The organism is Luteibacter sp. KNZ12-1A (assembly GCF_056755675.1).
On record NZ_JBPGXU010000016.1, the window covers coordinates 1 to 53,416 of the forward strand.

The 53,416-nt window shown below is 66.4% G+C and carries 39 protein-coding genes and 1 pseudogene; 31 read left to right on the plus strand and 9 right to left on the minus strand.

Translation table 11 applies throughout. The features are described 5' to 3' along the window. Positions 1 to 173: 173 nt before the first annotated feature. The 4 genes from ACR9ZJ_RS05635 (at position 174) to ACR9ZJ_RS05650 (ending at position 3,486) form a co-directional block, all read left to right on the plus strand. Complete coding sequence (locus ACR9ZJ_RS05635; RefSeq protein WP_481287129.1) at positions 174 to 626, plus strand: DUF3574 domain-containing protein; 453 nt, start codon at positions 174 to 176, stop codon at positions 624 to 626. Continuing rightward, on the plus strand, positions 626 to 2,215 hold the full coding sequence (locus tag ACR9ZJ_RS05640; protein ID WP_481287130.1) for a hypothetical protein: 1,590 nt from the start codon (positions 626 to 628) through the stop codon (positions 2,213 to 2,215). The genes ACR9ZJ_RS05635 and ACR9ZJ_RS05640 overlap by 1 nt, the downstream gene beginning before the upstream one ends. A 73-nt stretch (positions 2,216 to 2,288) precedes the next feature. Continuing rightward, complete coding sequence (gloA, locus tag ACR9ZJ_RS05645; protein WP_481279582.1) at positions 2,289 to 2,819, plus strand: lactoylglutathione lyase; 531 nt, start codon at positions 2,289 to 2,291, stop codon at positions 2,817 to 2,819. 10 nt (positions 2,820 to 2,829) lie between these two features. Continuing rightward, complete coding sequence (locus tag ACR9ZJ_RS05650; RefSeq protein WP_481279583.1) at positions 2,830 to 3,486, plus strand: rhomboid family intramembrane serine protease; 657 nt, start codon at positions 2,830 to 2,832, stop codon at positions 3,484 to 3,486. A 2-nt stretch (positions 3,487 to 3,488) separates the two neighbouring features. On the opposite strand, the gene rapA is transcribed toward ACR9ZJ_RS05650, so the two are convergent. The 4 genes from rapA to ACR9ZJ_RS05670 all read right to left on the minus strand — a co-directional run bounded on the left by rapA (position 3,489) and on the right by ACR9ZJ_RS05670 (position 12,154). Then, a complete protein-coding gene (gene rapA / locus ACR9ZJ_RS05655; protein WP_481287131.1) occupies positions 3,489 to 6,320 on the minus strand; it encodes an RNA polymerase-associated protein RapA in 2,832 nt (943 codons plus the stop codon). Between the two features lie 82 nt (positions 6,321 to 6,402). Continuing rightward, entirely contained in the window at positions 6,403 to 7,083 is a 681-nt protein-coding gene (locus ACR9ZJ_RS05660; RefSeq protein WP_481287132.1) for a Fe2+-dependent dioxygenase, read from the minus strand. Between the two features lie 20 nt (positions 7,084 to 7,103). Further along, a complete protein-coding gene (locus ACR9ZJ_RS05665) occupies positions 7,104 to 9,422 on the minus strand; it encodes a catecholate siderophore receptor Fiu (RefSeq protein ID WP_481287133.1) in 2,319 nt (772 codons plus the stop codon). Between the two features lie 587 nt (positions 9,423 to 10,009). Next, positions 10,010 to 12,154 (minus strand): M13 family metallopeptidase, encoded by a 2,145-nt coding sequence (locus ACR9ZJ_RS05670; RefSeq protein ID WP_481279587.1) that lies wholly within the window; start codon positions 12,152 to 12,154, stop codon positions 10,010 to 10,012. 237 nt (positions 12,155 to 12,391) lie between these two features. Here ACR9ZJ_RS05670 and ACR9ZJ_RS05675 point away from each other — a divergent pair, with 237 nt between their 5' ends. Then, positions 12,392 to 14,098, plus strand: coding sequence for a phospholipase C (locus ACR9ZJ_RS05675; protein ID WP_481287134.1), 1,707 nt, complete (start codon positions 12,392 to 12,394; stop codon positions 14,096 to 14,098). Further along, the gene (locus ACR9ZJ_RS05680) at positions 14,091 to 15,710 is read left to right on the plus strand and encodes a multicopper oxidase family protein (protein ID WP_481287135.1); all 1,620 of its coding nucleotides are present in this window, start codon (positions 14,091 to 14,093) and stop codon (positions 15,708 to 15,710) included. The genes ACR9ZJ_RS05675 and ACR9ZJ_RS05680 overlap by 8 nt, the downstream gene beginning before the upstream one ends. A gap of 22 nt (positions 15,711 to 15,732) precedes the next feature. Here ACR9ZJ_RS05680 and ACR9ZJ_RS05685 read toward each other — a convergent pair whose 3' ends face one another. Next, positions 15,733 to 17,541 (minus strand): M14 family metallopeptidase, encoded by a 1,809-nt coding sequence (locus tag ACR9ZJ_RS05685; RefSeq protein WP_481287153.1) that lies wholly within the window; start codon positions 17,539 to 17,541, stop codon positions 15,733 to 15,735. Between the two features lie 87 nt (positions 17,542 to 17,628). On the opposite strand from ACR9ZJ_RS05685, the gene ACR9ZJ_RS05690 reads away from it, so the two are divergent. The 5 genes from ACR9ZJ_RS05690 to ACR9ZJ_RS05710 all read left to right on the plus strand — a co-directional run bounded on the left by ACR9ZJ_RS05690 (position 17,629) and on the right by ACR9ZJ_RS05710 (position 21,521). Next, positions 17,629 to 18,171, plus strand: a complete 543-nt coding sequence (locus ACR9ZJ_RS05690; RefSeq protein WP_481287136.1) for an RNA polymerase sigma factor — start codon at positions 17,629 to 17,631, stop codon at positions 18,169 to 18,171. Then, positions 18,153 to 18,773 carry a hypothetical protein gene (locus ACR9ZJ_RS05695; protein WP_481287137.1) on the plus strand — a complete coding sequence of 207 codons (621 nt, stop codon included), beginning with the start codon at positions 18,153 to 18,155 and terminating at the stop codon, positions 18,771 to 18,773. The genes ACR9ZJ_RS05690 and ACR9ZJ_RS05695 overlap by 19 nt, the downstream gene beginning before the upstream one ends. 95 nt (positions 18,774 to 18,868) lie before the next feature. After that, entirely contained in the window at positions 18,869 to 19,534 is a 666-nt protein-coding gene (locus ACR9ZJ_RS05700; protein ID WP_371024794.1) for a response regulator, read from the plus strand. After that, positions 19,531 to 20,919, plus strand: a complete 1,389-nt coding sequence (locus ACR9ZJ_RS05705) for a sensor histidine kinase (protein WP_481287138.1) — start codon at positions 19,531 to 19,533, stop codon at positions 20,917 to 20,919. Before ACR9ZJ_RS05700 ends, ACR9ZJ_RS05705 begins: the two co-directional genes overlap by 4 nt. Positions 20,920 to 20,999: 80 nt before the next feature. Next, positions 21,000 to 21,521: a Dps family protein gene (locus ACR9ZJ_RS05710; protein WP_481287139.1), complete on the plus strand. Its 522-nt coding sequence runs from the start codon at positions 21,000 to 21,002 to the stop codon at positions 21,519 to 21,521. A gap of 179 nt (positions 21,522 to 21,700) precedes the next feature. Here the strand turns inward: ACR9ZJ_RS05710 and ACR9ZJ_RS05715 are convergent, their stop codons facing one another. Beyond that, positions 21,701 to 23,584 (minus strand): M61 family metallopeptidase, encoded by a 1,884-nt coding sequence (locus ACR9ZJ_RS05715; RefSeq protein ID WP_481287140.1) that lies wholly within the window; start codon positions 23,582 to 23,584, stop codon positions 21,701 to 21,703. A gap of 162 nt (positions 23,585 to 23,746) precedes the next feature. Between ACR9ZJ_RS05715 and ACR9ZJ_RS05720 the strand changes: the two genes are divergently transcribed. After that, the gene (locus tag ACR9ZJ_RS05720) at positions 23,747 to 24,190 is read left to right on the plus strand and encodes a DUF4442 domain-containing protein (RefSeq protein ID WP_481287141.1); all 444 of its coding nucleotides are present in this window, start codon (positions 23,747 to 23,749) and stop codon (positions 24,188 to 24,190) included. Here the strand turns inward: ACR9ZJ_RS05720 and trxA are convergent, their stop codons facing one another. Next, on the minus strand, positions 24,191 to 25,066 hold the full coding sequence (gene trxA / locus ACR9ZJ_RS05725; protein ID WP_481287142.1) for a thioredoxin: 876 nt from the start codon (positions 25,064 to 25,066) through the stop codon (positions 24,191 to 24,193). A gap of 171 nt (positions 25,067 to 25,237) precedes the next feature. Here trxA and ACR9ZJ_RS05730 point away from each other — a divergent pair, with 171 nt between their 5' ends. The 17 genes and pseudogenes from ACR9ZJ_RS05730 (at position 25,238) to ACR9ZJ_RS05810 (ending at position 50,156) form a co-directional block, all read left to right on the plus strand. Then, positions 25,238 to 25,849, plus strand: coding sequence for a paraquat-inducible protein A (locus ACR9ZJ_RS05730; protein WP_481279610.1), 612 nt, complete (start codon positions 25,238 to 25,240; stop codon positions 25,847 to 25,849). Further along, positions 25,846 to 26,466: a paraquat-inducible protein A gene (locus tag ACR9ZJ_RS05735; RefSeq protein ID WP_481279611.1), complete on the plus strand. Its 621-nt coding sequence runs from the start codon at positions 25,846 to 25,848 to the stop codon at positions 26,464 to 26,466. Before ACR9ZJ_RS05730 ends, ACR9ZJ_RS05735 begins: the two co-directional genes overlap by 4 nt. Then, positions 26,463 to 28,142, plus strand: a complete 1,680-nt coding sequence (locus ACR9ZJ_RS05740) for a PqiB family protein (RefSeq protein ID WP_481287143.1) — start codon at positions 26,463 to 26,465, stop codon at positions 28,140 to 28,142. Before ACR9ZJ_RS05735 ends, ACR9ZJ_RS05740 begins: the two co-directional genes overlap by 4 nt. After that, a complete protein-coding gene (locus tag ACR9ZJ_RS05745) occupies positions 28,139 to 28,732 on the plus strand; it encodes a PqiC family protein (protein WP_481287144.1) in 594 nt (197 codons plus the stop codon). Before ACR9ZJ_RS05740 ends, ACR9ZJ_RS05745 begins: the two co-directional genes overlap by 4 nt. A 219-nt stretch (positions 28,733 to 28,951) precedes the next feature. Further along, a complete protein-coding gene (gene leuS, locus ACR9ZJ_RS05750) occupies positions 28,952 to 31,693 on the plus strand; it encodes a leucine--tRNA ligase (RefSeq protein ID WP_481279614.1) in 2,742 nt (913 codons plus the stop codon). Between the two features lie 2 nt (positions 31,694 to 31,695). After that, the gene (locus tag ACR9ZJ_RS05755; RefSeq protein WP_481287145.1) at positions 31,696 to 32,247 is read left to right on the plus strand and encodes an LPS-assembly lipoprotein LptE; all 552 of its coding nucleotides are present in this window, start codon (positions 31,696 to 31,698) and stop codon (positions 32,245 to 32,247) included. A gap of 9 nt (positions 32,248 to 32,256) precedes the next feature. Next, positions 32,257 to 33,267 (plus strand): DNA polymerase III subunit delta, encoded by a 1,011-nt coding sequence (gene holA / locus ACR9ZJ_RS05760; protein WP_481287146.1) that lies wholly within the window; start codon positions 32,257 to 32,259, stop codon positions 33,265 to 33,267. Beyond that, positions 33,264 to 33,905 carry a nicotinate-nucleotide adenylyltransferase gene (nadD, locus tag ACR9ZJ_RS05765; protein ID WP_481279617.1) on the plus strand — a complete coding sequence of 214 codons (642 nt, stop codon included), beginning with the start codon at positions 33,264 to 33,266 and terminating at the stop codon, positions 33,903 to 33,905. Before holA ends, nadD begins: the two co-directional genes overlap by 4 nt. A 20-nt stretch (positions 33,906 to 33,925) precedes the next feature. Next, a pseudogene (gene rsfS, locus ACR9ZJ_RS05770) lies at positions 33,926 to 34,159 on the plus strand (ribosome silencing factor); the annotation flags it as partial. A gap of 7 nt (positions 34,160 to 34,166) precedes the next feature. Then, complete coding sequence (gene rlmH, locus ACR9ZJ_RS05775; RefSeq protein ID WP_306850077.1) at positions 34,167 to 34,637, plus strand: 23S rRNA (pseudouridine(1915)-N(3))-methyltransferase RlmH; 471 nt, start codon at positions 34,167 to 34,169, stop codon at positions 34,635 to 34,637. Positions 34,638 to 34,647: 10 nt separating this feature from the next. Continuing rightward, a complete protein-coding gene (locus ACR9ZJ_RS05780; RefSeq protein WP_481279618.1) occupies positions 34,648 to 35,205 on the plus strand; it encodes a Maf family protein in 558 nt (185 codons plus the stop codon). A 55-nt stretch (positions 35,206 to 35,260) separates the two neighbouring features. Then, positions 35,261 to 36,748: a ribonuclease G gene (rng, locus tag ACR9ZJ_RS05785; protein ID WP_481279619.1), complete on the plus strand. Its 1,488-nt coding sequence runs from the start codon at positions 35,261 to 35,263 to the stop codon at positions 36,746 to 36,748. 30 nt (positions 36,749 to 36,778) lie between these two features. After that, positions 36,779 to 40,651, plus strand: coding sequence for a YhdP family protein (locus ACR9ZJ_RS05790; RefSeq protein ID WP_481287147.1), 3,873 nt, complete (start codon positions 36,779 to 36,781; stop codon positions 40,649 to 40,651). Between the two features lie 86 nt (positions 40,652 to 40,737). Then, complete coding sequence (locus ACR9ZJ_RS05795; protein WP_481287148.1) at positions 40,738 to 41,016, plus strand: type II toxin-antitoxin system RelE/ParE family toxin; 279 nt, start codon at positions 40,738 to 40,740, stop codon at positions 41,014 to 41,016. A 12-nt stretch (positions 41,017 to 41,028) separates the two neighbouring features. Continuing rightward, a complete protein-coding gene (locus ACR9ZJ_RS05800) occupies positions 41,029 to 41,394 on the plus strand; it encodes a HigA family addiction module antitoxin (protein WP_481287149.1) in 366 nt (121 codons plus the stop codon). A 56-nt stretch (positions 41,395 to 41,450) separates the two neighbouring features. Next, positions 41,451 to 42,890, plus strand: a complete 1,440-nt coding sequence (gene tldD, locus ACR9ZJ_RS05805; RefSeq protein WP_481287150.1) for a metalloprotease TldD — start codon at positions 41,451 to 41,453, stop codon at positions 42,888 to 42,890. 381 nt (positions 42,891 to 43,271) lie between these two features. Beyond that, positions 43,272 to 50,156 (plus strand): beta-1,3-glucanase family protein, encoded by a 6,885-nt coding sequence (locus ACR9ZJ_RS05810; RefSeq protein ID WP_481287151.1) that lies wholly within the window; start codon positions 43,272 to 43,274, stop codon positions 50,154 to 50,156. A gap of 312 nt (positions 50,157 to 50,468) precedes the next feature. Here the strand turns inward: ACR9ZJ_RS05810 and yjgA are convergent, their stop codons facing one another. Both yjgA and ACR9ZJ_RS05820 read right to left on the minus strand, forming a co-directional pair. Then, entirely contained in the window at positions 50,469 to 51,011 is a 543-nt protein-coding gene (gene yjgA, locus ACR9ZJ_RS05815) for a ribosome biogenesis factor YjgA (RefSeq protein WP_481279625.1), read from the minus strand. Then, the gene (locus ACR9ZJ_RS05820) at positions 51,008 to 51,253 is read right to left on the minus strand and encodes a DUF1653 domain-containing protein (protein ID WP_481287152.1); all 246 of its coding nucleotides are present in this window, start codon (positions 51,251 to 51,253) and stop codon (positions 51,008 to 51,010) included. Before ACR9ZJ_RS05820 ends, yjgA begins: the two co-directional genes overlap by 4 nt. 120 nt (positions 51,254 to 51,373) lie before the next feature. On the opposite strand from ACR9ZJ_RS05820, the gene pmbA reads away from it, so the two are divergent. After that, entirely contained in the window at positions 51,374 to 52,723 is a 1,350-nt protein-coding gene (gene pmbA / locus ACR9ZJ_RS05825) for a metalloprotease PmbA (RefSeq protein ID WP_481279627.1), read from the plus strand. Positions 52,724 to 52,820: 97 nt separating this feature from the next. After that, on the plus strand, positions 52,821 to 53,225 hold the full coding sequence (locus tag ACR9ZJ_RS05830; RefSeq protein ID WP_481279628.1) for a DUF4870 domain-containing protein: 405 nt from the start codon (positions 52,821 to 52,823) through the stop codon (positions 53,223 to 53,225). Positions 53,226 to 53,416 lie beyond the last annotated feature (191 nt).

Genomic DNA, 53,416 nt, shown 5'->3' on the forward strand with positions numbered 1-53,416 from the left:
CGGTGCAACCGGAGCGACGAGGGTGGCGGCCGACGGCTCTGCCCCGCACACCCCAACCGCGAGGGCGAAGCCGAGCCCACCTCGCCCATTTGTTGCGTTGCGGTGTACGCTGTGCCGATAGCTGGACGCCTGGCCGTATGGACGTCCGTTCGATGTCATTCCTAGGGGTTCGCATGAAGCTGCTCGCCGGTTTGTTCCTGGCCACCTCGTTGCTCGCGTCGGCGGGTTGTTCCGCGCCGGTGCATCGAAGCGTGGCCAGCGCCACGCTCAGCGGTGACACGGCACACCCGGGAAGCGCACAAGGATGGGTGCGTACCGAGCTTTATTTCGGTCTCGGGCCGGCAGGCGGCCAGGGCGGCGTGGACGAAGCAGCCTGGCGGGCCTTTCTCGACAAGGAGGTGACGCCGCGCTTTCCGAGTGGATTGACCGTCATCGAAGCCTACGGGCAATGGCAGGGTGCGAACGAGTCGCAGCCTGAGCGCCTGCGGTCCAAGCTCGTCGTCCTCCTCTACGCCGATGCCCCCGCGCAGCGCGCCGCCGTGGATGCGATCCGCGCCGCCTGGAAGGCGAAGACCGGCGACCAGTCGGTGCTTCGCGTGACCCAGCCCGCGGACGTGTCGTTCTGATGGCCGCGTCCACGGTTTCGCGACGCCGCTTCGGCGGTGGCGATCTCAACGGTGTCCTCGGACTGGTCGTCGACAATCTTTCGTTGCTGGCGTTCATGGCCACGGCGCTGATCGGCATCTTCGGCATGCCGGCCGACCTCGTCTTCCGCCGCATGTTTCCCGGCACGGCGCTGGGCGTGCTGCTCGGCAACCTGGCCTATACGTGGATGGCGCATCGCCTGGCCGCGCGCACGGGCCGGCAGGATGTCACCGCCATGCCGCTGGGTATCGACGCGCCCACCACGATCGGCATGGCCCTGCTCGTGTTGGGCCCGGCATTCGCCGGTTACCGCCAGGCGGGCATGGACGCCATGGCGGCGGGAGAGGCCACCTGGCGCCTGGGCATGGCCTCGCTGGTCGTGATGGGCGTGCTCAAGTTCGTCCTCTCGTTCTTCGGCGCCTGGGTCCAGCGCACGGTGCCGAGAGCCGGCTTGCTCGGATCGATCGCCGGTATCGCCCTCGTGCTGATGGGCTTCCTGCCGCTGGTGGAGATCCTGCGCGTGCCGGTGGTGGGATTCGCCGGCCTTGGCATCGTGCTCTATGCACTGATCGCGAAACGACGGTTGCCGTTCGGCATGCCCGGCGTGCTGGGTGCCTTCCTTGTCGGCGTGATCCTCTACTACGGGCTTGGCCCGGCGGGGTTGCTTGGAACCGGCTACCACGCGCCCGCGGGATGGCAGTGGCGCCTGGGCTTCCCGTGGCCGAACCTCGGTTTCGTGCAGGGCTTGCCGGCGACGCTGCCGTACCTGCCGTTGATCCTGCCGTTCGGCCTGTTGATGGTGGTCGGTGGCATCAACGTCACCGAAAGCGCCCGCGCGGCGGGTGACGACTATCCCACGCGCGACATCCTGCTGGTCGAGGCGCTCGCCACGCTCGTGGCGGGCATCTGCGGCGGCGTGGCGCAAACCACGCCGTACATCGGGCAGCCCGCGTACAAGGCGATGGGCGCACGCACCGGATACACCTTGGTCACCGGCCTGGTCATCGGGTTGGGTGGGGTGTTCGGTTACCTCTCCAATCTCGTCGAACTGCTGCCGGTGGCCGTGCTGGCGCCGATCCTCGTCTTCGTCTCGATCGGCATCACCACGCAGGCCTTCGAAGCGACGCCGTTGCGCTATGCCGGTGCCGTGGTCTTCAGCTTCTTTCCGGCGATCGCACGGATGGTCGCGATCAAGCTCGGCGATCCCTCGATCGTCGATCCGGCGCATTTCGCCGCCTTGTATGCCGACGGTACGCATGGCGTATCGGCCATGGCGGTGATCGTGATCCTCGGCAATGGCTTCATCATCACCTCGATGATCTGGGCCAGCTTCGTGGTGGCGATGATCGACGGGCATGTGCGCAAGGCAGCAGGCATCGTGGCACTGGGTGGCTTGCTCACCGCGTGCGGATTGATCCATTCGGTGCAGCCGATCGGGTCGGTCTACCTGCCGTGGACGCTGGATGCGGCGTCGCGATCGTTGGTGTGGCAGTTCGTCGCGGCCTATGCGGCGCTCGCGACGGTGCTGCTTTTGCTGTCGCTGGACCGCCGGAACCTGCGGAGCGCCTGATGCCGCCCGCGCCGCCGCTTGAATTGCGGCGCCGGCGCAGCCACCCTTGGGACCTGTCCCAAGGAATCGCCCCATGCCGCTCTCCGACCTCACGTCGCTCCCCGGCGTCACCGCCACGCCCGACGCGGCGACCCATGGCTATGTGTTCAACCACACGATGATCCGCGTGCGCGACCTCGACGTCTCGCTGGATTTCTACACGCGCGTGCTGGGCTTCACTCCCGTGTACAAGAGCGTGTTCGCGGAGGCGGCGTTCACCATCGTCTATCTCGTGCTGGTCGGCGACCAGGGGGTGATTCCCGATGACGACGATGCGCGAAAGGAATGGGTGCTGCGACAACCGGGCGTGCTCGAGTTGACGCACAACCATGGCACGGAAAACGACCCGTCCTTCGCGTATCACAACGGAAACAGCGAGCCGCGCGGATTCGGCCACCTCTGCGTGAGCGTGCCCGACGTCGAAGCCGCGTGCGCGCGCTTCGAGGCGCTCGGCGTCACCTTCCAGAAACGGCTGAGCGATGGGCGCATGCGCCATATCGCCTTCATCCGCGATCCCGACCAGTACTGGATCGAGATCCTCCAGCCCACGCCGTTCGCCGCCTGACGCCGCGCCGATGCCGACCAACCTGCCTCCGGTGACCCGGAACCTGCTGATCGCGAACGTGCTGGTGTTCGCCCTGCAGTATCTCTTGCAAGACCAGGACACCCTGGCGCTGACGCGCTGGTTCGCCTTGTGGCCGTTCGGTCACGACATCGCCGTCGACCTCGGCGCGGGTGGCGTGGCGGGTATCGGTTTCCGGCCGTGGCAGCTGATCACCTACGGCTTCATGCACGGCAACGTGATGCACATCGTGTTGAACATGTACGCGTTGTACATGTTCGGCGGCCTGATCGAGCGGGTGATGGGCACGCGGCGTTTCACTATCTATTACTTCGTATGCCTGGTCGCCGCCGCGGTGGCGCAACTGGCGGTGGTGTACCTGTTCGAGCCCGATCGCATGTACCCGACGGTGGGTGCGTCCGGTGCCGTATTCGGCTTGCTCGGTGCGTTCGCGATGCTGTTCCCGCGCGAGAAGCTGATGTTGATCCCGATCCCGATCGGCATTCCGGCCTGGCTCTTCGTCACCCTTTACGGCGTCGCCGAGCTGGTCTTCGGCGTCACCGGCACGTTGTCCGGTGTCGCCCATTTCGCCCACCTGGGTGGCCTGGCGGCCGGCCTCGTGCTGCTCTGGGCGTGGGGCGTCAGGCCGCCGCCACGCCAGCGGTTCTAGGCTCAGCGCAGGGCGAGGAAGTCCGGGCTGACCACGAAGCGGACGGCGTCCAGGCGCAACCTCGCTTCGGGTATGGCGGCGAGCAGGGCGTCGCGTTCGGCGGCGATGGCGTCGACCTCTTCGTCCTTGATCGACGGATTCACCGCGTGCAACGCGACCAGGCGGGCGTGTTCCGCATCCAGTTCGTGCCGCGCGGCTTCGAGCGCCTCGGCCTTGAGTACTTCCGCACGCGCCTCGGCGAGGTCCTGCGCGCGTTCGAGCATCGGCGGGACGAGTTTGGACAGGAACTTGCGATAGCGCGGCACCTCGATGTTCCGGTCCGAGGCGCGACGCAATGCGACGTCGCTGGGACGGAAGGACGCACGTTCCCCCAGCTTGGTGTCCACGGTGAGCATCAGCGGCGTCGCCGGCAGGAAGCGACCGGCATCGAGCGTGCGTTCGGCCACGATCTCCAGCACGAACACCGTTTGCAGCAACGCGGTTCGCACGGGAAGGGCATCGTCGACGAGGAAGGCGGCGTTGCCGTCCTCGCCGGAGACGAGCAGGTCGACCGCGGCCAGCACCATCGGGTGGTCCAGGCGTAGCAGGGGGAGTTCTTCGCGCGCGAGCGCCAGCTCGCGGGAGAAGGTGACCGAGACCGGACCGTCGGCGAAGCCGGGAAGACCGTCGGTGGAGAGGTATTGCGGATCGAGCAGCACGATATCGGTTGCCAGTTCCTCGGCGTGCACGCCATAGGTTTCGAACAGGCGCTGGATGAACGCGTCGCGTGACGGGTCCTTGTCTTCGGCGGCGAAGCTGGTCGCGAGGTCATCGGCGTGCGGATCGCGGCTGGCGGCGAGTTCGAGCAGGTGGTCGCGTCCCGCGTGGATCAAGGCGGAAAGTTCTTCGTGCGCACCGCGCGTCTCGGCGATCAGCGCATCCAGTTCCTGGTCGCGGTCGTCGTCTTCGCGGGCATGTTCGTCGGCGAGGGTGGCGAGCAGGGCGCCGAAGCGGCGCAGCAGTTCACGGCCGTCGGCGGGACTGCTGCGGAACGCGTCGAGGCCTTCGTCGTACCAGCGTGCGAGCACATGCTGCGCGCTCTGTTCCACGACGGGGACATGGACGACGATGTCGTGTTTCTGGCCGATGCGGTCCAGGCGGCCGATGCGTTGCTCGAGCAGGTCCGGGTCCAGCGGCAGGTCCCACATGACCAGGCGATGGGCGAACTGGAAATTGCGCCCTTCCGAACCGATTTCCGAGCAGAGCAGCAGGCGCGCGCCATCGGGTTGGGCGAAGAACGCGGCATTACGGTCGCGCTGGACGATACCCAGGCCCTCGTGGAACCGGGCCACGCCGACGCCACTCCGGGTGCGCAACGCGTCCTCGATCGCCATCACCTTGGCCTGGCTGCGGCAGATGAGCAGGAACTTGTCCGCAGGATGCGATTCGAGCAGGCCGATCAGCGCCGTGAGGCGCGGGTCGTCGGCATAGTCGAACTCCAGCGCCGCGGGCGGTTGCTGGATATCCGAACGGAATTCCGCCAGCAGGGCATCGCGACGGCCCGCGTCGAGCGTGTTCGGGTCGATGATCAGCAAGGCGGGCGTGCGACGGGGAAAGCCGCCGATGCCGGCTCGCCGGTTGCGGAACATCGCACGGCCGGTGCCATGGCGGTCGATGAGGGCGGCGAGAAGCTCGCCGGTCGCGTCGGCGCGATCGAGCAGGGCAAGCAGTTCGCGGTCGCCCTTGAAGCGGTCGGCGAGCAAGGCGCGCCGTTCGTCGTTCAACGGCTTGCCTTCCGCCAGCGCGCTGGCCGCATCGGACAAGGGACCATAACCCGCCGACTCGGCGAGGTAGGCCTCGAGGTTGGCGTAGCGCTGCGGATCGAGCAGGCGCAAGCGGGCGAAATGACCGGCGCGGCCCAACTGTTCCGGCGTGGCGGTGAGCAGGATCACTCCCGGCGTCGCCGAGGCCAGTTCCTCCACCAGGCGGTAGCGCGGGCTGGCGCCTTCCGGCGTCCATTCGAGGTGGTGCGCCTCGTCGACCACGACGAGGTCCCATCCCGCTTCCACGAGTTGGGTGGCACGGCGCGGCGACGATTCGAGGAAGGCGAAATCGGAGATGACCAGCTGTTCGTCCTCGAACGGATTGCGGCCGTCGCTGGCCTGCTCGATGGCTTCGCAACGTTCTTCGTCGAAGATCGAGAACGACAGGTTGAAGCGGCGTAGCAGTTCCACGAACCACTGGTAGACCAGGGTTTCCGGTAACAGGACGAGTACGCGCCCGGCACGTCCGGCGGCGAGTTGCCGGGCCAGGATCATGCCGGCCTCGATCGTCTTGCCCAGGCCCACCTCGTCGGCAAGCAGGACGCGGGGCGGACGTCGCGCGGAGGCGATGCCGGCCACGCGCAGCTGGTGCGGGACCAGGCCGATGCGGGCGGACTCCAGGCCCCATGCGGCGGAACGGCGCGCATCGGCGCGCCGGCGCAAGGCTTCCAGGCGCAGGTCGAAGCGGTCGTTGGGATCGGTGCGGCCGCCGATCAGGCGATCGTCGGCCTGGGACAACGCTTGTTCGTCGTCGAGCTGGCCTTCCTCCAGTTCGCGGCCTTCGCCGCGATAGACGAACAGGCCCTCGCGTTCCTCGATGCGCTCGACGAGAAAGGCGATGCCCTTGCCGGACACGCGCTGGCCGGCCCGGAACTCCGCGCGGATCAGGGGAGCGCTGTCCGCCGCATAAGGACGCAGGACGCCCGACTTGGCGAAGAGCACCTGCACGCTGCGTCCTTCGACGCGGAGAATGGTGCCGAGACCGAGCTCAGGCTCGGCGGTGGATATCCAGCGTTGACCGGGTTGGAACATGCGTTTGGGAAGCCAAGACATCGAGGGGGCGCCAATTATCCGCCCGCGAGGCCCCCGTGCCTACCTTTCGTGAAACCGGGGCTCAGGTCTCCGCCCAGCGCCGCAACAGGTTGTGGTAGACGCCCGTCAATTGCAGGATCGATGCCTGGTCGGCACCGCTGGCCGAAAGCGCGCGGATGGCAGTGTCCATCTCCAGCAGGAGACGTCGCGCACCATCGTCGCGCACCATGCTCTGCACCCAGAAGAAGGAGGCGATGCGTGCGCCGCGGGTGACAGGGGTGACCCGATGCAGGCTGGAGGATGGATAGACGATCGCGTCGCCGGCCGGCAGCTTCACCTCGTGCTCGCCGTAGGTGTCGCTGACGATCAACTCACCGCCATCGTATTCCTCCGGCTCGCTGAGGAAGAGCGTGCAGGAGATATCGCTGCGGACATGCGTGTCGCCCTGACCGGTCGACATGACGGCGCCATCGATGTGGAAGCCGTATTCGCCACCACCTTCGTAGCGGTTGAAACGTGGCGACAGCGTGCGCAGCGGCAGGGCGGCGGCATGGTAGAGCGGATGGCGACTCAGCGCGGCCACCACCCTGTCCCCCAGCTCGCGCCGCAACGGCGACGCGTCGGGCAGTTGCAGGTTGCGCTTGACCTTCGCACCCTGGGGACCGACGGTCTGTCGTCCGTCGGTCCACTCGGCGCCTTCCAGTGCCGCGCGTATCCCGGCGACCTGTTCCTTGTCGAGGACGTCGGGGATGTGCATCAGCATGGCGGCCTTCCTCCGGTCGATCAGAAACGCACGTTGGCGGTCAGCATGGCCGATCGCGGCGTACCCGGAGTGTAGCGGTAGCCGCTCTTGTTGATGGCGGCGACGTATTCCTTGTCGAACAGGTTGTAGACGTTGAGCTGGATGTCCAGGTGCTTGTTCACCGGATAGCTCGCCATCGCGTCGAATACCCAATACGCCTTGGTATAGGCCGGCGTGCCGATCGCGCCATCGGTACCGCGCTGCAATTCGCCGGAATAACGCGCACCGCCACCGATGGTCAGGTTGAAGGGCAGGTGGTAGGTGGTCCAGGCGGTGAAGGCCTTCTTCGGCGTATAAGCCAGGTCGTCGGAACCGTTGGCCGTGACGCCCGCACCCTTCTCGACCGTGGCATCCATCGTGGTGAAGCCGGCGCTGACGGCCCAATCCTCGGTCAGTTTGCCCAGCGCCGAGATCTCGATGCCCTGCACGCGCTTCTTGCCGACCTGGTAGTACAGGAGGTCGGTCGGGTCCTGGGTCAGCTCGTTGGTGACCGTCGTGCGGTAGAGCGCGGCGGTAAGGAGCAGCTTCTCGCCGAGCAGGTCCCATTTCGTGCCGATCTCGGCGGTGCGGGCCTTCTGCGGATCGAAGTTAGGATTGTCGGCGCTGCTTGCGGAGGACGATAGCGTGAGGGTGTTGCCGCCCGGCGGTTCCTGCGACTGCGCGAAGTTGACGTAGATGCTGCCGTTCGCCGCCGGCTTGTACAGCACGCCGATCTTGTAGTTGACCAGGTTGTCGCTGATGCTCGTATCGACGCCGGGAACGATGCTTCCGGCGGGAAGGCGTCCGCAGGCGGGGCCGTTGCGGGCGCCGCAGACCACGAGGCTGTTGAAGTCGGTCTTGTAGTGGTCGAGGCGGACGCCGGCATTCACCTGCCAATGCTCACCGAACTTCAGCGTGTCGAAGAAATAAGCCGCGGCGGTATTGGTCTTGCCTTCGCTCGTGGCTCCCGTCTCGCCATATCGCAGGCCGCCGACGTCGGAGTACGGATGATAGAGGTTGGCGGCCGGCCAGGTGCTGCCGCCGAGCGCGCCCAGGCCGATCGTGCGCGCCTGCTCCTGCGTCAGCTCGATGCCGGTGCTGATGTTCTGCGTGACCGCACCGGATTCGATCGTCGCCGTGAGGTTGGTCTGGTTGGTGGCGATGCGGTTGGACTGATGCTTGAAGGTCGGCGTGCTGCGCGCGATGGTCCACGTCGAGGGATTGGCGGGATCGGGCGTGCGCAGGTTCGCGGCGGAGCCCATGAAGGACGTGAGCAGGTAATCCTGCGTGGTGCGGCCCCAGCGCGCGGTGTTGTGCAGCGCCAGGTTCTCGTTGAAGTCGTGCTCGACGATGACCGTGAACATGTCCTGGGTGACATGGTCGTGATCCTGGCCGGTGCCATAGAAGTTATCGGGATCGACCTTGCCCGCGTCGTTGAGGAAGGCGCGCGCATCGGGGCTGCTGTAGCCGGGAAGGCCGATGGTCGGCACGCCGCCGTCGGGCACGTTGTTCTGCTTGATGTGCAGGTAATTCAGGTACACCCGGGTTGGCGTACCCAGGCCGAAGGCCAGCGAGGGCGCGATGCCCCAACGGTTGGTCTCGACCTGGTCGCGGCCGTAGACGCCGCTGTCCTGGCCCATCACGTTGAGCCGGAACGCGGCGTCGTTGCCCATCGACTGGTTCCAGTCGGCGGTGGCGCGGCGGCGCTGGCCGCTGCCGACCTGCACGGACCCGGAAATGCCGTTGCCCAGCAGCGGCTGCTTGGTCACCAGGTTCACGGCGCCGGTGGGCGCGGTGCGGCCGTATTCGGTACCGTCCGGACCCTTGGTCACTTCCACCTGCTCGATGTTGAACACGTCGCGCGACACGGTGCCGATGTCGCGCACGCCGTCGACGAAGATGCTGCCGGAGGTGTCGAAGCCGCGCATGTAGATCGAATCGCCGGTATTGGTCGAGCCGTTCTCGCCGACGAAGAAGGTGCCCACGCCCGGACTGTTGCGCAGTGCCTCGGTAAGCGTGGTGGCGCCTTGCTGCTGGATGAGCTGCTTGCCGATCACCTGGATGGTCTGCGTGGTGTCGAGCAGTGATTGGGTGAATTTCGGCGAGGAAACCTTGTCGACGCGGTAGTCGCTTCCACGGTCGGCATCCACCTGCATGCCGGGCAGGGCCTGCGCATCATTGACCTTGGCCTGCTGGGGCGGCGCCGCGATATCGGCGGGCACGTCGCTGGCGGCGGCACCGTGGGCGAGGCTGAGCAGGACGGCGGCACCGACGGTACGCACCGCGGGAGCGGCGTGCTTGCGGCTCTTGATGAAGGCCATGGAGATTTCCCTTGCGTGTCTGAAGACGAATGAGGAACGGCCTTCGTCCGCGCACGCACCAACGTCGCACGGCCTTTTTCAGGACGCGCTGGGCTGGGTTCTGGTCGTTCCCTGGAACGAGACGCACGCGGGTACGGGACCCGTCTGGACGCATATCGTAAATTTAATGAGAACGATTTGCAATTACATGAAGACGGGGCCCGGTGGATGCTCTGGTGGCAGGGGCTTCTATATGAGGAGGCCGGCCTCTGGTAGCACCGACCCCGTCGACGATGGGTGCTTGCCCCAACCGGGTGGGAGCCGACCCTGTCGGCGATGGGTGCTTGCCCTAACCTGGTGGGAGCCGACCTTGTCGGCGATCCCGCGGCAGCGGGCCGGGTCGAGGCAAGCACCCATCGCCGACAAGTCGGCTCCCACAAAAGTCGGCTCCCACAAAAGTCGGCCCCCACAAAAGTCGGCCCCCACAAAAGAAGGCTTCCAGCAAAAAGGTTGCAGTCGGCTCCCGGCCGAGCGATTCGGCTCCAAACAAAAAAAGCGCCGCACTTGCGTGCGGCGCCTTGGGCACCATCAGCGATGGCGTGTCGCCGTTACCAGATCTTCACCTGCTTGTCGGCGGCACGGACCATCTTCGCGTCGGGCTTGCACTGGAACGCCGAGGCGAAGGCTTCCATGTTCGACGGTGCGCCGATGGCGCGCAGCGAAGCGGGTGCGTGCGGATCGACGTTGAGGTAGAGCATCGCCTGCTTCTCGCGGACGTTGCTGCGCCACACGCGCGCCCAGTTGAGGAAGAAGCGCTGATCTTGCGTATAGCCGTCGATCTTCTCCTGGGCTTCCTGCGGATTCTTTTTCAGGGCTTCCTGGAGCGCGTCGTAGGCCACGTTCAGGCCACCCAGGTCGGCGATGTTCTCGCCCAGGGTGAGCTTGCCGTTGACGTGCAGGTCCGGGTGGTCCTTGATCGGCGCGTACTCGTTGAACTGGGCCACCAGCTTGGCGGTCCGCTCGTCGAACTTCGCACGGTCTTCCTTGGTCCACCAGTTCTTGTTGTTGCCGTCGCCGTCGAACTGGCTGCCCTCGTCGTCGAAGCCGTGGCTGGCCTCGTGGCCGATCACCGCGCCGATGCCGCCGTAGTTGATCGCGTCGTCGCCATGGGCGTCGAAGAACGGCGGCTGCAGGATGGCGGCCGGGAAGTTGATCGTGTTGTCGGTCGGGTTGTAATAAGCGTTGACCGTCTGCGGGGTCATGCCCCACTCGAGGCGATCGGTCGGCTGGCCGATCTTGGCGATGTCGTAGTGATAGTTGAACTTGCTCGCGGCCAACATGTTGCCGTAGTAGTTCTCACCGTTCACGTCGAGGCCCGACCAGTCGCGCCACTTGTCCGGGTAGCCGATCTTGGGCAGGAAGGTGTTCCACTTCTGGATCGCCTTCTGCTTGGTCTCGTCGCTCATCCAGTCGAGCTTTTCGATACGCGCCTTGAGGGCGTTGCGCACGTTGTCGACCAATTCGTTGGCGCGCTGCTTGGCTTCCGGCTGGAACACCTTGGCCACGTAGAGCTGGCCCAGCGCCTCGCCCATCGACGAGTTGACCGTGGCCAGCACGCGCTTCCAGCGCGGCTTCTGCTGCGGCTGTCCGGAAAGGGTCTTGTTGTAGAAATCGAACTTGTTGTCCTGGAACGCCTTGGACAGGTACGGCGACGCGCTGTCGATGGCGTGGAAGCGCAGGTAGGCCTGCCAGGTCGATACCGGCGTGGTGGCCAGCATCTTGTCGAACTCCTTGAAGAACTTCGGCTGCGACAGCGAGAAGCCCTTGTCGACATTGACACCCTGGGCGGCGAAGAACTTCTGCCAGTCGAAATGCGGCGTGGCCTTGTTGGCTTCGGCGACGGTGACGAAGTGGTACTGGTTTTCCGGAGCGCGCAGCTCCACCGGCGCGAGCGACGCGGCGGCGAGCTGGGTCTCGAACTTCATGACCTCGTCGGCCTGCTTCTTCGCCTGGTCTTCCGGCACGCCGGCGAGGGTCAGGGTCTTGGCGATGTACGCGACGTAGGCCTTGCGGTTTTCGGCCTGCTTCGGATCGGTGTAGTAATCCTTCGTGGGGAGGCCGAGGCCGTCCTGCTGGGCGTAGCCGATCTGCATCTTCGCGTTCTGGAAGTCGGCACCCGAGCCGAAGCCGAACACGTAGCCATTGCCGTCGTTGAAGCTGGTGTCGAGGAAATCGACGATGTCCTGCGAGGTCTTCAGGGCGTCGATCTTGGCCAGTTCGGGCTTCAGCGGTTCGACGCCGGCCTTCTCGATGGCGTCTTCGTTCATGCCCGAGCGGTAGAGCAGGCCGATTTTTTGTTCGATCGATCCGGGCTTGGCGCTGGCCGCGCCCTTGTCCATGGCGTCGACGATGTCGTGCTGCGTGTTGAGGCTGTTCTCGGCCAGCTGGTCGAAGGCGCCCCAGCGGGTGCGGTCTTCGGGAATCGGATTGGCCGCGACCCACTTGGCGTTGACGAAGCCGTTGAAGTCGCCGCACGCATCGATGCCGGTGTCCAGGTCGGCGATATTGAACGTCGGACCGGCAGGCTTGGCCGCCGCGGCCGTGCCGGAGGTGGCAGGGGCCGCGCTGCTGGGCGTGGCGGGCTGGTTGCCACCGGGCACCGCCGTGTCGGCATCGTTGTGCTTGCTGCACGCCGTGCCGGCGAGCGCGACGGCCAGGGCCAGCGCGAGCGGCTTCAGATACTGCTTGGTCATGGATTTCCCTCTTTCATGGTGTCGATGACGGTGCCCCCGGCACCGTTGCTCCCCAGCATATCCGCTGCGGCCTCCATGCAGGGCCGACTGTGACGAAAGTCATGGTTCCCCGCATTTCGCAATAACTCGCGGCGAATGTCCCCGGATTGTCATACCGGCTTCCTACGCTGCGGCGACCGCATGACAGGGGATGCGGCCCAAGGCAATCGGTCGATCCACCTCCGAGGAGCATCCGTCATGCGCAAGTTACTGGCCGCGGGCATCGCCTGCGTGCTCACCCTTTCCGCCGCGTCGATCGTCGCGGCGCAGCAGGTCGTCAGTACCCCCGCCGAGGCTGCGTCCAGCGCGCTCGGTTTCGGTCATGGCGGTCACGGCAACAAGGACCCGCGTACCGCCACGCCGATTAAGCACCTGGTGGTGATCTTCCAGGAGAACGTCTCCTTCGATCATTATTTCGGCACCTATCCCTTCGCGGCGAACCCCAGCGGCGAGCCGGCCTTCTACGCGCGGCCGTTCACGCCGCCGGTGAACGGCCTCACGCACGCCCTGCTTACCACCAATCCCAATGCCGGAAACACCGGCAATGGCGACGCCGCGATCAATCCGTTCCGCCTCGCCCGCGCGCAAGCCGCCACCGCCGACCAGGACCACGGCTACACCTCCGAGCAACGCGCCTTCGACGGCGGCAAGATGGACCTGTTCCCGCTATACACCGGCCGTGGCGAGGCCTTGCCCGGCGGCGATCCCACGCAGGAAGGCAAGGGCCAGGTGATGGGCTACTACGATGGCAACACCGTCACCGCGCTGTGGAACTATGCGCAGAACTTCGCCATGAGCGACAACAGCTATGGCACGGGATTCGGCCCGTCCACGCCGGGTGCGCTCAACCTGATCGCGGGCCAGACCGCCGGCGTCGTCGCCACCCTCAACGGCACGGGTGCCGAGACCGACGACGGCCATGGCGGCCTCACGATGATCGGCGACCCCGACCCCATCGGTGACGTCTGCTCTTCACCCACCGCCAACCAGGCGACCATGGGCGGCCGCAACATCGGCGACCTGCTCAACGACCGCAATATCACCTGGGGTTGGTTCCAGGGCGGTTTCGACCTCACCCGCACCAATCCCGACGGCAGCACGGGTTGCACGCGCCGCACCTTGTCGAAGGTGACCAACGCCAGTTCCAACGACTACAGTCCGCACCATGCGCCGTTCCAGTACTACCCCTCGACGGCCAACCCGACGCACGCGCGTCCTTCCTCCATCGCGGCCATCGGCAAGACCGACCAGGCCAACCACCAGTACGACATCGAGGACTTCTACGATGCCCTCGACGCGGGCAACCTGCCGGCGGTGAGCTTCCTCAAGGCGCCTGCCTACCAGGATGGCCACGCGGGTTACTCCGATCCGATCGACGAGCAGGCCTTCCTCGTTCACGTGATCAACGCGCTCCAGCAAAGCGGCGAATGGCGCGATACGGCCGTCGTCATCGCATACGACGATTCGGACGGCTGGTATGACCACCAGCAACCGCCGCGCATGAATGCCTCCACGGGACGTACCGACGCGCTGGACGGCGCGGGCGTATGCAACGGCCGTGGCACCTTGCCCGGTCTCGATGGCCAGACGCCCGCGCAGGGTCGTTGCGGTTTCGGCCCACGCCTGCCGCTGGTCGTGGTTTCCCCGTGGGCACGCGAGAACATGGTCGACCATTCGGTGACCGACCAGAGCTCGATCACCCGTTTCATCGAGGACAACTGGCTCGACAGCCAGCGCATCGGCGGCGGCTCGACCGACGTGCAGGCCGGCCGTCTCGACGGCATGTTCGACTTCTTCCTGCCGCGCCTGTTCGAACGCAAGCTGATCCTCGACGAGTCGACCGGCCAGCCGAAGCATCCGGGCGGCTGGCCGTACTGGCCGTTCGGGAACGGTGGGCATGGTTGATCGCCGTCGCTTCCTGACGACGGCGGGATGGATGGCCGCGGCGGGGTGGATCCCGTCGCGGCTGTTCGCGCACGACATGCATGCGATGCAGGCGCCGGCGGGGCAGGTCGGCAACAGCCTGTGCATGCATGCCATGGGCGACGCCACCCGCATGCCGGGCCTGGTCGACCCCACCCGGCTCGCACCTTTCGTCGACGTCCTGCCGATCCCTCCCGTGTTGCGTCCGGGCCCCGGCAAGCCGTTGCGGGTGCGCATGGCCGAGACCACGCAGGTGCTGCATCGCGACCTGCCGCCGACCACGTTGTGGACCTATGGAGGGCACTATCCCGGGCCCACCATCGAAGCGCGCAGTGGCCAGGCGTTCGACGTGGTGTGGGAGAACGCGCTGCCGGCGCGTCACTTCCTCCCGGTGGATCACGCGATCTGCGGCGCGGAGGCGGATAAGCCCGAAGTGCGCGCCATCGTGCATCTCCACGGCGCGAAGGTGCCGCGCAAGGACGATGGCTATCCGGAAGACTGGTACGTGCCCGGGAAGTCCCGGCGGCACCACTACCCCAACGCGCAGGACGCGGCCACGCTCTGGTATCACGACCACGCGATGGGTATCAATCGGCTCAACATGTATGCCGGATTGATGGGCCTCTATCTGTTGCGTGACGAGCACGAGCTTTCGCTGGGCCTGCCGTCGGGCGAACAGGAATTGCCGCTGGTGCTCGCGGATCGCCTGTTGCGCACCGATGGCCGCCTCTACTACCCCGATTCCGGCGATGCGAAGGCCCCATGGGTGCCGGAGGTATTCGGCAACCTCACGCTGGTCAATGGCGCCATCCTTCCCCGCGCGGACGTGCAACCGCGCCGCTATCGCCTGCGCGTGCTGAACGCGGCGAACGGACGCTTCTATCACCTGCGTTTCCGCGACGGACGTCCGTTCCAGGTCATCGGTTCCGACCAGGGCTTGCTCGCCGCGCCGGCGACCATGACATCGGTCTTCATGGCGCCCGGGGAGCGACTGGACGTGGTCGTGGATTTCTCGGCGCTGCGCGGTGGCGCGGTGGAACTGATGAACGATGCCCTGCCGCTGATGCGCTTCGCCGTGGGGCAAGGGCAGGTGCGTGACGACAGCCGCGTTCCCGACGTGCTCCGCGACCTGCCACGCGTGACCGGGACATCGGCATCGAAATCCCGCGAACTCACGCTGGACGAATACAGCGACTGCGTGGCCACGCCGATGCTGATGTTGCTCAACGGCAAGCGGTGGCACGATCCGGTGACGGAATCGGTGACGCTGGGTGCGACGGAGTCGTGGAACCTGGTGAACCTCACCGAGGATACCCACCCGATCCACCTGCACCTGGTGCGTTTCCAGATCCTCGACCGCCGCCCCTTCGACGTGGACGAGTACGTGGCGAAGAAGACCATCCGCTACGTGGGGCCGGCACAGGAGCCACCGTTGCACGAGCGTGGATGGAAGGACGTGGTGCAGGTCTATCCGGGCATGATCACCCGCATCGTCGCCACCTTCGACGGCTACGCCGGGCGTTACGCCTGGCATTGCCATCTCGCCGAACACGAGGCCAACGAGATGATGCGTCCTTTCGAGGTGGTGGCCTGACCCAGGCGCCTGTTCGCAGGCGCTAGGTTCCGGCCTTCGCCGGAGCGGCGACATCCAGCGTCTTCAACGCTGCGTCATCGAGGCGGAACACGGGATACGCGCCGACCTTCTGCGCGGTGTACCAGGGGCTGCGTTCGAAGAAGAAGGCGAGGCGCGCGCGCGGGCTCGCCGCGAAGGCCGGATCGCTCTTGAGCCTGGCTTCGAATGCCGCCCTCAGTGACGGATCTTCCGCGATCATCTTTCGCGCCAGGGCTTCCACGACACGAGGTTCGCCGTATTCCTTCGGTTCGAAGATCGCGTTGAGGTAACCCCAGCGCAGCATGGAGTCCGGCGCGCGGGCGTCGAGCAGGTTGATCGCGAGGACGGCGTCGGCGTTGTCGGAGCGGACGATGACGGTGCCGGCGGGCAGTTCGATGTCTTCCCTCACGGCCGCGATGGCGGCATCGCGGAGCATGTGATGGCCCTCGAAAGGCTTGTCCGCCCACTTCGGCTGCGAAAGCTGGTCGGCGTCGACGCTCACGTGGATGGCTGTCGCGGTGCGGGTGTAGGGAATGCCGTGGGCGTCCAGGCGTTCGATCACATCGGTCCACTGCGCGGGAACCGCCCACGCGGCAGGCAGAGGCGCGGCCACGTCGGGCAGGAGGTCGTTCCAGCTCTGGATGGTGTAATCCTTCTTCGCCGTCGGGTCGTATCGCACCCAGAGGTCGCCGGAGATATCGCTTCGGGTCTGCGTGAATGCGTAGCCCTTCAGCGTGAACGGCTTCGATGCCGGGTCTTCCTTGAAGGTGACCGGCAGCGTCGCGCCGGGTTTCGCCGAGAGCGAGGCGGCCCAGGCGTCGGCATCCTTCGAGGCCTTCAGCAGGGCGGCCGGGTCCTTGTTCACGTGATCGAGCACACTGCGCACGACATCGTAAGTCGCGCGGACACGCACCTCGTACGACTTCAGCATGTGCGTCTCGATCAGCAGCCCGGCACGATTGCGGATCGCGGCATAACCGGTGGAGAAGCGCGGGCCGGAGCCGAAGTTCCCGATGCCCTTGGTGATGTCGCGCCCGTCACGGAATTCGAGATAGGGCGCGGCGAGATGGCCGAGTCGTTCATAGGCGGGGATCGCGCCTTCCTCGTACGCGGCCTTCTGCCAGGCGGCGATCGATGGCGGGAGCTTGTGCGGATCCTCGGCGTACCAGGTGAGGTCGTACTGGTAGTCGGCGCCATCGGTGGTGTGGATGTCAATCAGCAGGTCGGGCCGCCAGGTGTTCCACAAGGCTAGCCAGGCGCGGGTTTCCGGGGCGTCGGCCTTGACGTAGTCGCGGTTGAGGTTGAGGTATTGCGACTGGCCACGAAAGCCCATCTCGGCGGGGCCGTTCTGGTTGATGCGGAAGTACGGCCCGGAATTCTCGTGGCCGTCCACGCTGTACACGGGGATGTAGACCAGCACCGCGTGGTCGAGCAGATGGGGCAGGCGGTGCATCGTGGCGAAGTCGCGCAGCAGCATCAGGCCGGCGTCCTTGCCTTCGATCTCGCCGGGATGGATGCCCGCCTGTAGCAGCACGATCGGCTTGCCCGCCGCGCGCGCCCGCTCCGGGGTGAGGTCACCGTCCTTCGCCGCGATCACCACCGCCATCGGCCGGCCCTCGGGCGTCGTGCCGAAGGTCTCCAGCCGGATGGTGTCCGGGGCGGCCCGGGCGAGGCGGCGCAGGAAGGCCTGGGTCTCCGCATAGGACGGCGTGGTGCGGAACGCGGAGGCCTCGGCGGGCGTGGTCCAGGTGTCTTTCGCGTGGATCGTCATCGGGGTCACCGCGATCAGGGCGAGGAGGAGGCGTGCGGGCATCGCGAGCATGGAACCGTCCGGCGGGGGAATTCCCCATTGTGTGATTTTTTCGCCGGCTGGGCGAATCATGGGGAAAGAGGAGGGCTCATGGCCGACGAAGAGAGACGGCACGCGTTCGAGGCGTTGTTGCAGACGCACCGGAAGATCGTGTTCAAGGTTGCCGCGATCTATGCACGCGGTCAGGAGGATCGGCGCGACCTGAGCCAGGAGATCGCCTTGCAGCTGTGGCGTTCTTTCGGTTCGTATGACCTTTCGCGCCCGTTTTCGACCTGGATGTACCGGGTTGCGCTGAACGTCGGGTTGTCTCACGCAAGGCGCGAGCGTGAACGTCCGTGTCCACTGGACGAGAAACTGATCGATACCCTTGGCGGCGGCACGCCGATCGACGAGCCCGACGAACGCCTGGGGGCACTGGCACGGGCCATAGAAGGTCTGGAGCCGCTCGACCGCGCACTGATCCTCCTTTACCTCGACGAACTATCGCACGCCGAGATCGGCGCGGTGCTCGGCCTGAGTGAAAGCAACGTGGGCACGCGAATCGCGCGCCTGAAGCAACGCCTGCGTCGGAATGTTGCAGGCGAAACAATCACGCACACGCAACGGAGAACGCCATGGAACTCGACGACTTGAAAGCGGGTTGGGAGGAGCTGGATCGCCGGTTGGCGTATATGGAGGCACGTCTGATTACCGCACGCGCGACGGCTGGTGTTCGCAGGGAACTACGCCCGCTGGTCGCGGGCCAGGTCCTGCAGGCTGTGCTAGGCGTGGTGCTAGCCATGGGTGCCGGTTCGTTCTGGTTTGAGCATCGTGGGAATCTAAACTTGGTTGTCACCGGCCTGTTTCTGCATCTTTACGCTATCTCGATGATCGTGGCGGCTGCGCGCAACCTGTTCCTCGTGCAACGGATAGACGAGGGAGCTCCGGTACTGGCGCTGCAACACCGGCTCGTCGCGTTGCGCGCATGGCGCATCCGCGAGGGACGCTGGTTTGGCGCGGTGGGATGTTTCGCGTGGGTGGCGCTGGTGATATGGGGATTCGGCTTGTTGGGCGTCGACATCGTTGCGGCGCGGCCACTCTTCGTCGGATTCCTGCTGCTGACGGCGGCCATGTGCCTGGCGATATTCACCGTGGTGGCCCGGCTGGACAAGGCGCCGGAAGGGTCGGCGATGCGCCGTGCGGCGGAGCGGCTCGCGGAGATCCGGCGCTTCGAATCGGCCGACGAGACGCCCTGAGGCAAGAGTTTCACGTGCGATGTCCGCAGATGCCTAAGGACCCGCTAAGCTCGACGAAAGGATAATCGGCACCTATCGGATACCGGGGCTTCGCCTTGCACATCATCCTTGTCGAAGACGACGTCCAGCTTGGCGAGGCCATCCGCCGGGCCCTGGAGCGGCTGGCCTATTCGGTCAGCTGGTTCCGCGAGGGCAACGAGGCGCTGCGGGCCTTGCGCGACCACGACGCCGACCTTGTCCTGCTCGACCTGGGCCTGCCCGGCAAGGATGGCATGGACGTGCTGACCGAGGCGCGGCGCCTGCGGGTGAAGACGCCGGTCATCGTGATGTCCGCGCGGGACGCCCTGGATTCGCGCATCCGCGTGCTCGACGCGGGGGCCGACGATTACCTGATCAAACCGTTCCACCTGGACGAACTGGCCGCGCGCATCCGCTCGCTGGCGCGCCGGGTGCGTGGCGAGGCGGTGAACCGGCTCGAGGCCGGCGCGCTGAGCCTCGACCTGGGCACGTTCGACGTCACCTGGCATGGCGAACGCGTGGACCTCACCCGGCGCGAGTTCGCCCTGCTGCAAGCCTTGATGGAACGGGCCGGACGAATCGTCCGCCGCGAATCGCTGGAGAATTCGCTCTACGGCCCGGACAACGTGATGAGCACCAGCGCGCTGGAGGTGCTGGTGCACTCGCTGCGGCGCAAGCTGAGCCATGGCGCGATCCAGACGGTGCGCGGTTTCGGCTACATGGTGCCGCGGGAGCCGCAATGACCCTGCCGAGCCTGCGCTCGCGCCTGCTGGTGTTGATCGTCCTGGTGCTGGCGGCGGTCTTGTTGCCGCTGGGCATCCTCAGCGCGAAGCACACGCTCGAAGAAGTGGACGAGCTGTCCGACGGCAGGCTCGCCCAGGCCGCGCGCACGCTGGAAGTCCTGGTCGGCCGCATCGGCGTCGAGCAGCTGCGCGAACAACGTTCGGCCCGCATGCTCGTCCCGAGCGTGTCCAACCACCCGCAGGAACTGACCGTGCAGGGACGCACCTTCGAGTCGGAAGTGGGATTCCAGGTGTTCGACCGGGACGGCACGTTGCTGCTCGCCACGGAAAACCTGGCGGCGGTACCGAACACACGCGCGTCCGACGGCGCCTTCGAGGACATCCACAAGGGCAAGTACAAATGGCGCATGTTCACCCTGATCATGGAGCAGGAAGGGGTGACCATCCGGGCCGGTGAGCGCTATGACAGCCGGCACGAGATAACCCGTGCGCTGTGGCTCGAACACGGCCTGCCGACCTTCCTCGGCCTGCCCGTGCTGGCGCTCCTGGTCGGCTGGGCGATCCGCCGCGGCCTGCGTCCACTCGAATCGCTGGCCGGGGCGCTGGCCCGGCGCGAGCCGGGCAGCCGCGAGCCGATCCACCTGCCGGACGCGCCCCTCGAACTGAGGCCCGTGCTGCTGGCGTTGAACGACCAGATCGAACGATTGGAAGGGGCGCTGGAGCGCGAACGGCAGTTCAGCGCGGACGTGGCCCATGAGCTGCGCACGCCCCTGGCCTCGACCATGATCAACCTGGAGGACGCGATGGCCTCGGCGCAGCCGGACGAGGCGCAGGCCGCGCTGGAAGCGGCCCGCGAATGCCTGGTCTCCCTGGCGCGGCGTACCGAGCAGTTGCTGGCGTTGGCCCGGCTCGAAGCCGGCGCGGCGTCGGGCCCGCGAAGCCGCGTGGATCTCAGGGAACTCGCGCTGGAAGTGGTCGAGGAAATGTCGCCGGTGATCGGTACCGGCGGCGCGGAACTGAGCATCGAGCTACCCGACCATCTCTTCGTGAACGGATACGGCGTCGCCCTCGGCGCGCTTATCCGTAACCTGCTGGAAAACGCCTTCCGCCACGTACCACACGGAGGCCACGTCGAATTGTCGATTCGGCATGTCGAACGAGGCGCCCTCATCGAGGTGACCGACGACGGCCCCGGTATTCCGGCGGAACGCCGCACCGCCATGTTCACGCGGTTCCAGCGCGGCGTGGACACGCAGGGAGAGGGCTATGGCCTGGGATTGTCGATCGTGAAACGGGCCGTCGAGTTGCACGGAGCGGTTATCGAGCTCCTGGACCGGGAAGGCGGGCCCGGGCTGAGAGTGGTGGTGACCCTGCCCCTGGCCTGAATCGCGAGCGCGTTTCATTCAAGCGCGACGGACGCGATCGGAGCATCCTTGGAGGGTCCAATCACGCGGAGTCAGCCACGATGAAAAACCCCGAAGCGACCAAGAAGCTGCGCAAGGCCGCCTTGAACACGCGTACCGGTCTGGGTGCCGACGCGACGCGCGACATCTCCGGCGCGTTGAATGCGTTGCTCGCCGACACGTTCGCGCTGTACCTGAAGACGAAGAATTTCCATTGGCATATGTCCGGTCCGCGTTTCCGCGACCTCCACCTGCTGCTCGACGAGCAGGCGTCGCAGATCTTCGCCACCACCGACGACATCGCCGAGCGCGTACGCAAGATCGGCGGAACCACGATCCGTTCGATCGGACACATCGCGCGCCTGCAGCGCATTTCCGACAACGACGCCGACTTCGTCACGCCGCAGGACATGCTCGCGGAACTGCGTGAGGACAACCTCAGCCTGGCCGCCTCCCTGCGGGAGACGCATGGCGTGTGCGACGAGTATTCCGATGTGGCGACGGCGAGCCTGATCGAGAACTGGATCGACGAGACCGAGCGTCGCGTGTGGTTCCTGTTCGAGACGGCGCGCGAAGCCGACTGACGAAGGAAGGGCCATTGTGGGAGCCCACACCTTGTGGGAGCCCACACCTTGTGGGAGCCGACTCTGTCGGCGATCCCGCGGCAGCGGGCAAGGTTGCGGCGAGCACCCGTCGCCGCTCAAAGCGGCTCCCACAATGGGCATATCATCCCCGGGGTCCGGACAAAAATATCCCGGGGCTCTTATTTCTTCGGCGTGGCGATCGCCCCGATCAGGTCCTTGCCTTCGCCGCGCACCAGGTGCGGATACTTCAGGCCGCCGTGGTAATCGACGCCGATGGTGCGGTAATCGTCGATATCCTTGATCAGGAACTGGATCGGAGCGGTGCCCGACTTGGCCTCGGCCACCGCGTCCTTCAGTACCTGGGCCGAGTAATCCTTGCCATTCACCGCGACCAGCGTCACACCGGGAACGATGCCCGCTTTCGCAGCGACGCCATCCCACTGCGAATCCGTCACCACGCCCTTGTCCGACACCTGGATACCCAGTGAGTACGCGAGGTTGACCGTCTTGCGGAGTTTCTCCGCCGTCTTCGCGAATGCCGTGGGCTTGTCGTCGTACACCAGCTTCCAGCCGCCGCCCTCGATGCCGTGCTCGGGCAGGGTGTCGCCCGTGTAATCCAGGCGTTGGCGCAGGAAGCTCGCCCAGTCGTAGGGCTGGATACCGTTGAGGGTGGAGACCACGTCGTCGAAGGTATAGGTCTTGGGAACGTAGCTGCCGTTGTCCATGCCGTAGAAGGCGCGGGCGAACTCGTCCAGCGTGTGCTTCCCACCGGAGAGGTCACGGATCTTCGTATCGACGTCGAGCCAGAGCATCTGGCCTTCCGGGTAATAATCCGAGCCGCGGCGCAGGTTGCCCCAGCCCTGGCTGCCGCCGCGCGACGACAGCGGAATACCGTCGGCGGTGTCCTGCAACGAACGCCACGAGCGGCCTGTGCGCGCCGACATGTCGGCGGCGATCGCGGCCAGCGAATCGCGCCATTGGTCGGTGGTCCAGATGCCCGAGCGCGCGGTGAGCACGCCGGCCCAGTAGTCGGTGAGCCCTTCGTAGACCCAGAGCAGGTCGTCCTGCATCGGTTCGGTGAAGGTCGGTGTCCACAGGTCGGCGGGACGGCGGAACTTGCCGTTCCACGAGTGGATGTACTCATGCGGAAGGAGGGTCCCCGCCGCCACGTTCACGTCGGGATCGGTGAGGAAGTTCGCGTAGAGGCGATCGTCGCTGGACTGGTGGTGTTCCAGGCCGAAGTGGTTCGTGTGATCCGAGGTCACCAGCAGGAAATCGTAGTGCGCGTAATGGTGTGCGCCGAAGAGCTTGTTCGCCTGCACCACGAGCGCACGCTGCTTCGCGATCTGTTCCTCGGTGGCCTTGACGCCAGCGGCCGTATCGCCGGTGATATTGAGGTGGACCTGGGTGGCCTGGCCGGGTGCGAGGTCGATGCGGGTGAAGTGCTTGCCCGTCATCAGGGGCGAATCCACGAGGTTCTCGAAACTCACCGGCTTGAAGGTGACCTCGTCGCCCGATTGCGAGGCCGTTTCCAGGGCGGAGGCGAACTTCCATCCCGAAGGCAGCTTCACGCTCGGTTCGACGGTGATCCTGCTGGTGTAGTGCCCGGCCGGATAGAAGGCCACTTCGTTGAACGAGAGCGGTATGTAGTTCGGCGTGGCCGGAGCGAGGTATTCGAAGGCGAGTTCGAGTTTGTCCACGCCGGCGGGCACGTCCACGTGGAAGGCGTACATCTCCTTCAGGTCGCGGCGCCAGGGGATGCGCTTGCCGTTCGCCGTGATGACGAAGCCCGCCACGTTGGAGAGCGGGCCGGAGGGCCCATGCACGCCGGGGATCCACTTCGGGTAATAGAGGATCGCGTGGCCCGCGCTGACCGGGATGGTCTCGCGTACGTGGTAGAGGTGCCTCGATGCGTCGGAAAGATCGACGTGCAAGCTCAGGTTGCCGGGATAGGGCTGGTCGGCGGCCACGGGAAGGTCCGCGGCGATGGCCTGGGACACGGAAAAGGCCATCGCGGAAGCGACGGCGGCGGCGAGGGTGGCGCGGCGGAGCGATTGGCGCATGGCTCGGATCCCCTGGCGACTGTCAGCCTTCGATGGTCGGGGGCGCGCCGACACGCGGCCTGTGCCATAGGTCATGCATGGGGCGGCGCGTTTGAAACGGGGGACTTCGCGCGCCGGATGCGCGCCGGTAGCATGGATTCGCCTGATATCGCTGCGAATCCCATGAAAGCACCCACCCTGCGGCGCATCCTCAACGCCTGGCCACCCTTCCTGTTCACCGGGATCCGCGTGGTGCGGATGGACGATTACCGTTACGCGAAGGTGCGCCTGAAGCTCGCCTGGTACAACCGCAACTACGTGCGCACGCAGTTCGGCGGCAACCTGTTTTCCATGACCGATCCGTTCTGGATGATCATGGTGCTGAAGAGCCTCGGCAACGACTACATCGTGTGGGACCAGGCGGGCGAGATCCGCTTCGTCGCGCCCGGTCGCGAAGATGTCTATGCGGAGTTCCGCGTCGAGGAGTCGCTGCTCGACGAACTGCGCGCCGCCACCGCGAACGGCGAAAAATACCTGCGCTGGTTCGACACCGATATCCGCACCGCGTCGGGCGAGCTCGTGGCCACGGTGCGCAAGCAACTCTACGTGCGACGCAAGCGCCGCTGATCAGAACAGCAGCGACGCCATCTTGCGGCGATACGTACCCACCAGTTCCGCATCGTCGATCGTCGCGAACGCCGCGAGCAGGCGCTTCTTCGCCTGTCCGTCGTTCCAGTCGCGCTGGCGCTTGAGCACATCGATGAATTGGTCGAGGCCGGCCGCCACATCGCCTTCGATCAGCAGGCGCACACCCAGCAGGTCGCGTGCCTCCCAGTCGGCGTCGTCGGCCTGCACGCGGGCCCGGAGCTCAGCCAGTGACGGCGAGCCCTCCAGCGCGCGGGCCAGTTCCAGCTGGCTGCGCAGGCGTACCGCACGGGCGTCGGTCGCGAGGTTGGCGGGCAGGGCGTCGAGTTCGGCCTGGGCCGGTTCGACCTGGCCGGCGCGCATGAGGGCCAGGGCGAGGTCGAGCTTCAGTTCGGCGCGGTCCGGCTCGGCGGCGATCGCCTGCTGGAGGCGGTTGATGGCCTCTTCCGCGGTTTCGGCCGGTGCCGGTTCGGCGGCGTCTTCGTCGTTGGCCGCGTCGACCGGCTGAACGCCGTGGCGGGTGAGGAATTCACGGATCTGGCCTTCCGGCAGGGCGCCGGCGAAACCATCGACCACCTGGCCACCGCTGATCAGAACCACCGTGGGGATGCTGCGGACGCCGAACATGGCGGCCAGCTGCTGCTCGGCGTCGACGTCGATCTTGGCCAGGCGGAAGCCGCCGTTGTACTCGGCGGCCAGCTTTTCCAGGATCGGGCCGAGCGACTTGCAGGGGCCGCACCATTCGGCCCACAGGTCGACCAGGACGGGGGTCTGGAGCGACGCGTTGATGACGTCGTTCTCGAAACCGGCCGTGGTCGCGTCGAAGACATGTTCATTGCGGGTCTGGGCGCTGCTCACGGAAGGCTCCTGGGACAAGGTGTCGATGCCCCGGTAAGTCGGGGAAGGGCGGGAGCATATCAAGCCCCCGGGGCCTTTTAGGACTACTCCTATCCACCGCGTCATGCGCCGTTTACGCGGATTTGCGATCATATGGCGCGGGCCGGTGCGGCCTCGAAGCGCCGGGAAGGCATGCATAACGCCCAGGAACTGATCGTCTGCGAACACTGCGACTCCGTCTACCGGAGGCGCCCGCTCGCCCGTGGGGAGGTCGCCGACTGCGTCGTTTGCGGCGCCGTGCTGGAACGGCACCAATGGCTCGGCGTGGAAGCGCAGTTCGCCCTGATCGTCGCCGCGCTCATCGTCTTCGTCATCGCCAATGTCTCGCCCATCGTCACGCTGGGCCTGTCCGGGATGACCGCGGCCACCACCCTGTGGGGCGCGGTGATCGCCATGTGGAACGATGGCGCCCAGGTGGTGGCCTTCCTCAGCGCGATGACCCTGTTCTTCTTCCCGCTCAGCCAGATCCTGATCTTCGGCTGGGTGCTCTGGTTCGCCCGCGACGGGCGCCGTGCACCGGGTTTCGCCCAGGCCATGTCGACCCTGGTCAGGGTGAAGCCATGGAGCATGATCGAGGTGTTCATGCTGGGCACGCTCGTCGCGGTGGTCAAGGCGCATACCTATTTCGACGTGGTGCCGGGGCCGGGCATCTGGGCCTTCGGCTTCCTCACCTTGCTGGTCACGTTGTTCTCCAGCCACGACCCGCGGCAGCTCTGGGACATCACGCGGGAGGCGAGGGCATGAACGCGCCGCCGCGGGCCAGCGAACTGGGCATGATGTCCTGCCATGTGTGCCGGCTGGTCACGGCGTACACGGACGATCCGCACGCGCACTGCCCACGCTGCGGCAACGCCCTGCACGCGCGCAAGCGCGGCAGCATCGCCCGCGCCTGGGCCTTGCTCGCGGCGGCGGCGATCTTCTACATCCCGGCGAACGTGTTCCCGATCATGCGCACGCAGAGCCTCTCGTCGAAGGACGACAACACGATCCTCAGCGGGATCGCGGAGCTCTGGCGGGCGGGCTCCCCCGGCCTCGCGGTCATCGTCTTCACGGCGAGCATCATCGTGCCCGTGCTGAAGTTCGTCATCATGGGTTACCTGCTGGTGTCCGTGCAGCGTTCCAGCGGGTTCGTGGCGAAGCAGCGTGCGCGGTTGTACCGCTTCGTGGAACTGGTCGGCTACTGGTCGATGCTCGACGTGTTCGTCGTGGCGATCCTGTCGGCCCTGGTCCATTTCAAGATCCTCAGCCGCGTCGAGCCCTTGCCCGGCGTGGTCTATTTCGGCGTGGTCGTCGTACTGACGATGCTATCGGCCATGAGCTTCGATCCCCGCCTGATCTGGGACAACAGGAAATCGCAATGAGCGACACCAACGTAGGAAACACGCCTCCGCCGGAGGACCTGCCGCAACCGGTCGTGCGCCGGTCGAAGATGGGCTTCTCGCTGATCTGGCTGGTGCCCATCGTGGCCGCGCTCGTCGGCATCTCGCTGCTGGTCAACCATTACATGTCGGCCGGCCCGCGGATCACCGTCACCTTCCTCACCGCCGAGGGCATCGAGGCGGGCAAGACCCAGGTCAAGTTCAAGAACGTGGTGATCGGCAAGGTCACGACGATGCGCCTCTCGCGCGACCGCACGCACATCACGGTCATGATCGACCTCGAGAAGGATGCCAGCGCCTTCGCCACCAAGGGCACCCGTTACTGGGTGGTGCGCCCGCGCATCGGGGCCAGCGGTGTATCCGGCATCGATACCTTGCTCTCGGGCGCCTTCATCGGCGCGGACGCCGGCGATTCGGACGAGGAGCAAAGCGACTTCACGGGCCTGGAAACGCCACCGGCGGTGACCCATGGCGCGCCCGGCCGACGGTTCGTCCTGCATTCCTCCGACCTTGGCTCGCTGGATATCGGTTCGCCCGTTTACTACCGCCGCATCCAGGTCGGCCGGATCGTCTCGTACGAGTTGGACAAGGACGGCAAGGGCGTCTCGTTGCAGCTCTTCATCGACGGGCCCAACGATCGCTTCGTAGGAAAGGACACGCGCTTCTGGAACGCCAGCGGCGTCGACGTGTCGCTCGGTGCCGACGGGTTGAAGATGAACACGCAGTCGCTGGCCACGGTGATCGCCGGCGGCGTCGCCTTCCAGGATCCGCCGGGGCCGCATGACGAAGCACCCGCGCCGGAAATGGCGGAATACACCCTCTTCAGCGACCAGACCACGGCACTGGCACCGCCCGACGGCAAGCCGCGTTACATCCGCATGCGTTTCGAACACTCGCTACGCGGGCTGACCGTCGATGCTCCCGTCGAACTGCTGGGCGTCAAGGTGGGCCGCGTGGTCTCGGTGAACCTCGACTACGATCCGAAGACACAGACCTTCCCGGTCATCGTCGGTGCGCTGGTCTACCCGCAGCGCCTGGGCCAGGCCAACGAGAAGCTGGCCAAGGCCGTCGGCGGCGACGAGGACAGCCTGTTCCCGCGGATCATGGGCGGGCTGGTCGCGCACGGACTGCGTGCGCAGGCGCGCACCGGCAACCTGCTCACCGGCCAGCTCTACATCGCGCTCGACTTCGACCCGAAGGCGCCCAAGGTCGCGTTCGACGAAAAGGCCAAGCCGGTGGAGGTGCCGACGACGCCGGGTGATTTCGACCACTTGCAGGAACAGCTTTCCAGCATCGTCGACAAGGTCGAGAAGATTCCGTTCGACTCGATCGGCAAGAACCTCGACGGCAGCCTGAAGGAGCTCCAGGGCACCTTGAAGCAGGTCAACGGCGAGCTCCTGCCCGAGGCGAAGAAGACCTTGCAGGGCGTGAACCGGACCGTTGGCACGGCCAACGACGCCTTGTCCGAGAATTCGCCCTTGCAGCAGAACATCGCCAACACGCTCGAGGAATTGCAACGCACCGTGCGTTCGGTCCGCGCCTTCACCGATTACCTGGGACGGCATCCGGAAGCGCTGTTGCGCGGTCGCGGCGCCGACGCGCCGCCGAAGATCAGTACCCCGCCGTCCACGAAGCAGGGCAAGGAAGAACAGCCATGACGCATACCCTCCGCCTCGCCGGTGCCGCCATCCTGATCGGCTCGCTGGCCGCCTGCGCCTCCGCGCCGACCCACTTCCACACGCTGGTTCCGCCGTCTGCGCCGATGCCGGCGGCTTCCGCCGCCTTCGTCATCGACGTGCAGCCGGTGGCCGTGCCGCCCCAGGTCGACCAGCCGGCGCTGGTGTTGCGCCAGGGCGCCAGTGGCATCGCCGTGCTCGATGGCGAACGTTGGGCCTCGCCGTTGGGCGACGAGATCCGCGGCGCGCTATCGGCCGACCTGGCGGCGCGGCTGGGGACCCACGACGTGCACGGGTTGCCGCGGGGGAAGGACGCCCGGGTCGTCGGCGTGCGGCTCGATGTCCGCCGGTTCGATTCGGAAGTGGGCGGCAACGCCACGCTGGAAGCCTCCTGGTCGGTCCGTGGCGCCGAGGGCGTCGCCGCGAACTGCGCGTCGCGCGTCGCCGAACCTGCCGGCTCGACGTACGGCAGCCTGGTCGAGGCCCACCAGCGCGCCCTTGGCAAGGTGGCCGACCAGGTCGCCGCGGCCGTGCGCGCCGTGGCCGCCGGCCAGAACCCTCCCTGCCAGTAGCCGGGGGAGCGCCGGTGAGCCGCTCAAGGTGGGAGCCGACCTTGTCGGCGATCCCGCGCAGCGGGCCAGGTTACGACAAGCACCCATCGCCGACAGGGTCGGCTCCCACCTCAAGTGGCCTCAACACTTGGCCCGAACGGCCCCGTGGGATAGTCTCCCGCGATTGACCGCCGCGTTTTTCCTTGCGGCCAACCGAGCATTCCATTGGTACCGAACTCCATGCAGGACACCCACGATCAGGGCACGCGCGAGCAGGGCGGTTACGCCCCGGACGTCGTCGAGACGGCCGCCCAGCGCTTCTGGAACGAAACCCGCGCCTTCGAGGTCACGGAAGACACGTCCAGGCCGAAGTATTACTGCCTCTCGATGCTGCCGTACCCGTCGGGCGCCCTGCATATGGGCCACGTGCGCAACTACACCATCGGCGACGTGATCAGCCGTTTCCAGCGCCAGCAGGGCAAGAACGTGCTCCAGCCGATGGGCTGGGACGCCTTCGGCCTGCCTGCCGAGAACGCCGCGATCAAGAACAACACGGCGCCGGCGAAGTGGACCTACAAGAACATCGAGCACATGCGCGAGCAGTTGAAGCGCATGGGCTTCGCGTACGACTGGACCCGCGAGGTCACCACCTGCAAGCCGGAGTACTACCGCTGGGAACAGCAGATGTTCACCCGGCTGATGAAGAAAGGCCTGGTGTACCGCAAGAACAGCGTCGTGAACTGGGATCCGGTCGACCAGACCGTGCTGGCCAACGAGCAGGTCATCGACGGCCGGGGCTGGCGCTCCGGCGCGGTGGTCGAGAAACGCGAGATCCCGCAGTGGTTCCTGAAGATCACCGCCTACGCGCAGGAACTGCTCGATGGCCTCGACACGCTGCCGGGCTGGCCCGAAGCGGTCAAGACCATGCAGCGCAACTGGCTGGGCCGGTCCGAGGGCCTGGAGATCACCTTCGACGTGGATGGCCAGGACGAGCCGCTCACGGTATTCACCACCCGGCCGGACACGCTCATGGGCGTGTCCTACGTGGCGGTGGCCGCCGAGCACCCGATCGCCACGCGCGCGGCCGAGGGTAACCCGGGCCTCGCGGAATTCATCGAGAGCTGCAAGGCAGGCGGCGTATCCGAGGCCGAACTGGAAACGCAGGAGAAGCGCGGTTACTACACCGGCATCGACGCCACGCATCCGCTCACCGGTGAAAAGGTGCCGGTATGGGTCGCCAACTTCGTGCTGATGGGCTACGGCACCGGTGCCGTCATGGCCGTGCCCGGGCATGACCAGCGCGATTGGGAGTTCGCGCAGAAGTATTCCCTGCCGATCAAGATGGTGGTGGTCGACCGTGGCGTCGTCGACGCCGTCGCGGAACTGAAGCGCGATCTCGCCGCCGACGGCACCGACACGGTGCAGAACGCGCTGGATGGCGGCTCCTCGGACGCTTACCAGTCGTCCGCCGCGGTCGAGACGATCAAGACCTTCGAGAACGACATCCAGACCGCCGGCGCGTACACCGACTACGGCACGCTGATCAACTCGGGCGAGTTCGACGGACTGGAATTCAAGGCGGCGTTCGATGCCATCGCCGCGAAACTCGAGGCCGCCGGGCGTGGCGAGCGCCGGGTCAACTGGCGCATCCGCGATTGGGGCGTCAGCCGCCAGCGCTACTGGGGTTGCCCGATCCCGGTGATCCATTGCCCTGCGTGCGGCGCCGTGCCGGTGCCCGAAGACCAGTTGCCGGTGGTGCTGCCGGAAGACGTGGCCTTCTCCGGCGTGCAATCGCCGATCAAGGCCGATCCGGCATGGCGCAAGACCACGTGCCCCACCTGTGGCGGCGCCGCCGAACGCGAAACCGACACCTTCGATACCTTCATGGAATCGAGTTGGTATTACGCGCGCTACACGAGCCCCGGTGCGAACGGGCAGGTGGACGAACGCGCCAACTACTGGACCCCGGTCGACCAGTACATCGGCGGCATCGAGCACGCGATCCTGCACCTGTTGTATTTCCGCTTCTACCACAAGCTCATGCGTGACGAAGGGCTGGTGGACAGCGACGAGCCGGCGACGAACCTGCTCTGCCAGGGCATGGTGATCGCCGAGACGTACTTCCGTAAGGAAGCCGACGGCTCCAGCACCTGGTTCAACCCGGCCGATGTCGACGTGCAGCGCGACGAACGCGCGCGCATCGTCGGCGCGGTGCTGCGCGCCGACGGCAAGCCGGTGGAAATCGGTGGCGTCGAGAAGATGTCCAAGTCGAAGAACAACGGCGTGGACCCGCAGTCGATGGTCGAGAAGTACGGCGCGGACACCGTGCGCCTGTTCTCGATGTTCGCCGCACCGGCGGACCAGTCGCTGGAGTGGAACGAAGCCGGCGTGGAAGGCATGGCGCGGTTCCTGCGCCGCCTCTGGCGCGATATCAACACGCATGCCTCGTCCGTCGCTTCGGGCGAGGACGCCGCGGGCGAAGCCGCGCGCAAGACGCTGCGCCGCCAGTTGCACGAGACGATCCAGAAGGTGGGCGACGACATCGGCCGCCGCCAGTCCTTCAATACGGCCATCGCCGCGCTGATGGAACTGCTGAACGCGTTGGGCAAGTTCGACGACGCCAGCACCCAGGGCAGGGCGCTGCGCCAGGAGGCCTTCACGGCCATCGTCCAGCTGATCAACCCATTCACCCCGCATGTCTCCCATGCGTTGTGGCAGGTGCTCGGGCATGGAGAGACCCTGGTCGAGGACGCCGGCTGGCCACAAGTGGACCCGGCGGCGCTGGTCCGCGACTCGCTGACCTACGCGGTGCAGGTGAACGGCAAACTTCGCGCTACCATCGAGGTGCCGGCATCGGCCTCGAAGGACGAGGCGGAAGCCATGGCGCGGGCCGAACCCAACGTGGCCCGCTTGCTCGAAGGCCAGACCGTGCGCAAGGTGATCGTCGTGCCCGGCAAGATCGTCAACATCGTCGCAGGATAACCATGAGCCCGAACCTCCTTCGTTCGCTTCGCATCGCCGCGCTGGTCTCCATCGCGGCCCTGGTCAGTGCCTGCGGCTTCCACCTGCGCCAGAGCGCGGCGTTGCCACCGGGGATGAAGAAGATCCATCTCACGGTATCCGGCGGCGGCAAGCTCGAACGCGAGCTCACCCGGGCGCTGGAGAATTCCGACGTGACGATCGTGGACAAGCCCTCGATCGACGCGGCCGAACTGGCTGTCACCTCGAACACGTTCCGCACCGATTCGCTGACCGTCAGCGGCACCGCCCGCGTCACGGAATACGCGGTGCGCTACCACGTCGACTTCAACGCGAAGGCGGGCGACGGCACGGTCATCATCCCGTCGCAGGCGGTCGATATGTCCCGCGAATTCAGCTACGACGCGACCAATACCATCGGTACCGCGAGCCAGACCGAAGAGCTGCAGCGCAGCCTCATCGGCGACATGGTCCAGGCGATCCTGTTCCGCTTGCAGGCCGCTGGCGCGCATCCGGCCATGGCGGCGCCCGCGCAGGCGCCAGCCACCTCGAACTGAGCCGGCGGCGTGCCCTTCAATCCCAGCCAGTGGCAGAAGCATCTCGCCGGCGACCGCATGGCGCCGGTCTACCTGCTGGCCGGCGAGGAACTGCTCGTGCTGGAAGCGGCCGATGCCGTGCGCGCCATGGCGCGCCGGCTCGGTTACTCCGAGCGCGAGGTGCTGGAGGCGGACAGCCGCTTCGACTGGGACGATCTCGCCCGTGCCTCGGCGGGCTTGTCGCTGTTCGCGACCCGGCGCCTGCTCGACTTGCGCCTCGCCGGCGGCCGCGCGGGCAAGGACGGCGGCGCGGCGATCTCTGAATTCGTGGCCAATCCGCCGCTGGACACGACCTTGTTGATCACCGCCACCGAGTGGAGCAGCAAGCACGAGGCGGTGTGGACCAAGACGGTCGACCAGGGCGGCGTCCAGGTGGTGTTCAACGCCCCGCGGCCGCATGAATGGACACAATGGATCGGCGCGCGACTCGCCTCGCGCGGCGTCAAGGCCACCCCCGACGCCGTGGCGATGCTGGCCGAGCGCGTGGAAGGCAACCTGTTGGCCGCTGCCCAGGAGGTGGACAAGCTCGTCGTCCTCGCCGGCGATCAGCGCCTCGACGCCACGACACTGGAAGGTCTCGTCGCCGATAGCGCCCGCTACGACGCATTCAAGCTCACCGACGCCGCCTTCGCGGGTGAGGGAGGACGCGCCTTGCGCATCCTCGCCGGCCTGCGCGCGGAAGGCGACGAACTCATCGCGCTCATGGGTTGGCTGGTCAACCAGCTGCAACTCGCCATGCGCCTGGCCAATGCCCGTGATTTCGGCGCGCAGGCCAAGGCCGAACGTCTCTGGCCCGCGCGTGAGCAACTCTTCCGCAAGGCGCTGCGCCGCGCGCCGCGCGAGCACTGGATGGCTTGCCTCGCCCGTGCCGCGCGCATCGATCGCATGGCCAAGGGCCGCGAGCAAGGCGATCCCTGGCTGGAAGCCGAAAGGCTCGTTGCCGCCATCGCCGAGCCGCGCGCGGCCACCGTGTTCGCATGAGCCGGCCGCGCCCGCTCGCCATCCTCGGTGGCACCTTCGATCCGGTCCATCACGGCCACTTGCGGGCCGCCTGGGAGGCGGCCGAGGCGCTCGACGCCGAGGTGCGCCTGGTACCCGCGCGCACGCCGCCGCACCGGCCGCCGCCGGTCGCCGATGCCAGCGGCCGCGTCGCCTTGCTGCGCGCGGCGCTCGGGGGACAGGATCGCCTCGCCATCGATACCCGCGAACTGGACCGCGACGGTCCCTCTTATACGGTCGACACATTGGCCTCCCTGCGTGCCGACATCGGGCCGGAGCGGTCGCTGGTGCTCCTGGTGGGCGCCGATGCGTTCGCCGGACTGGCGTCCTGGCACCTTTGGCGGGAACTGTTCGCGTTCGCCCACGTGGGCGTGCTGACGCGGCCCGGGACGACCCACCCGTTGTCGGGTGAGCTGGCGGCTTTCATCGCCGGGCGCCGGGTGGAACGTTTGAGCGGGCCATCCGGACAGGTGGTCGACATCGCGATCACGCCGCTCGACATCGCCGCCACGGCGATCCGCGAGTCCTTCGCGGCGGGTGGCGAACCGCGCTTTCTGATGCCCTCGGCGTGCTTCGCGGACGAGGCCTTGCTGGCGCCGTATCGCGCCCTCGGGCGCTAATCGCCGACATCCTGTTCATCGCATCGGGCACCTCCGCCCGTCACGTCAAGTCGATCGCCGACGAAGTCATCAAGTTCGCCAAGGAGGCGGGCGTGATGCCGCTCGGCGTCGAAGGACAGACCGAAGCCGAATGGGTGCTCGTCGACCTCGGCGACATCATCGTCCACGTGATGATGCCGCGCATCCGCGAGTTCTACGGCCTGGAGCGTCTCTGGACCGTCGGCGACGACGGCGCCGAAGCCGCGAACGCCTGAGCCCGCCGTGCGGGCTCGCCTCATCGCGGTCGGCGAACGCATGCCGGCCTGGGTGGCCGAAGGCTTCGCCGAATACCGGAAGCGGCTGTCCCACGATTTTCCCCTCGAACTGGTCGAGATAAAGCCCGGTGCGCGCGGCAAGGGCCGCGACGACGCACGGGCGACGCTCGACGAGGGCGTCGCCATCCTGGCGACGCTGCCACGCGACATCCACGTCGTCGCCCTCGACGGGCGCGGCAAGGCGTGGTCCAGCGAAGACCTCGCCCGGCAGCTGGAGCAATGGCGCATGGGTGGACGCGATGTCGCCTTCCTCATCGGGGGCCCCGACGGCCACGCGCCCGAGGTGCTGGCCCGGGCGGACCAGACCTGGTCGCTGGGGCCGCTGACATTGCCGCACATGCTTGTTCGCCTCGTGCTGGCCGAGCAGCTCTACCGCGCCACGACCCTCGTGGCAGGCCACCCCTATCACCGCGCCTGAAGGAACCGCCGTGCTGTACCTGGCCTCGCAATCGCCCCGCCGCCGCGAACTCCTGAGCCAGATCGGCGAAGACCACCGGGTCCTCGAAGTGGACGTGGAGGAGATCCGCGAGCCTGGCGAGCCAGCGGACGCCTATGTGTCACGCGTGGCGCGGGACAAGGCGCGGGCGGGATTCGCACGCGTGATGGGCGAACCGGGCGCACGGGTGTTGGGCGCCGACACCGAGGTGGTACTCGGCGACGAAGTCTTCGGCAAACCCCGTGACGCCGCGGACGCCGTGGCCATGCTCGGCCGTCTTGCCGGTCGCGAGCATCGGGTGCTCTCGACCGTATGGCTGGTGGAGGCCGGCGGGGAACGGCAGGCGGTATCGGTATCGACCGTGCGCTTCGCGCCGCTCTCCGGGCGCGCCATCGCGTCCTACGTGGCCACCGGCGAGTGTTTCGGCAAGGCGGGCGCGTATGCGATCCAGGGCGCCGCCGCGGCCTTCGTGGAACATCTCTCGGGCAGTTACTCCGGCGTCATGGGCCTGCCCCTGTTCGAAACCTTCCAGCTCCTCCACGGTCAGTGACAGGCTGTCGACGCGCGGGCTATAAAGCACGATGACTCAAGGAAAAGGGGCGCCGGTGAGCGAAGAAATACTGATCAATGTCACGCCACGTGAGACGCGGGTGGCGATCGTCGAGAACGGCATGCTCCAGGAAGTCCACGTGGAGCGTGCGCAGAAGCGCGGCTACGTGGGCAACGTGTACAAGGGACGCGTACAGCGCGTGATGCCGGGCATGCAGGCCGTGTTCGTGGAGATCGGGCTGGAGCGTGCCGCGTTCCTGCACGCCTCCGACATCGTGCGCCCGCCGTTGCCACCGACCGATGCGCCGGTGGAAGGCAAGGGCAACGGCCATGGGCCGGTGCCGTCGATCTCCGAGCTGGTGCACGAGGGACAGGAAATCGTCGTGCAGGTGGTCAAGGACCCGATCGGCAGCAAGGGCGCACGGCTTTCCACGCACCTGTCGATCCCGTCGCGCTACCTCGTCCTCCTGCCGCATTCGCGCACGCTGGGCGTATCGGTGCGCATCGAGGAAGAAACCGAGCGCCAGCGGCTCAAGGACATCCTCAACCCGCTGATCGGCGAGAACCACCTGGGCTACATCGTGCGCACCAACGCGGAAGGCCAGTCGGAGGAATCGCTCGCGTTCGACGTGACCTACCTCGGCAAGGTCTGGCGCGTGGTGCAGGAAAACATCCAGAAGGCCAAGGTCGGCGAGCGCGTGTACGAGGAACTCTCGCTGCCGCTGCGCTCCCTGCGCGATTCGCTCAACGACGGCATCGAGAAGGTTCGCGTGGATTCACGCGAAACCTACGAGAAAACGGTCAAGTTCGTGCACAAGTTCATGCCGGTGCTGTCCGACCGCATCGAGCACTACGCGGGCGAACGGCCGATCTTCGACCTCTATGGCGTGGAGGACGAGATCCAGCGTGCGCTGCGCAAGGAAGTGCCGCTGAAATCGGGCGGCTACCTGATCGTCGACCAGACCGAGGCGATGACCACCATCGACGTCAACACGGGCGGTTACCTCGGTACCCGCAACCTCGAGGAAACCGTGTACCGCACGAACCTCGAGGCCGCGCAGGCGGCGGCTCGCCAGCTGCGGCTGCGCAACCTCGGCGGCATCATCATCATCGACTTCATCGACATGATCGACGACGAGCACAAGCGCCAGGTATTGCGCATGCTCGAGAAGGGCCTGGCGAAGGATCACGCGAAGACCACGGTCTATCCGATGTCGGCCCTGGGCCTGGTCGAGATGACCCGCAAGCGCACCACGGAAAGCCTCGAACGCCAGTTGTGCGAACCGTGTCCCGCTTGCAGCGGCCGCGGCACGCTGAAGACCGCCGAGACGGTGATCTACGAGATATTCCGCGAGATCACGCGGGCGGTACGCCAGTTCAACGCGCAGAAACTCCTGGTGATGGCCAGCCCCAAGGTGGTCGGCCGCATCCTCGAGGAGGAATCGGCGGCCGTCGCGGAGCTGGAAGAATTCATCGCCAAGAGCATCCGCTTCCAGGCGGAAGAGCATTACTCGCAGGAACAGTTCGATGTCGTCCTCCTCTGAACCCGGCGCGCACCGCCGGAACCCGGGCCGGTGAGTCCGCACTGGCGCCATCGCGCACGACGCCTGCGGTTCTTCTTCCTGGGTCTGGTCGCGAGCCTGTTGGTCGCCCTCGCGATCGTGATGGCGCTCGGCCAGCTGTTGCTGCCGCTGGCCGCACGTTATCCGGAACGCGTGGCCGCCATGCTCAGCGAGCGCCTGCATCGTCCGGTGCGTTTCGCCTCGCTGGAAGGCTTCTGGCGGCCATCGGGCCCGCTGTTCGTGATGCGCGACGTGACCATCGCGCCGGTGGAGGGCGGTGAACCGCTGCACCTGCCGCAAGCGGCGGTGAAGCTCGATTTCGGCGCGTTCGTGCTGCCGTCGCGGCACCTCATCAACCTGCGCCTGAGCGATCTTCGCCTCGGCTTGCGCCGGGCCGTCGACGGGCGTTGGAGCATCGACGGTTTCGGTGCGGGCGGCGGCACCCAGAAGGTGTCGCTGGGCAATCTTTCGGCCGACCTCTGGCTGGGCAACCTGCACCTGGACATCGCCGACGACACCACCCGGCGACACTACGGCCTGGTGGCCGACCAGCTGCGGATCAGCCTGCAAGGCCGAACGATCCGCTTCGGCGGGACCTTGCGCCGCGAGCATGTCAGTGGACTGTTGAGCGCCGCCGGCCGCTTCGCCGACGACGGGTCGAGCGGACGCATTTACGTCAAGGGCGCCGATGTCGACTTCGCGGCGCTCACCGGCGATTTCGACGCCGGCGGCTACGCCCTGGCGGGCGGCAAGGGACGTTTCGAAACCTGGCTCGACTGGCGCGATGCGCACGTGGTGCGCGCGACGTCGCGGCTCGACCTCGATAACCTCGCCATTCGCGGTCCGGCACGCACGGTACGCACCGCGGGCCTGCATGGCGTCGTCGATTTTCACCGTACCGCCGACGGACAGCGTATCGACTGGGCAGGCAACGATGGCAGCGACGTCGCCCTCGTGCTGCGCAATTCCGGGGATCGCAGCGACGGCACGCTGGTCGGGCGCACGCTCGATCTTGCGCCGCTGCTGCCTTGGGCGGGCGTCTTGCCGCAAGTCTCGCCATCGCTGGCGCGCTGGCTCGGCGAAGGGCATCCGCATGGACGTTTCGACCAGCTTCGCGCGGATTGGAACTCCGTCGACGGCGTGAGCTTCGCGCATGCCACCTTTTCCGGCGTGGGCATCGACGCCAGCGGCAGCTTGCCTGGCGTGTCTTCGTTGAAAGGCGAGGTGTTCGGCGATGGCGAGGCACTGGCGCTCAGCCTGCCGAAGCAGCCCACCACGATCGACGCCACGGGTGTGTTCCGCAAACCGTTCGTCATGGCTTCTCTTGGCGGCGACATCGCGGTGTACAAGGACGAAGATGACTGGCACATCGGGGTCGACCCGCTGGATTTCCGTGGCGAGGGTTACGGCGGCCAGGTGCGTGGCGAACTCGTCCTGCCGGCGACCGACACCGGTCCCTTCATGGACATGTACGTCGCGCTCGGCGAAGGCGAGGTGCCCGCCGCCAAACTGTTCTGGCCGATCCACTCGATGTCGGAAGGCGCCCAGAACTGGCTCAATCGTGGACTCGTGTCCGGTCGCATCGAGGGCGGCTCGGCGTTGCTTCGCGGCAACCTGCGCGAGTTTCCGTTCAAGAACCAGGAAGGGCGCTTCGAGGCACGTGCCGCGATCGCCGACCTGGTACTCGACTACGGCACGGGATGGCCGCGTGCCGAGGGCGTCGCCGCCGTCGCCAACTTCATCGGCAACGGCATGTACGTCGAGGCGACCGAAGGTCATTCGCTCGGTAACGCCGTGAGTTCCGCGTCGGCGGCCATCCCCGATTTCGCCGATGGCATCCTCGATCTCAAGGTGAGCGGCGCGGGCACCGGTGGCAGCTATCTCGACTTCATCAAGAACAGCCCGGTCGCCAGTCGCAGCCGCGAGGCGCTCGACGCGATGAAGCTCGGCGGCACGGGTGAATTCGGCTTCAACCTGCTGATGCCCCTGAAGAGCGCGAAGGACTTCACGCTGCAAGGCAAGGCGACCATCAAGGACGCGGACCTCGTCGCCGACGCGTGGAAGCTGCGCCTCGACAAGATCACCGGGCCGATGACGTTCGATGGCACGGGCTTCTCGGCCAAGGGCCTGAAGACCGCGTACCGCGGCCAGCCCGCCGACCTCGACGTCGCCATCGCGGGTGCGACCGGCGATCCGGCGAAGATCGTCGATGCGTCGCTCACCGGCGCCTTCACGGTTGGCGAAATGATCGGCGATTTCGAAAACCTGAAATGGCTGGCGGATATCGCGAAGGGACGCGGCACGTTCCGCATCGGCTTCGACCTGAGCAAGACCGGGCAGGGCGATGCCACCGCGCAGACGCTGCGCGTCGATTCCGACCTGCGTGGCGTGGAGCTGACGATGCCCACGCCGGTGAAGAAACCGGCGAATGCCGCCACGCCGCTTTCGGTGCGTGTCGGACTTCCCGTGGACGGGGCGCGCCTGGATGTCGCGCTGGGCGATGTCGTGCGCGGTCGCCTGCGCCTGCCGACCGACACGGCTCCTATCGCCGCGGCGTTCAATCTCGGCAGCACGGTACCCGCGACGATGCCCGCGCAGGGTTACCTGATCGGCGGTCACGCCGCCCGGCTCGATGTTTCCGGCTGGGTCCAATACGTGGTCGGACTTTCCAGCGGCGGCAGCGGGCCCGGCTTGTCGGCGCTGGACGTGAGCGCGGACGACAGCGAAGTCTTCGGCCAGCATTTCGCCAACATGCATCTCGTCGGCCGTCCCGGTGCGCAAGCACTGTCCTTGCGCGTGGACAGCGACGCCATGGCTGGCCAGATGACGGTGCCTAACGAGGAACTGCGCCGGCGCGGCATCACCGCGCGCATGGACCGCCTGTGGTGGCCCGCGGCCGATGACGCGGCCGACGCCGCGAAGAAGGGCAAGACGGTGGCCGCTGGCGCCACGACCGTCGCCGCCACGGTGGCCAAGGCGGAAGGGGCCGGGGAAACACCTGCCCAGGCACCGAAACCGCCGGATGCGAACGAAGCCGGCGTGGCTCCCGCCAGCCTGCCGCCATTGCATCTGCAAGTGACCGACATGCGCCTGGGCAAGGCGCGCCTCGGCGAGGCGCGGCTGGAAACCTGGCCGACCGACGAGGGCATGCACATCGACCAGTTGCGGGCGCAGTCGAAGAACATCCAGATCACCGCCACGGGCGACTGGAACGGTGACGAGAAGCGCAGCCGCACCCATCTGTCGATGGACTTCGCCTCCGAGGACGTGGCACGCATGTTCGATGCGCTCGGCTTCGCCGGCATCCTGCAGGGTGGCCGCGCCGAGGCACGGCTGGACGCGGCGTGGCCGGGCGGACCTTCCGCGCTGGCACTGGCGAACATGGATGGCACCCTGAGGGTCGACGTCGCCAACGGACGCATCCTCGAAGTACAGCCCGGCGTGGGCCGGCTGTTCGGTCTCGTCTCGGTGACCGAACTCCCGCGGCGCTTGTCGCTGGATTTCGGCGATGTCCTGGGCAAGGGCTTCGCCTTCGATTCGATCGCGGGAGATTTCCGTTTCGCCGATGGCAATGCCACCACGCAGAACCTGAAGATCCGCGCGCCCGCCGCGGAGATCACGATCACCGGCCGCGCCGGCCTCAAGGCGCGCGACTACGACCAGGAAGTGCTGGTCGTTCCTCACCTCGGCAGCAGCCTCCCCGTAGTGGGCGCCCTCGCGGGTGGCCCGGTGGGAGCGGCGGCGGGCCTCGCCGTGCAGGGCATCCTCGGCAGGGGCCTCAACCAGGCCGCGCGCAAGCGTTACCACGTCACCGGCAGCTGGGATAAGCCTGTCTTCACGCCCATCGACAAGGGCGGCCCCTCGACCTCGCCCGAAGCGCGCTGACGCCAGCCAGCGTCGCACGCTGGCTGATCGGGGAAATCATTGCGAATAGTATCGTTGCTCGTTATTATCGAGCAGCGTTACTACTCATGATCAAGTCGTTTGGCGACGCGGAGGCCGAGGCACTGTTCGGTGGCGAGCGTGTTCGAAGGTGGATAAATATCGAGCGCATCGTGCTTCGCAAGCTGGCGGCGATTCATGACGCGCTGACGCTGGACGACCTCAGACGGCCACCGGCAAATCGTTTGAAGCCCCTGCGCGGGACACGTGACGGGCAGTACAGCATCCGTATCAATGACCAGTTCCGCGTATGTTTCGTTTGGCGCGATGGTCATGCCCACGACGTCACCATCGTCGATTACCACTAAGAGGACCGCCGTATGCGCGAGGTTCCGTATCCCCACCCCGGCGAGATATTGCTGGAAGAATTCCTGAAGCCACTCGGACTCACCCAGTACCGCCTGGCGAAGGCTATTGGCGTGCCTGCTCCGCGCATTGGTGAGATTGTCGCCGGCAAGCGGGCGGTCACGGCGGATACCGGGTTGCGGCTTTCCCGGTTCTTCGGCATGTCCGATGAATTCTGGACGGGGCTCCAGGCCTCCTACGACCGCGAGATGACACGCGATCTCATGGCGGCCACCCTGGATGCCATTGTTCCCTGGTCGGTACTGGAGAAGCAGGAGAAGCTCCTCAAGAGGCGAAGCAATGGCGCGGCGGGCCCTGCCAAACGCGGCTCCAGGGTTTAACCTGACGGTTCCAGGCCCCATCATCGGGGTTCCCGCTTTCGCTACCGGCTGCCTTGATGGATTCCCTGATTTCCCTCGCCGAACGTCGCCTGCTCACGCCCGGCGGCCTTGCCTCCAACGACCTGGACCGGGTGTTTTCCCAGCTGATGGGTCCGTCGATCGATGCCGCGGACCTGTATTTCCAGCACTCGCGCAGCGAGTCCTGGGTGCTGGAGGAAGGCATCGTGAAGGACGGCAGCCATTCGATCGAGCAGGGCGTCGGTGTACGGGCGATCTCCGGCGAGAAGACCGGCTTCTCGTACTCGGATGAAATCGTCCTGCCGCAGCTGCTGGAGGCGTCGCGTGCCGCGCGTGCCATCGCCCAGGGTGGTGCGGGGGCGGGCAAGCCGCTGGCGATCGCCACCGGGCGTGGGCTGTATCCCGCGATCGATCCGGTCGAGAGCCTGCCCAACGAGGAGAAGATCGCGCTCCTGCGTGAAGTGGACGCCTACGCGCGTTCGCGGGACCCGCGGGTGAAGCAGGTGGTGGTGAGCCTGGCGGCGACGATGGACACGATCCTCGTCGCCGGTTCCGACGGTACGCTGGCCGCCGACGTGCGTCCCCTGGTACGCCTGAACGTGCAGGTGATCGCCGAGCAGGGCGGCCGTCGCGAGCAGGGACACGCCGGTGGAGGTGGTCGATACGGTTATCGGGAACTGATCGAGAACGGCCGCGCGCATGCGTTCGCCGCCGAAGCCGTGCGCCAGGCGCTGGTCAACCTCGAGGCCGTGGACGCTCCGGCGGGCAGCATGACTGTCGTGCTCGGTCCCGGCTGGCCGGGCATCCTCCTGCACGAGGCCATCGGGCACGGACTCGAAGGCGATTTCAATCGCAAGGGCAGCTCCGCCTTCGCGGGCCGCATCGGCCAGCGCGTGGCGGCCGAGGGCGTCACCGTGGTCGACGACGGCACGCTGCCGGGCCGGCGCGGCTCGCTCAGCATCGACGACGAAGGCACGCCCACCGAATGCACCACGCTGATCGAGAACGGCATCCTCAAGGGTTACATGCAGGACAAGCTCAATGCGCGCCTCATGGGCGTGAAGTCCACGGGTAATGGCCGCCGCGAGTCGTTCGCGCAATTGCCGATGCCGCGCATGACCAACACGTACATGCTCGCCGGCGACCGTGAGCCGGAGGAGATCATCCGCTCGGTGAAGCGCGGCATCTACGCGGTGAATTTCGGTGGCGGGCAGGTGGATATCACCAACGGCAAGTTCGTCTTCTCCGCGAGCGAGGCGTACCTCATCGAGGACGGCAAGGTCACGCGTCCGGTCAAGGGCGCCACGCTGGTCGGTTCGGGCCCGGACGTGCTCACGCGCGTGTCGATGATCGGCAACGACCTGGCGCTCGACGAAGGCGTGGGCGTGTGCGGCAAGGACGGCCAGAGCGTACCGGTCGGCGTCGGTCAGCCGACCCTGCGTGTCGACGGCATGACCGTCGGTGGCACCGCCGCCTGACCGAAGGCCGTCTTGTCCAAACCTATCCACTTGCGATAAACCGGACGCGTGTCACGGAACGCGAGCGTATGGTCGACCTTCGCGGGTCGTTACCCCTATTTGGTATTGTGACTGTCATTACGCAGGCGGATGATCCGCGCAGACAGCGTATGGATGGCTAAACCCGGTAGAGCAGCAGGGGCTCGCACAGACCGGCATCAGGGTTGACAGTCCACTCACCGCGGAACGACACAGGCAGCCGGCGATTCGTTCGCCGGCTGATGGCGTCGTGCGCGCCGAGCATCGCGCTGTTCCCACGTGGCACAAACAGGGGACCCCGCTCCAATGAAACGACAACCCACATCACCCGGCAGCATGCAAAGGCGGGCGAGGCTCTCAGCCTTGCTCGCCTTCGTGTTCGTCGGCGTGACCGCGACGGCACAGGCCGTCACGCTCGCGCCGTCGGATCGGCAGGACATCAACCTCGGCGCACGGCCCTGGAAGTACACCAAACAGGCCATCGTCAATCCGAACGACCCGGTGGTGTATGCGCCGGTGCCCAACGGCGACGACGGGGCCAATCCGACCTTCAATGACAGTAGCTGGCTGACCGTCGGCATCCCGCACGCGGCCAACGATTTCACCACCTTCATCAACCAGGAGTCCGGCGGCGGCCAGGGCAGCCTGGATGGCGAGACCAGCTGGTATCGCGTCAAGCTGACCGACTCGGCGAAGTTCGCCGGCAAGAAGGTGATGGTCGAATTCGAGGGTGCGCACACGGGCGACCGTGTCTACCTCAACGGCCAGTTCATCCATGGCACCGGCGTGCTCAACCAGGCCGGCCAGCCGAATGAAAACGCCACCCACGTCATCGGCTTCCTGCCGCATATCGTGGACCTGACGCCGCTGATGAAGTTCGACGGCACCGACGTGCTGGCGGTCAAGGTGAGCCGCAGCGGCGGCGGTTTCTTCGAGGACCCGGGATTCTCCGGCTCGTTCCGCTTCGGCCAGGCCGAGGCCGGCTTGTTCCGCCCGGTAAAACTGCACGTGACGAACTTCGTGCATATTCCGGAGAACGTGTATGCGGGGCAGAACACTTGGGGTACGTACGTCGGCACGCAGAGCATCGCCGCCGACCACAGCACCGCCACCGTTCGCGTGCAGACCAACGTCGTGAACGAGACGAAGGACCCGAAATCGGTCATCCTGACCACGCAGATCGTCGATGCCCAGGGCAACGTCGTCGTGTCGGACCAGCAGCAGAAGACGCTGGCGCCGAACTTCGTTCCCAGCGACCAGACGCCGGTCTTCGACGAGACGCTGACGGTCCCGCATCCCACGCTCTGGTATCCGAACAACAGCCTGGACGGCAAGCCGTACCTCTACAAGGTGCTGCACACCGTCAGCATCGACGGCGTCGTGGTGGATGCGAAGCAGAGCACGCTCGGTATCCGCACCATCACATGGGATAAAGATTTTCCCTACGTCAATGGCAAGAAGCAGTACATGTGGGGCGGCTCGGGCCGCTACGACTATCCTGCACTGGGTTCCTCGGTGCCCGAGGAGCAGCAGTGGCGCGACCTGCAGCAGCTTGCCGCCGGTGGTGGCAACCTCTGGCGTCCGGGCCACTCGCCGTCGAGCCCCGAGTTCGTCGAGGCCGCCGATGCGCTGGGTGTGTTCATCGTGCAGCCCAGCGGCGATGGCGAGAACGGTTTCGCCAATCCCTGTGCCGCCGGTGACAAGGCCTGCAACGACATGTGGACGATCAAGCGCGAGGTCCATCGCGACATCGTGATCCGCGATCGCAGCCACCCGTCGATCCTGGCCTGGGAACACGACAACGGCGCGATGTTCACGCCGTTCGCGGTGGAACTGCGTGCGCTCGCGCGCTCGTGGGACAACATCGCCCCTCGTGCCGCCGCCGACCGCACGCCCGATGCCGCCAATGGCGACATCCTCAGCTGCTCGAAGGCGGGATGCGAGACTTACCTGCACTCCACGGAATTCCCGAACAAGCCGGCATGGGGCGCGGAATACTGGGGGCCGGGTACGTTGCGCCACTCGTACGACCACGAACTGGCCTTCGCCTTGAACTACCTCGTGCCGTACTCGCAGGCGCGCAAGGTGGGCACCTTCGGCATGGCGCAGTGGTACATGTCCGATACCCCGGGCGAAGTCATCGAGATGGTGGAAGGTCTCGAGGACGATACCCACTGGGTTTACCAGCGTGACGCGAACGGCAACATCGCGAACCATCCGGATGGAAATCCGATCAAGGCTTTCCGTCACAACGTCCGCGGCAACAACGCGTCGATGACCGACGCGAACCGTTTCCCGCGCATGCTGTACTACATCTACGAATCGGTCTGGGTTCCCTACGAACTCCGTCCGGTCGTCAAGCTGGCGCACCACTGGAACCGCGCGGGCGACATCCAGGTCAACGCGTTCAGCAACTGCCCGAAGGTCCGCCTGCTGATCAACGGCGTGCCCCAGGGACTCGACCAGACGCCCAACACCTGGGACACGATCGACGATGCGTCCTATAACGCCGAGAACGGTGCGGTGGACGAACTGACCGGCAAGATCGTCGGCTCCGACAAGGCGCAGATGACCACGAAGCTGCCCGGCCAGGTCCACTGGAACGTGACATGGCAGAAGGGCAGCGCGACGGCCCAGTGCCTCGACGCGCTGGGTAACGTACGTACCGACGACAGCGGCAATCCGGTGGCCGATACGGTGATGACCGCGGGCACGGCCGACCATATCGAACTCGATGTGGTGCCGGCGGTGGTCAGGCCCGACGGCACCCGCTTCCAGGTCACCGCGAACGGGTCGGACGCCGCCTTCATCGTCGCCAAGGTGGTCGACGCGAACGGTGTCGTCGTCCCGGACGCGTCGCAGAAGGTGACGTTCGACGTGGTGTCGGGTGCGGACATCGTCACCTACCAGGGTGGCACGCAGCAGTACGTCGACTACAGCGCCGGTCTCCAGCCGGGAGAGCAGCCGGCCAACCCGGGCGTTTACGTTCCGGAGCCGCTGCACGGCTATCACTCGCCGGGCTCGCATGAGCTGCAATTCGAAGGCGGCCTGCAGAAGATCGCGCTGCGCTCCAAGTTCGCGGCCGGCCAGGTCACGGTGACCGCCTCGGCACCGGGTCTGCTGACGGGCTCCGCGACGTTCAACATCGTCGACGTGCCCGCCGCGCCCACCGTCTCCGGTCCGCCGGCCATCATCGCGCAACCGATCGGCCAGGAAGTGACCGTCGGCGACGTCGGCCGCTTCTCCGTGACGGCCTCGGGCGCTCCGCCGCTGACCTTCACCTGGAAGAAGAATGGCGTCGAGATCCCGGGTGCGACGGGTGCCAGCTACACCACCCCTGCGACGACGCTGGCGGACGACGGTTCCACGTATTCCGTCGTCGTCCACGGCCAGGGACCGGACCAGGCATCGGCGCCGGCCACGTTGAAGGTATTCCCGTTCAGCCAGGTCGTGATCTCGGCCCAGCCGCAGCCGCAAAACGTGGACGAGGGACAGAGCGCCCACTTCCAGGTCGCGGCATCGGGATCGCCGACGCTGACCTACCAGTGGATGAAGAACAACGCGCCCATTCCGGGTGCGACGAACCCGAGCTATGACACGCCGACGCTGAGCGTGGCCGACAACAACGTGGGTTACTCCGTGGTCGTCAGCAATTTCGGCAGTTCCGCCCCGTCGATCACCGCTCCGCTCACCGTGAACGCGGCGCGCCCGCCGGTGATCACCGGAACGATGGCCGACGTTCGTGCGAATCCCGGGCAGCCGGCCATCTTCGATGCATCCACGCTGGTGGCCGGTACCTCGCCGTTCCACTACAAGTGGTCGCACGACGGTACGCCGGTGGGCGACGACCTGCCGACGCTGACGATTCCGTCGGTGCAGCCGGGTGATATCGGCACGTACACCGTCTCGGTGAGCAACATCACCGGCACGGCGGCGACCACGTCCGCCAAGCTCACCCTGGCCCCGCCCGGTGCGAACCTGGCGCGCGAAAAGGCGACGCTCGCCTCGGAAGTGGAAAACCCGCAGGGCACCGCGGCATGGCAGGCCGTCGATGGCGACGAGACCACGCGCTGGGGTTCGAAGATCGGCGACGACAAGGCGTTCATCACGGTCGACCTCGGTGCATCGCGCACGTTCAACCGCGTGGTGCTGAAGTGGGAGAACGCGCATGCCACCTCGTACGAGATCCAGTATTCAGATGACCCGAACACCGGTTTCGATACGCATGTCGCGTACCACACCGACACGAGCATCGGCGGCACCGAGGATGTGACGTTCGACAAGCCCGTCACGGGACGCTATGTCCGCATGCAGGGCATAGCGCGCGCCACGGACTACGGCTACTCGCTGTATGAGTTCGAGGTGTACAACTCACCCACCTGCTGCAACCTGACCGACCGTTACACGACGACGACCGGTTCCAACCTCGTGACCGACACCCTGAGTGGCCTGCAGTGGGACCGCATCCAGCGCGGCTTCTCCGACCAGGGCGCGCAGTTCACGCAATCCGTGGCGATCTCGACCTGCACGGCGGCGAGCATGCGCTTGCCGACCGTCGCCGAAGCGCTGGCCATCGCCGGCCAGAACTACTCGACGGCGGCGTTCCCCGGTGCCTGGACCACCTGGACGGAAGGCAAGGACCCGAACGATTCGACGTTCGCCTTCCAGGTGAACTCGACCGGCGACGTCCACCGCGAAGTGGCGGAAAACAATCCTGGCCACGTGTTGTGCGTGAAGGGAGCCAAGGCGGTCGCCCCGGTGATCACCGGGCAGCCGTCGTCCCAGAAAGCGGGCGTGGGCCGCTCGGCGCACTTCGCGGTGACAGCGACGGGCGTGGGTCCGCTGACGTACGACTGGTACACCGTGACCAAGGACGCCAACGACCAGGATGTCCTGTCCCTGCTGTCGAGCACGGCCGACGGTACGTACGCGACGCGGGCCCTCACGGCCGCGCAGAACGGTAGCGTGCTGCGCGTGAACGTGGTCAGCGCCCAGGGGATCACGACGGCGAGCGACGATGTGACGCTGACCGTCGACAACTCCACCGACGGCTTCGACCCGCCGACGTGGGCTGGCCCGGCTCCGCAGCAACCGCAACAGCCGGGTGATGGCGGCGGTAGCAACCCGCCGAGCCCGGGTACGCCGGGTGACGGCAAGGGCGGCGTGAACATCGCCCTCGGCGCCATCGCTTCGTCGCACGTCGATCCCGAGCGTGGCGACCTGGATGCGTCCAAGGCGGTCGATGGCGACTTCACCACCCGCTGGAGTTCGGCACCGGGCATCGACCCGACCGACCTGGTGCTGAACCTCGGTGCGCCGAAGACCTTCGACCACGTGATCCTGCGCTGGGAGAACGCCTATTCGAGCTCGTACACGCTCGATACGTCCAACGACGGGCAGACCTGGACGCCCGTGTTCAAGGACCCGATCGTCGGCAAGGGTGGCGTCGATACGCAGACGTTCGCGGCGGTGACCGCCCAGTACGTGCGCATCAACAGCACGGCGCGCGCCACCGGCTACGGCAACTCGCTGTTCGAGTTCGAGGTCTACCAGGCCGCCACCGCGTCGCAGCCACAACAACCGGTGGGCGACCAGCCGCAGCAGACCCAGCCGCAGCAGCCCGACGTGGGCGTTCCCGCCACGGGCAATCTCGCCCTGAAGAAGACGGTGCTCGCTTCCGACAGCGAGAACGCGGTGGCCTTCAAGCCCGAGAACGTCAACGACGGCGATGCGGGGACACGTTGGTCTTCGGGTTTCACCGACGACCAATGGATCCAGGTCGATCTCGGTTCGGTGCAGGTGATCGGAAAGGTGGTGCTGTCGTGGGAGAACGCGCATGCGCTCGCCTATCGCATCGACACCTCGATCGACGGCAAGACCTGGACGCCGGCATACGACAACGAGAACAGCCAGGGTGGTGTGGAAACCGTCACCTTCCCGGCCAGGTCGGCACAGTACGTGCGCATGACAGGCCTCAAGCGTTCCAGCCCCTATGGGTACTCGCTGTGGGAAATGGGCGTCTATGCCGCCGATGGCGGCGGCGACACCGGCACGCCGCCGGAGAACCCGCAGGCCAACGATCCGTCGCAGGGCTTCAACTACGAGACGTACCCGGGCTTCATCGGTACGCAGCTGCGCAACACGACGAACGGCAGGTATCGCGACGACCAGATCTACGTCGCCGTGATCGGCCGCGATCCGGCTTCGCAGGTGTTCTCGTGGGTCAAGCCGGACGGCACGTTGACCGCCGCCGCGGTGGAAGACAACGATGGTCCGGGGCATCTGACCAAGAATGGCCAGAATTATCCGAACTACTTCTTCACCCTGGCGCAGGCCAAGCTGCTCAAGTTGCCGAAGATGGACTCCGGGCGGATCTTCGTGTCGATCGGCGAGCCGATGTACATCAAGATCCTGAGGGCGGCCGACGGTTCGATCGGTTTCGCGGGACCGAACCCGCTCAACGGGACCGACCCGAACATCGGCGTGTACTACGACTGGTATGAGTTCACCTGGAACGACAACGCCATCTTCATCAACACGACGCAGGTCGATCAGTTCTCGATCCCGTTGTCGCTCGATGTGTATGGTGGGGACAAGACGAGGCACGAGTCGTCGGGCATCACGCAGACGCGCGCGCAGATCTTCGCCCAGTACAACCAGGAGGTGCCCGCGGAGTTCCAGCTGAGCGACGCCGACCCGATCCGCATCCTCGCGCCGGGCAAGGCGGCGTTCGACGCCGGGCAACCGCAGGGACATTACTTCGACGACTACATCGACCGGTCGTGGACGTACTATCAGGACCACGTGTTGCAGATGACCATCGGCAACAAGCAGTTCGAAGGCACCGTGATCGACGGCGTATTGACCTTCACGCATACCAATTGGGCGGACACGCACGAACAGGACGAGCCGGAAGGCATGCTGTTCAAGGTGGCCAAGCCCAACACGCAGGACGTACTCGAAGGCAAGGGCGCACTGGCCCGGTCGAGCGATCCCTGGGGCGTGGAAGGCCAGCTCGAAGCGCAGATCTGCGCCGCGTTCAACCGTCACGTGATGGAAGACACGACGTTGTGGAAGGATGCCGGCTCGTTCTACCAGCAGTCGCCGGCGAACTACTATTCGCGCTTCTGGCACCTGCACGGCGTGAACGGCAAGGCGTACGGCTTTGCGTACGACGATGTCTCCGACCAGAGCTCGACGCTGATCGAGACCCAGCCGGAGCATCTCGAACTCGGGATCGGCTTCTAAGCGATAGCCGGCGAGAACCGGCAGAAAGAAAGGGCGGTGGAGAAATCCACCGCCCTTTTTCATGGCCCTTCATGCCTCGATGGAGCCAGCGGTTCGGCGAGAGCCTTCATACCCTGGTGGGAGCCGACCTCGTCGGCGATCCCGCGGCAGCGGGCCAGGTTACGGCAGCCTGGTGGGAGCCGACCTTGTCGGCGATCCCGCGGCAGCGGGCCAGGTTACGGCAAGCACCCATCGCCGACAGGGTCGGCTCCCACCAGGTCTTTCCACCAGGTCCTTCCAACGGGGTTCTCCCAGCGGGCACCCATCGCGGGCTCATTCCCCGGGTGAAGCGGCTTCCAGCTCTTTCAATATCCGGTACAACTCGCGAAACGCATGCAGCGGCTTGTTCGCCTCGCGCTCGGCCTTGGCCTGGCGAACCAGCGAGCGCAGGTGCTGGCGGTCGAGATCCGGGTACTGGTCGAACAATTCGCCGAGGGCGACGTCGCCGCCTTCCATCAATCGTTCGCGCCGTGCTTCCAGGCGATGCATGTGCGCGGCTTCCTGCCGCTGGCGGTCGCGATCCTCGCCCAATGCGGCACGCGCATCGGTGAAGGCCTCATCGCCGTGCCGGCGCATCTGCTTGGCGAGGAAGGCCAACTGCCGCTTGCGTGCGATATGCGCGGTGATCTTCCGCGTCCTGCCGATCTCCTCGACGATGTCGTCCGGCAAGTTCAGCTTTGGAATGCGGCTTGGCGGCAACTCCATGAGCTGACCGGCCAGCTTCAGGATATCGAGGGCATTGCGGCGCTTCTCGCTGCGGCTCGGGCCGAAGTCCTCCTCGTCCCCATCGCGCGGACGGTCGTCGACAGGCTTCATGACTGGGCATCCGTGATGGGTTTGAAATCCGCTTCGCGCTCGAACGTGAAACGGGGGAAGGTCTTGCCGTCGCGCTCCACCGTCTCGGCGAACATCGCGGCGGGACGCACCCACAGGCGGCGCTGGTCGTAGAGGTCCTGGTAGAGAACCATTTCCTCCATCGACTCACTGTGCAGGGCGGTACCCAGCACCCGGTAGGGCATGCCCTTGAAGTGACGGTAGTAGCCGACACGGACGCTCATACGGTATTTCCATGGCACCATGCGCGGTGCGTTGCTTTTGATCGGGTGACGCGACCCCATCTGTATCGGGTCGGCCGCGTGCGGCCTGCCATTCTAACCGCCAGCCCCCGGGATGCCCACGTGAGCCAAGTTGCCACCCTCGACACCAGCCACCAGGACCTCGATCGCCTTGCCAGCCTGGCCGAGGACACGATCCGCCGTGCCCGCGCCGCGGGGGCGACCCAGGCCGAGGTTTCCGCCAGTGTCGACGTGGGCCTGAACGTGAACGTGCGCCTGGGCGAAGTGGAGACGGTGGAACACACGCGTGACCGGGGCTTCGCCCTGACCGTGTACTTCGGCCGGCGCAAGGGCTCGGCCAGCACCGCCGACCTCAACCCTGACTCGATCCAGGCCACCATCGACCAGGCCTGCGCCATCGCCAGGTTCACCGAGGAAGACCCTGCCTCGGGCCTTGCGGACGCCGATCGCATGGCCACGTCGTTCCCCGACCTCGACCTCTGGCATCCGTGGGACATCGACGTGGACGGGGCGATCGCCCTGGGCCAGGAGATCGAGGAGGCCGGCCGGGCCGTCGCCGGCATCACGAATTCCGATGGTTCCAGCGTGAATGCGGGACAAAGTCTCTCGGTATATGCCAATTCCCACGGCTTCCTCGGCCGCGAGCGCGGCACGCGGCATTCGCTCTCGGTAGCCTTGATCGCCGGCGATGACGACGGCATGCAGCGCGATTACTGGTACGACAGCGTGCGCCACGCGGGCGATTTCATGGACGCCGCCGCGATCGGCCGCAAGGCCGCCGAACGCACGCTGTCGCGTCTTGGTTCACGGCGCATCGGTACCCGTCAGGCGCCGGTACTGTTCGCGCCGGAAGTGGCGCGCTCGCTGCTCGGCCATCTGCTGGGCGCCGTGAGCGGCGGCTCCTTGTACCGCCGCTCCAGCTTCCTGGTGGACCACGCGGGCAAGCAGATCCTGCCCTCGTGGTTCCGCATCGACGAAAAGCCCTTGATTCCCCGTGGCCTGGGCTCGTCGGTGTTCGACGCCGAGGGCGTGGCCACCCTCGACGCACCCCTGGTGGTCGACGGCGTGCTGCAGCGCTACATCCTCGGCAGCTACTCCGCGCGCAAGCTGGGCCTGACGTCCACCGGCAACGCGGGCGGCGTGCACAACCTCTTCGTGAAAACGGGTGACGACGACTTCGCCGGCATGCTGCGCAAGCTGGGCACCGGCCTGCTGGTGACCGAGGTGATGGGGCAGGGCGTGTCGATCGTCACCGGCGACTATTCGCGCGGCGCCTCGGGCTTCTGGGTCGAGAACGGCCAGATCGCCTACCCGGTGGAGGAGATCACCATCGCCGCCAACCTGCGCGACATGTACGCGAACCTGGTGGCGGTGGGCGCGGACGTCGATCGCCGGTCGCATATCCTCACCGGCTCCTGGCTGGTCGATAAGATGACGATCGCCGGGGAGTGATCCCCGGGACGTGCAGGCCGCCCTGTGCCGCAAGTCGCCTTGACAGGTGGCCGGGCGAATCGGACAGTGGGCGCGACATCGCCCACGGAGTTCCGCCATGAGTACGCCGTCCGATCAGGTCCCGCCGTCACCCCCGCCGTCCCCGCCGCCTTACGAGCCCACTGGTTCCGCGGCACCCAATACCGACGACAAGAACATCGCGATGCTCACCCATCTCTCGGGGATCATCTTCAGCATCATCGTGCCGCTCATCGTCTGGCTGGTCCATAAGGATCGTGCCGAAAAGAGCTACCTCGTGACCGAGGCCAAGGAAGCGCTGAACTTCCAGATCACCGTGCTGATCGGTTACGTGATCTGCTGGGTGCTCGCCTTCGTCGTCATCGGCGCGTTCCTGACGCCGCTGCTGTGGTTGTTCAACCTGGTGTTCTGCATCATCGCGGCGATACGGGTGAGCCAGACCGGCACCTATCGGTATCCGTTCGCATTGCGCCTGATCGCCTGATTGGGGTGCCTTGACGGAAAGCCCGCTTCGGCGGGCTTTCTTTTGGTTCTTCACGCCTTTCCGGTGATGTTTCGCCGTCAGGCTCGGCTTCGCCATCGTATTGGTTTTGGCCGCGAGGCAGGGAAGCCGCCGGGCGTCACCCTGGGAGCGATTCCGCAGGGAGGCGTAGGCCGGACGAGGACTTAGCGACC

Bases quoted from the DNA above. Each gene is read 5' to 3' on its own strand.
- ACR9ZJ_RS05635 (WP_481287129.1), top strand. From the start codon at position 174: ATGAAGCTGCTCGCCGGTTTGTTCCTGGCCACCTCGTTGCTCGCGTCG.
- ACR9ZJ_RS05640 (WP_481287130.1), top strand. From the start codon at position 626: ATGGCCGCGTCCACGGTTTCGCGACGCCGCTTCGGCGGTGGCGATCTC.
- gloA (WP_481279582.1), top strand. From the start codon at position 2,289: ATGCCGCTCTCCGACCTCACGTCGCTCCCCGGCGTCACCGCCACGCCC.
- ACR9ZJ_RS05650 (WP_481279583.1), top strand. From the start codon at position 2,830: ATGCCGACCAACCTGCCTCCGGTGACCCGGAACCTGCTGATCGCGAAC.
- rapA (WP_481287131.1), bottom strand. From the start codon at position 6,320: ATGTTCCAACCCGGTCAACGCTGGATATCCACCGCCGAGCCTGAGCTC.
- ACR9ZJ_RS05660 (WP_481287132.1), bottom strand. From the start codon at position 7,083: ATGCTGATGCACATCCCCGACGTCCTCGACAAGGAACAGGTCGCCGGG.
- ACR9ZJ_RS05665 (WP_481287133.1), bottom strand. From the start codon at position 9,422: ATGGCCTTCATCAAGAGCCGCAAGCACGCCGCTCCCGCGGTGCGTACC.
- ACR9ZJ_RS05670 (WP_481279587.1), bottom strand. From the start codon at position 12,154: ATGACCAAGCAGTATCTGAAGCCGCTCGCGCTGGCCCTGGCCGTCGCG.
- ACR9ZJ_RS05675 (WP_481287134.1), top strand. From the start codon at position 12,392: ATGCGCAAGTTACTGGCCGCGGGCATCGCCTGCGTGCTCACCCTTTCC.
- ACR9ZJ_RS05680 (WP_481287135.1), top strand. From the start codon at position 14,091: ATGGTTGATCGCCGTCGCTTCCTGACGACGGCGGGATGGATGGCCGCG.
- ACR9ZJ_RS05685 (WP_481287153.1), bottom strand. From the start codon at position 17,541: ATGCCCGCACGCCTCCTCCTCGCCCTGATCGCGGTGACCCCGATGACG.
- ACR9ZJ_RS05690 (WP_481287136.1), top strand. From the start codon at position 17,629: ATGGCCGACGAAGAGAGACGGCACGCGTTCGAGGCGTTGTTGCAGACG.
- ACR9ZJ_RS05695 (WP_481287137.1), top strand. From the start codon at position 18,153: ATGGAACTCGACGACTTGAAAGCGGGTTGGGAGGAGCTGGATCGCCGG.
- ACR9ZJ_RS05705 (WP_481287138.1), top strand. From the start codon at position 19,531: ATGACCCTGCCGAGCCTGCGCTCGCGCCTGCTGGTGTTGATCGTCCTG.
- ACR9ZJ_RS05710 (WP_481287139.1), top strand. From the start codon at position 21,000: ATGAAAAACCCCGAAGCGACCAAGAAGCTGCGCAAGGCCGCCTTGAAC.
- ACR9ZJ_RS05715 (WP_481287140.1), bottom strand. From the start codon at position 23,584: ATGCGCCAATCGCTCCGCCGCGCCACCCTCGCCGCCGCCGTCGCTTCC.
- ACR9ZJ_RS05720 (WP_481287141.1), top strand. From the start codon at position 23,747: ATGAAAGCACCCACCCTGCGGCGCATCCTCAACGCCTGGCCACCCTTC.
- ACR9ZJ_RS05730 (WP_481279610.1), top strand. From the start codon at position 25,238: ATGCATAACGCCCAGGAACTGATCGTCTGCGAACACTGCGACTCCGTC.
- ACR9ZJ_RS05735 (WP_481279611.1), top strand. From the start codon at position 25,846: ATGAACGCGCCGCCGCGGGCCAGCGAACTGGGCATGATGTCCTGCCAT.
- ACR9ZJ_RS05740 (WP_481287143.1), top strand. From the start codon at position 26,463: ATGAGCGACACCAACGTAGGAAACACGCCTCCGCCGGAGGACCTGCCG.
- ACR9ZJ_RS05745 (WP_481287144.1), top strand. From the start codon at position 28,139: ATGACGCATACCCTCCGCCTCGCCGGTGCCGCCATCCTGATCGGCTCG.
- leuS (WP_481279614.1), top strand. From the start codon at position 28,952: ATGCAGGACACCCACGATCAGGGCACGCGCGAGCAGGGCGGTTACGCC.
- ACR9ZJ_RS05755 (WP_481287145.1), top strand. From the start codon at position 31,696: ATGAGCCCGAACCTCCTTCGTTCGCTTCGCATCGCCGCGCTGGTCTCC.
- nadD (WP_481279617.1), top strand. From the start codon at position 33,264: ATGAGCCGGCCGCGCCCGCTCGCCATCCTCGGTGGCACCTTCGATCCG.
- ACR9ZJ_RS05795 (WP_481287148.1), top strand. From the start codon at position 40,738: ATGATCAAGTCGTTTGGCGACGCGGAGGCCGAGGCACTGTTCGGTGGC.
- ACR9ZJ_RS05800 (WP_481287149.1), top strand. From the start codon at position 41,029: ATGCGCGAGGTTCCGTATCCCCACCCCGGCGAGATATTGCTGGAAGAA.
- tldD (WP_481287150.1), top strand. From the start codon at position 41,451: ATGGATTCCCTGATTTCCCTCGCCGAACGTCGCCTGCTCACGCCCGGC.
- yjgA (WP_481279625.1), bottom strand. From the start codon at position 51,011: ATGAAGCCTGTCGACGACCGTCCGCGCGATGGGGACGAGGAGGACTTC.
- ACR9ZJ_RS05820 (WP_481287152.1), bottom strand. From the start codon at position 51,253: ATGAGCGTCCGTGTCGGCTACTACCGTCACTTCAAGGGCATGCCCTAC.
- ACR9ZJ_RS05830 (WP_481279628.1), top strand. From the start codon at position 52,821: ATGAGTACGCCGTCCGATCAGGTCCCGCCGTCACCCCCGCCGTCCCCG.